At 71.2% G+C, this 56,165-nt stretch carries 56 protein-coding genes (1 of these 56 running past the window's edge); 34 read left to right on the forward strand and 22 right to left on the reverse strand.

Going from position 1 to position 56,165, the window contains the following annotated elements; translation table 11 throughout:
* Positions 1-87: 87 nt before the first annotated feature.
* The 5 genes from Q9S36_RS31770 (at position 88) to Q9S36_RS31790 (ending at position 4,684) form a co-directional block, all read left to right on the forward strand.
* A complete protein-coding gene (locus Q9S36_RS31770) occupies positions 88-840 on the forward strand; it encodes an IclR family transcriptional regulator (protein WP_311288834.1) in 753 nt (250 codons plus the stop codon).
* 82 nt (positions 841-922) lie between these two features.
* Positions 923-2,101, forward strand: a complete 1,179-nt coding sequence (locus Q9S36_RS31775) for a 4-hydroxybenzoate 3-monooxygenase (protein ID WP_311288835.1) — start codon at positions 923-925, stop codon at positions 2,099-2,101.
* Between the two features lie 214 nt (positions 2,102-2,315).
* Entirely contained in the window at positions 2,316-2,957 is a 642-nt protein-coding gene (locus Q9S36_RS31780) for a hypothetical protein (RefSeq protein ID WP_311288836.1), read from the forward strand.
* 221 nt (positions 2,958-3,178) lie between these two features.
* Positions 3,179-4,057 (forward strand): formyltetrahydrofolate deformylase, encoded by an 879-nt coding sequence (gene purU, locus Q9S36_RS31785; RefSeq protein WP_251452698.1) that lies wholly within the window; start codon positions 3,179-3,181, stop codon positions 4,055-4,057.
* 42 nt (positions 4,058-4,099) lie between these two features.
* On the forward strand, positions 4,100-4,684 hold the full coding sequence (locus Q9S36_RS31790) for a PadR family transcriptional regulator (RefSeq protein ID WP_311288837.1): 585 nt from the start codon (positions 4,100-4,102) through the stop codon (positions 4,682-4,684).
* 8 nt (positions 4,685-4,692) lie between these two features.
* On the opposite strand, the gene Q9S36_RS31795 is transcribed toward Q9S36_RS31790, so the two are convergent.
* The 4 genes from Q9S36_RS31795 to Q9S36_RS31810 form a co-directional block, all read right to left on the reverse strand.
* On the reverse strand, positions 4,693-5,679 hold the full coding sequence (locus tag Q9S36_RS31795; protein ID WP_311288838.1) for a PDR/VanB family oxidoreductase: 987 nt from the start codon (positions 5,677-5,679) through the stop codon (positions 4,693-4,695).
* Between the two features lies 1 nt (position 5,680).
* Positions 5,681-6,793 (reverse strand): aromatic ring-hydroxylating dioxygenase subunit alpha, encoded by a 1,113-nt coding sequence (locus tag Q9S36_RS31800; RefSeq protein ID WP_311288839.1) that lies wholly within the window; start codon positions 6,791-6,793, stop codon positions 5,681-5,683.
* A gap of 55 nt (positions 6,794-6,848) precedes the next feature.
* Positions 6,849-7,769 carry a serine hydrolase gene (locus tag Q9S36_RS31805; protein WP_311288840.1) on the reverse strand — a complete coding sequence of 307 codons (921 nt, stop codon included), beginning with the start codon at positions 7,767-7,769 and terminating at the stop codon, positions 6,849-6,851.
* A gap of 92 nt (positions 7,770-7,861) precedes the next feature.
* Positions 7,862-9,838 (reverse strand): M13-type metalloendopeptidase, encoded by a 1,977-nt coding sequence (locus tag Q9S36_RS31810; protein WP_311288841.1) that lies wholly within the window; start codon positions 9,836-9,838, stop codon positions 7,862-7,864.
* A gap of 70 nt (positions 9,839-9,908) precedes the next feature.
* Here Q9S36_RS31810 and Q9S36_RS31815 point away from each other — a divergent pair, with 70 nt between their 5' ends.
* The gene (locus Q9S36_RS31815) at positions 9,909-10,127 is read left to right on the forward strand and encodes a hypothetical protein (protein ID WP_311288842.1); all 219 of its coding nucleotides are present in this window, start codon (positions 9,909-9,911) and stop codon (positions 10,125-10,127) included.
* Entirely contained in the window at positions 10,103-11,455 is a 1,353-nt protein-coding gene (locus tag Q9S36_RS31820; protein WP_311288843.1) for an MATE family efflux transporter, read from the forward strand. The genes Q9S36_RS31815 and Q9S36_RS31820 overlap by 25 nt, the downstream gene beginning before the upstream one ends.
* An 87-nt stretch (positions 11,456-11,542) precedes the next feature.
* On the opposite strand, the gene Q9S36_RS31825 is transcribed toward Q9S36_RS31820, so the two are convergent.
* Entirely contained in the window at positions 11,543-12,193 is a 651-nt protein-coding gene (locus Q9S36_RS31825; RefSeq protein ID WP_311288844.1) for a TrmH family RNA methyltransferase, read from the reverse strand.
* An 87-nt stretch (positions 12,194-12,280) separates the two neighbouring features.
* Between Q9S36_RS31825 and Q9S36_RS31830 the strand changes: the two genes are divergently transcribed.
* The 3 genes from Q9S36_RS31830 to Q9S36_RS31840 are packed head-to-tail and all read left to right on the forward strand — an operon-like array spanning position 12,281 to position 15,470.
* Positions 12,281-13,426, forward strand: a complete 1,146-nt coding sequence (locus Q9S36_RS31830; RefSeq protein WP_311288845.1) for a SpoIIE family protein phosphatase — start codon at positions 12,281-12,283, stop codon at positions 13,424-13,426.
* Positions 13,427-13,482: 56 nt separating this feature from the next.
* Positions 13,483-14,802 (forward strand): Nramp family divalent metal transporter, encoded by a 1,320-nt coding sequence (locus Q9S36_RS31835; RefSeq protein WP_396653886.1) that lies wholly within the window; start codon positions 13,483-13,485, stop codon positions 14,800-14,802.
* 32 nt (positions 14,803-14,834) lie between these two features.
* A complete protein-coding gene (locus tag Q9S36_RS31840) occupies positions 14,835-15,470 on the forward strand; it encodes a metal-dependent transcriptional regulator (protein ID WP_311288846.1) in 636 nt (211 codons plus the stop codon).
* Positions 15,471-15,530: 60 nt separating this feature from the next.
* Here the strand turns inward: Q9S36_RS31840 and Q9S36_RS31845 are convergent, their stop codons facing one another.
* On the reverse strand, positions 15,531-16,490 hold the full coding sequence (locus Q9S36_RS31845; protein WP_311288847.1) for an SDR family NAD(P)-dependent oxidoreductase: 960 nt from the start codon (positions 16,488-16,490) through the stop codon (positions 15,531-15,533).
* 100 nt (positions 16,491-16,590) lie between these two features.
* On the opposite strand from Q9S36_RS31845, the gene Q9S36_RS31850 reads away from it, so the two are divergent.
* Positions 16,591-17,400, forward strand: a complete 810-nt coding sequence (locus tag Q9S36_RS31850) for an HAD-IIA family hydrolase (protein ID WP_251452733.1) — start codon at positions 16,591-16,593, stop codon at positions 17,398-17,400.
* A gap of 202 nt (positions 17,401-17,602) precedes the next feature.
* Here Q9S36_RS31850 and pyrE read toward each other — a convergent pair whose 3' ends face one another.
* Entirely contained in the window at positions 17,603-18,181 is a 579-nt protein-coding gene (pyrE, locus tag Q9S36_RS31855) for an orotate phosphoribosyltransferase (RefSeq protein ID WP_311288848.1), read from the reverse strand.
* Positions 18,182-18,325: 144 nt separating this feature from the next.
* Between pyrE and Q9S36_RS31860 the strand changes: the two genes are divergently transcribed.
* The 7 genes from Q9S36_RS31860 (at position 18,326) to Q9S36_RS31890 (ending at position 26,191) form a co-directional block, all read left to right on the forward strand.
* Positions 18,326-19,870, forward strand: coding sequence for a Re/Si-specific NAD(P)(+) transhydrogenase subunit alpha (locus tag Q9S36_RS31860; protein WP_311288849.1), 1,545 nt, complete (start codon positions 18,326-18,328; stop codon positions 19,868-19,870).
* On the forward strand, positions 19,867-21,267 hold the full coding sequence (gene pntB, locus Q9S36_RS31865; protein ID WP_311288850.1) for a Re/Si-specific NAD(P)(+) transhydrogenase subunit beta: 1,401 nt from the start codon (positions 19,867-19,869) through the stop codon (positions 21,265-21,267). Before Q9S36_RS31860 ends, pntB begins: the two co-directional genes overlap by 4 nt.
* A 30-nt stretch (positions 21,268-21,297) precedes the next feature.
* On the forward strand, positions 21,298-22,137 hold the full coding sequence (locus tag Q9S36_RS31870; protein ID WP_311288851.1) for an exodeoxyribonuclease III: 840 nt from the start codon (positions 21,298-21,300) through the stop codon (positions 22,135-22,137).
* Between the two features lie 78 nt (positions 22,138-22,215).
* Entirely contained in the window at positions 22,216-23,481 is a 1,266-nt protein-coding gene (locus Q9S36_RS31875) for a sensor histidine kinase (RefSeq protein WP_311288852.1), read from the forward strand.
* On the forward strand, positions 23,475-24,140 hold the full coding sequence (locus Q9S36_RS31880) for a response regulator (RefSeq protein ID WP_396653893.1): 666 nt from the start codon (positions 23,475-23,477) through the stop codon (positions 24,138-24,140). The genes Q9S36_RS31875 and Q9S36_RS31880 overlap by 7 nt, the downstream gene beginning before the upstream one ends.
* A gap of 66 nt (positions 24,141-24,206) precedes the next feature.
* A complete protein-coding gene (locus Q9S36_RS31885; RefSeq protein ID WP_311288853.1) occupies positions 24,207-25,091 on the forward strand; it encodes an ATP-binding cassette domain-containing protein in 885 nt (294 codons plus the stop codon).
* Positions 25,088-26,191: an ABC transporter permease gene (locus tag Q9S36_RS31890; RefSeq protein ID WP_311288854.1), complete on the forward strand. Its 1,104-nt coding sequence runs from the start codon at positions 25,088-25,090 to the stop codon at positions 26,189-26,191. The genes Q9S36_RS31885 and Q9S36_RS31890 overlap by 4 nt, the downstream gene beginning before the upstream one ends.
* A gap of 16 nt (positions 26,192-26,207) precedes the next feature.
* Here Q9S36_RS31890 and Q9S36_RS31895 read toward each other — a convergent pair whose 3' ends face one another.
* Both Q9S36_RS31895 and Q9S36_RS31900 read right to left on the reverse strand, forming a co-directional pair.
* The gene (locus Q9S36_RS31895) at positions 26,208-26,615 is read right to left on the reverse strand and encodes a VOC family protein (protein ID WP_251452786.1); all 408 of its coding nucleotides are present in this window, start codon (positions 26,613-26,615) and stop codon (positions 26,208-26,210) included.
* 32 nt (positions 26,616-26,647) lie between these two features.
* Positions 26,648-27,229 (reverse strand): winged helix-turn-helix domain-containing protein, encoded by a 582-nt coding sequence (locus Q9S36_RS31900; RefSeq protein WP_311288855.1) that lies wholly within the window; start codon positions 27,227-27,229, stop codon positions 26,648-26,650.
* A 59-nt stretch (positions 27,230-27,288) separates the two neighbouring features.
* Here Q9S36_RS31900 and Q9S36_RS31905 point away from each other — a divergent pair, with 59 nt between their 5' ends.
* The 5 genes from Q9S36_RS31905 to Q9S36_RS31925 all read left to right on the forward strand — a co-directional run bounded on the left by Q9S36_RS31905 (position 27,289) and on the right by Q9S36_RS31925 (position 32,796).
* Positions 27,289-28,587 carry an MFS transporter gene (locus Q9S36_RS31905; RefSeq protein ID WP_251452791.1) on the forward strand — a complete coding sequence of 433 codons (1,299 nt, stop codon included), beginning with the start codon at positions 27,289-27,291 and terminating at the stop codon, positions 28,585-28,587.
* 108 nt (positions 28,588-28,695) lie between these two features.
* Positions 28,696-29,277: a nitroreductase family protein gene (locus tag Q9S36_RS31910; RefSeq protein WP_251452793.1), complete on the forward strand. Its 582-nt coding sequence runs from the start codon at positions 28,696-28,698 to the stop codon at positions 29,275-29,277.
* A 225-nt stretch (positions 29,278-29,502) separates the two neighbouring features.
* A complete protein-coding gene (locus Q9S36_RS31915) occupies positions 29,503-30,624 on the forward strand; it encodes a type III polyketide synthase (protein ID WP_311288856.1) in 1,122 nt (373 codons plus the stop codon).
* Positions 30,625-30,839: 215 nt separating this feature from the next.
* A complete protein-coding gene (locus tag Q9S36_RS31920; RefSeq protein WP_311288953.1) occupies positions 30,840-31,493 on the forward strand; it encodes a methyltransferase domain-containing protein in 654 nt (217 codons plus the stop codon).
* On the forward strand, positions 31,486-32,796 hold the full coding sequence (locus tag Q9S36_RS31925) for an NAD(P)/FAD-dependent oxidoreductase (protein WP_311288857.1): 1,311 nt from the start codon (positions 31,486-31,488) through the stop codon (positions 32,794-32,796). The genes Q9S36_RS31920 and Q9S36_RS31925 overlap by 8 nt, the downstream gene beginning before the upstream one ends.
* 120 nt (positions 32,797-32,916) lie before the next feature.
* On the opposite strand, the gene Q9S36_RS31930 is transcribed toward Q9S36_RS31925, so the two are convergent.
* From Q9S36_RS31930 to Q9S36_RS31950, 5 genes are all read right to left on the reverse strand, one after another.
* Positions 32,917-33,762: a UbiA family prenyltransferase gene (locus Q9S36_RS31930; protein ID WP_311288858.1), complete on the reverse strand. Its 846-nt coding sequence runs from the start codon at positions 33,760-33,762 to the stop codon at positions 32,917-32,919.
* Between the two features lie 26 nt (positions 33,763-33,788).
* The gene (locus Q9S36_RS31935; protein WP_311288859.1) at positions 33,789-35,999 is read right to left on the reverse strand and encodes an AAA family ATPase; all 2,211 of its coding nucleotides are present in this window, start codon (positions 35,997-35,999) and stop codon (positions 33,789-33,791) included.
* Between the two features lie 122 nt (positions 36,000-36,121).
* Positions 36,122-37,141, reverse strand: a complete 1,020-nt coding sequence (locus Q9S36_RS31940; protein WP_311288860.1) for a helix-turn-helix domain-containing protein — start codon at positions 37,139-37,141, stop codon at positions 36,122-36,124.
* Between the two features lie 413 nt (positions 37,142-37,554).
* Complete coding sequence (locus tag Q9S36_RS31945; RefSeq protein WP_311288861.1) at positions 37,555-38,937, reverse strand: glycosyltransferase family 4 protein; 1,383 nt, start codon at positions 38,935-38,937, stop codon at positions 37,555-37,557.
* A gap of 5 nt (positions 38,938-38,942) precedes the next feature.
* On the reverse strand, positions 38,943-40,160 hold the full coding sequence (locus Q9S36_RS31950) for a glycosyltransferase (RefSeq protein WP_311288862.1): 1,218 nt from the start codon (positions 40,158-40,160) through the stop codon (positions 38,943-38,945).
* Between the two features lie 151 nt (positions 40,161-40,311).
* Here Q9S36_RS31950 and Q9S36_RS31955 point away from each other — a divergent pair, with 151 nt between their 5' ends.
* Genes Q9S36_RS31955 through Q9S36_RS31965 form a run of 3 tightly spaced genes read left to right on the forward strand, consistent with a single transcriptional unit; the run spans position 40,312 to position 42,121 of the window.
* Entirely contained in the window at positions 40,312-40,914 is a 603-nt protein-coding gene (locus Q9S36_RS31955) for a hypothetical protein (RefSeq protein ID WP_311288863.1), read from the forward strand.
* Positions 40,911-41,447, forward strand: a complete 537-nt coding sequence (locus Q9S36_RS31960; protein WP_311288864.1) for a hypothetical protein — start codon at positions 40,911-40,913, stop codon at positions 41,445-41,447. Before Q9S36_RS31955 ends, Q9S36_RS31960 begins: the two co-directional genes overlap by 4 nt.
* Positions 41,447-42,121 (forward strand): hypothetical protein, encoded by a 675-nt coding sequence (locus tag Q9S36_RS31965; protein ID WP_311288865.1) that lies wholly within the window; start codon positions 41,447-41,449, stop codon positions 42,119-42,121. Before Q9S36_RS31960 ends, Q9S36_RS31965 begins: the two co-directional genes overlap by 1 nt.
* 24 nt (positions 42,122-42,145) lie before the next feature.
* Here the strand turns inward: Q9S36_RS31965 and Q9S36_RS51685 are convergent, their stop codons facing one another.
* Positions 42,146-42,427, reverse strand: coding sequence for a potassium channel family protein (locus Q9S36_RS51685; protein WP_396653887.1), 282 nt, complete (start codon positions 42,425-42,427; stop codon positions 42,146-42,148).
* Here Q9S36_RS51685 and Q9S36_RS31975 point away from each other — a divergent pair.
* Positions 42,404-42,754: a DUF2252 family protein gene (locus tag Q9S36_RS31975; RefSeq protein WP_311288866.1), complete on the forward strand. Its 351-nt coding sequence runs from the start codon at positions 42,404-42,406 to the stop codon at positions 42,752-42,754. The two genes, Q9S36_RS51685 and Q9S36_RS31975, sit on opposite strands and share 24 nt — an antisense overlap.
* A gap of 25 nt (positions 42,755-42,779) precedes the next feature.
* On the opposite strand, the gene Q9S36_RS31980 is transcribed toward Q9S36_RS31975, so the two are convergent.
* The 6 genes from Q9S36_RS31980 to Q9S36_RS32005 form a co-directional block, all read right to left on the reverse strand.
* A complete protein-coding gene (locus Q9S36_RS31980; RefSeq protein WP_311288867.1) occupies positions 42,780-43,262 on the reverse strand; it encodes a heat shock protein transcriptional repressor HspR in 483 nt (160 codons plus the stop codon).
* Between the two features lie 23 nt (positions 43,263-43,285).
* Positions 43,286-44,275 carry a DnaJ C-terminal domain-containing protein gene (locus Q9S36_RS31985; RefSeq protein WP_311288868.1) on the reverse strand — a complete coding sequence of 330 codons (990 nt, stop codon included), beginning with the start codon at positions 44,273-44,275 and terminating at the stop codon, positions 43,286-43,288.
* Between the two features lie 6 nt (positions 44,276-44,281).
* Positions 44,282-44,950, reverse strand: coding sequence for a nucleotide exchange factor GrpE (locus Q9S36_RS31990; RefSeq protein WP_251452855.1), 669 nt, complete (start codon positions 44,948-44,950; stop codon positions 44,282-44,284).
* Positions 44,951-44,952: 2 nt separating this feature from the next.
* Positions 44,953-46,821 (reverse strand): molecular chaperone DnaK, encoded by a 1,869-nt coding sequence (dnaK, locus tag Q9S36_RS31995; RefSeq protein WP_251452870.1) that lies wholly within the window; start codon positions 46,819-46,821, stop codon positions 44,953-44,955.
* Positions 46,822-46,932: 111 nt separating this feature from the next.
* Complete coding sequence (locus Q9S36_RS32000) at positions 46,933-48,168, reverse strand: cation:proton antiporter (protein ID WP_311288869.1); 1,236 nt, start codon at positions 48,166-48,168, stop codon at positions 46,933-46,935.
* Positions 48,169-48,174: 6 nt separating this feature from the next.
* The gene (locus Q9S36_RS32005; protein WP_311288870.1) at positions 48,175-48,663 is read right to left on the reverse strand and encodes a TrkA C-terminal domain-containing protein; all 489 of its coding nucleotides are present in this window, start codon (positions 48,661-48,663) and stop codon (positions 48,175-48,177) included.
* A gap of 152 nt (positions 48,664-48,815) precedes the next feature.
* Between Q9S36_RS32005 and Q9S36_RS32010 the strand changes: the two genes are divergently transcribed.
* Positions 48,816-50,213: an MFS transporter gene (locus Q9S36_RS32010; protein ID WP_311288871.1), complete on the forward strand. Its 1,398-nt coding sequence runs from the start codon at positions 48,816-48,818 to the stop codon at positions 50,211-50,213.
* A gap of 154 nt (positions 50,214-50,367) precedes the next feature.
* On the opposite strand, the gene Q9S36_RS32015 is transcribed toward Q9S36_RS32010, so the two are convergent.
* Positions 50,368-50,910, reverse strand: a complete 543-nt coding sequence (locus Q9S36_RS32015; RefSeq protein ID WP_311288872.1) for a MarR family winged helix-turn-helix transcriptional regulator — start codon at positions 50,908-50,910, stop codon at positions 50,368-50,370.
* Between the two features lie 121 nt (positions 50,911-51,031).
* Here Q9S36_RS32015 and Q9S36_RS32020 point away from each other — a divergent pair, with 121 nt between their 5' ends.
* The 6 genes from Q9S36_RS32020 to Q9S36_RS32045 all read left to right on the forward strand — a co-directional run.
* Positions 51,032-51,328 carry a hypothetical protein gene (locus Q9S36_RS32020; protein ID WP_311288873.1) on the forward strand — a complete coding sequence of 99 codons (297 nt, stop codon included), beginning with the start codon at positions 51,032-51,034 and terminating at the stop codon, positions 51,326-51,328.
* Positions 51,329-51,382: 54 nt separating this feature from the next.
* The gene (locus Q9S36_RS32025) at positions 51,383-52,114 is read left to right on the forward strand and encodes a CbiX/SirB N-terminal domain-containing protein (RefSeq protein ID WP_311288874.1); all 732 of its coding nucleotides are present in this window, start codon (positions 51,383-51,385) and stop codon (positions 52,112-52,114) included.
* A 126-nt stretch (positions 52,115-52,240) separates the two neighbouring features.
* Positions 52,241-53,977 (forward strand): nitrite/sulfite reductase, encoded by a 1,737-nt coding sequence (locus Q9S36_RS32030; protein ID WP_396653888.1) that lies wholly within the window; start codon positions 52,241-52,243, stop codon positions 53,975-53,977.
* Entirely contained in the window at positions 53,974-54,717 is a 744-nt protein-coding gene (locus tag Q9S36_RS32035; protein ID WP_311288875.1) for a phosphoadenylyl-sulfate reductase, read from the forward strand. Before Q9S36_RS32030 ends, Q9S36_RS32035 begins: the two co-directional genes overlap by 4 nt.
* Positions 54,714-55,721 (forward strand): sulfate adenylyltransferase subunit CysD, encoded by a 1,008-nt coding sequence (cysD, locus tag Q9S36_RS32040; protein WP_311288876.1) that lies wholly within the window; start codon positions 54,714-54,716, stop codon positions 55,719-55,721. Before Q9S36_RS32035 ends, cysD begins: the two co-directional genes overlap by 4 nt.
* Positions 55,721-56,165: the 5' portion of a GTP-binding protein gene (locus tag Q9S36_RS32045; RefSeq protein ID WP_311288877.1), read on the forward strand. The gene runs 914 nt beyond the window's last position; the window shows 445 of its 1,359 coding nt (coding positions 1-445); it begins with the start codon at positions 55,721-55,723; its stop codon lies beyond the right edge, outside the window. The genes cysD and Q9S36_RS32045 overlap by 1 nt, the downstream gene beginning before the upstream one ends.

Genomic DNA, 56,165 nt, shown 5'->3' on the forward strand with positions numbered 1-56,165 from the left:
TGTGGGTATCGTCTCGCGTGAGGCGGCGGGCGGCGCGGGCCATCCCGCTCAATGGGAATCCGACTCGCGTCGTGCCAGGATGCTGTCGTGGCGAACTCCCCCTCCGGCGACTCGGTGACCGAGCGGTTCGTGCGCGTCCTCGAGACCTTCACCCCGACGCGCACGGCGCAGACCGCCGCCGAGATCGGCCGCCGGGCCGGGCTCCCGTCCTCCTCGGCCCACCGGATCGTGGGCGAGCTCATCGACTCCGGTCTCCTCGAGCGCGACGACGATCGCCGCATCCGCATCGGCATGCGCCTGTGGGAGCTGGCGACCCGCTCATCTCACGCCCTCCGTCTCCGCCAGGCCGCACTGCCGTTCATGGAGCGCGTGCAGGCCCGCGTGCGCGAGCACACGCAGCTGGCGATCCTCGAGCAGGATGAAGCGCTCTTCCTCGAGAGGCTCAGCGGACCGGCATCCGGATCGAACGTCACCCGCGTCGCCGGGCGGCTGCCGCTGCACGCGTCGTCGTCGGGGCTCGTGCTGCTCGCCTTCGCCGACCGCGCGCTGCAGGAGCGGGTCCTCGCCGCACCCCTGCGCGCCCTCACACGTTCGACACCCACCGATCCGGCCGGCCTCCGCCGCAAACTCGACGAGGTCCGCACCCTCGGACACGCCATCGCTCCCGGGTACATCGAGGAGGTGTCGACCGGGATCGCCGTGCCCGTGCACGACGAGACCGGCGCGACCGTGGCGGCCCTTTCAGTCGTCCTCCCGCGCGACGCGCAGACCGATTACGCCCTCGTCGAGCTGTACCGCGCGGCGCGGGACATCGAGCGCGCGATGGGCTACCGCCGCTGACGACAGCCCGTTGAATGAGAATCCTCCGATGGATGCCGCGCCCGCCGGTCCAGGATGAGACGCCCCCGTCGAAGGAGACGTCATGACCACCACCGTCCGCACCCGCGTCGCGATCGTCGGCGCCGGTCCCGCCGGCCTGCTGCTGTCGCACCTGCTCGCCGAAGCCGGCATCGAGTCGATCGTCGTCGATCAGCGCACGCGCGACGAGATCGAGAGCACCATCCGCGCCGGCATCCTGGAGCAGGGGACCGTGGATCTGCTCGCGCAGATCCCGGGCTCGCGCGTGCACACGGTGGGCACCCGGCACGACGGCATCGAGCTGCGCTTCGACGGGCACGGGCACCGCATCGACTTCCCCGGGCTGGTCGGCAGGAGCGTGTGGCTGTACCCGCAGCACGAGGCGCTGAAGGACCTCATCGCCGCCCGCCTCGCCGGAGGTCAGGATCTGCGCTTCGGGGTCACGGTCCACCGGGTCGAAGGGGCCGAGACCGACCGGCCGTCCGTGTTCGCCACGACGGCCGACGGCGAGGACCTGCAGCTCGAGGCCGACTTCGTCGTGGGTGCCGACGGATCCCGCTCGAACGTGCGCGTCGCCGTGGCAGGTTCGCACACCGGCGGGTACTTCCGCGAGTACCCGTTCGCGTGGTTCGGCATCCTGTGCGAGGCGCCCGCGAGCTCGGAGGAGCTCATCTATTCGAACTCCCCCGACGGGTTCGCCCTGATCAGCCAGCGCTCGGCGACCGTGCAGCGGATGTACTTCCAGTGCGACCCCGACGCCGACCCGCAGGCGCTCAGCGAGGCGGAGATCTGGGACACCCTGCAGAACCGCGTGCCCGGAACGACGCTGACCGAGGGGCCGATCTTCCAGCGCGACGTGCTGCGGTTCCGCAGTTTCGTCGCCCACGAGCTGCGCCGCGGACGCGTCGCGATCGTCGGGGATGCCGCGCACACCGTGCCGCCGACCGGCGCCAAGGGCATGAACCTCGCGGTCGCCGACGTGATCCTCCTGGCGCAGGCTCTCGAGAGCCTGCTCACGCGCGGCGACGGAGGGCTCATCGACGGGTGGGCCGAGAAGGCGCTGCGGCGCATCTGGAAGGCCCAGCACTTCTCGTGGTGGATGACCTCGATGCTGCACGTCGCGCCGGACGCGTCCGACTTCGACCGTCTTCGCCAACTCGGCGAGCTGCGCTCGGTGGTCGAGTCCGAGGCGGGCCGCACCTACCTCGCCGAGGCGTACACCGGCTGGCCGCTCGAGCCCTGACCCCTCCCGGGGCCGCGTGCGCACGCCGCCCCGGCGTGCGTGATGATCCCGCACGCGGGTGAAACGTGCGCACGCGGCCCCGTCTTACACGGTTCTTAGCCGTGAGGCGTAACGTCAGCCCCGAAGTGAACGGGGAATGCACGTGGGGTTGCGAACCGGCGATGTCGCCGAACGACTGGGGACCCGGCGGGGGCCGGCGGCGGGCTTGGTGATCATGCTGCTGTCCATCGACGCCGCACTGATCCTCTTCCATCTGTCGATGAAATACCTGGGGCATCCCGAGGAGTACGTCTTCGACCTCGGCGCCGATCGCAGCTACAGCGAGTTCTTCCAGTACGCCAAGAACACGTGGGCGATCATGCTCCTCGGCCTGCTCTTCTTCCGCCGACGAGCCGCCGTCTACGGCGCGTGGGCACTCGTGTGCGGGTACTTCCTGTTCGACGACGCCTTCCAGCTGCACGAAAGCGCCGGCATGGCGATGGTGGCCGCCGCGCCCGAATGGGGCGCCGCTGCGCAGCACATCGGCGAACTCGTCCTGATGGGATCGGTGGGCATCGCCCTGGTGGCGGCGGTCTTCCTCACCCACCGACGCGCGTCCGCTGAGGACCGCGCCGTGTCGCGGCTGCTCACGGTCCTGTTCGCGGTGCTCATCCTCGTCGGCGTCGGCCTCGACGCCGCGCACCACCTCCTGCTGCCGCAGCCCGTCTTCGACGCCCCGCTCACCACTGTCGAGGACGGCGGCGAGCTGATCGTGCTGAGCCTCGTTGTGGCGTTCGTCTTCGCCGTCGCCATCTGCGGGCACCGTGCGAGCGCCTCGACGGCGCGCATCGCCGACGTCGACTCCGCGCGGGTCTGAACCCCCGGGCCGCGCGCCCGGCGGGGCCGCGTGCCCGGCGGGGCTGCGCGACCAACGGGCCGCGTGCGCACGCAGCCCCGGCGTGCGTGAAAATCCCGCACGGGTGTGAAGCGTGCGCACGCGGCACGATCGGCGAGCCGCGGCACGAAGCGACGAGCGGATGCCGCCGCCGACGGATGCCGCGACCGGCGGCATCCGTCGGGACACGGCAGAATCGATGCATGCCCGCTACCCCGCACCTGCTCGCCGACCACGCCTGCCTCATCGTGCACGGCAAGGACCAGCCGGGGATCGTCGCCGCGGTGTCGGCGCTGATCACCCGTCACCGGGCGAACATCGTCGCGTTCGACCAGTACTCGGATGACCCGACGGGCGGCGCGTACTTCCAGCGCGTGGTCTTCCACCGCCCCGAGCTGGCGGCCGCCCTGCCGGAGATCGAAGCGGACCTGGCGACCACCCTCGGCGACGGGTTCGACCTGGAGTGGACCATCACCGACCAGTCGGTGCCCAAGCGCATGGCGATCCTCGCGTCGAAGCAGGACCACTGCCTGCTCGACCTGCTCTGGCGCCACCGTCGCGGCGACCTGCCGGTCAGCATCCCGATGGTCGTGTCGAACCACACCACCTCAGCCGAGGATGTGCGCTCGTTCGGCGTGCCCTTCTTCCACGTCCCCTCGGTAACCGGGCCCGACAAGTCCGCGTCCGAGGCGAAGATCCTCGATCTGCTGCGCGGCAACGTCGACTTCGTGGTGCTTGCCCGATACATGCAGATCCTGTCGCCGGACTTCCTCGCGCAGCTGGGCGTGCCGGTGATCAACATCCACCACTCGTTCCTGCCCGCCTTCATCGGCGCCGAGCCGTACAAGAAGGCCAAGGAGCGCGGCGTGAAGCTCATCGGCGCGACGTCGCACTACGTGACCGGCGACCTCGACGAGGGCCCGATCATCGAGCAGGACACGGTGCGGGTCACGCACGCCGACACGACCACCGAACTCGCCCGCCGCGGAGCCGACGTGGAACGTCAGGTGCTCTCGCGCGCCGTGCTGTGGCACGCACAGGATCGTGTGATCCGCCACGGCAACCACACGATCGTGTTCTGAGTCACATCTCGGCAACGGCCGCCGGCGGAGGGAGGTGATCGAGTGAGTCTGCGATACGCGCTGCTGGCGATCCTGCGGGTGGGGCCTCTCTCGGGCTATGACCTGCAGAAGCAGTTCCACCAGTCCGTCGGCCATGTCTGGCATGCGCCCGACTCTCAGATCTATCCCGAGCTGCGCAAGATGGAGCAGCTCGGGCTCGTCGAAGCCGAGGAGCAGCCCCGGGGCGAGCGCGGCACCCGCCGGATGTACCACGTCACCGAGGCCGGCGACCGGGCGTTCCTGGACTGGATGGCCGAGCCCCTGGACTATCAGCGGGTGCGTGAACCCGCCCATCTGCGCGCGGCCTACCTCGAGACGACGACCTCCGAGGCGGCACGTCAGTTCCTGCAGGCGCACATCGCCCAGTGGCAGAGCGAGCTGGCCCAGTGGCAGGGTGAGCTCGAACGCGTCGAGTCCGTCACGAACCCGATGCTGGTCCGCCGCCTCGCGGCGACTCCCGAGGCGGGGCGCGAACGGACGATCGCCTTCAAGCGCTTCGCCTACGAGGGCCTCGTCGCGCGTGCCGAGGGCGAGATCGCGTGGGCACGCCGCGGGCTCGCGCTCGTGGACAGCCTCGAAGGCACCTGACCCGGCCCTCAGGTCAGCTGAAGGTCGATCCGCGGCGGGGTGCCGCCGCCCTCGGCCGACACGCGCGACACGCACACGCACACCTTCGTCATCGCGTGGCGCTGACGCTCGCTGTAGAAGACGTCCCGGTGGTCGATGGTCCCCTGCAGTGAGAGCACCCGCGCCTCGCAAAGGCCGCACTCGCCCTTCCGGCAGTCCGAGAGGGCGTCGACGCCCGCGGCCTCCAGAGCCTCGAGGATCGACTGGCCGGGCCCGACCCGACACTCCACTCCGATGGCGGGGATGCCGACGACGAACGGCTCGGGAGCGAACCACCCGCTGTTGCCGAACGTCTCGAACCGCAGCGACGTGACCGGGCGCCCCGCCTCGGCCCACGCACGGCGCACGGCGTCCATGAGGCGGATCGGGCCGCACAGGTACAGCTCGGTGCCCGCCGGAAGATTCTCGACATAGGCCTTGACGTCGAGCGGCGTCGCCTCGTCGCGGACGTGCACGTCGAGGCGGTCGCCGTGCTCGGCGGCCAGGTCCTCGAGGTACGCCATCGCCCGGCGCCGGCGTCCGCAGTACGCGACCCGATAGTCAGCGCTCCGCAGACGGGCCGCGCGCGCCATCCCGAGGATCGCGGTGACTCCGACTCCGCCCGCGAGAAAGGCGTAGCGGGGCGCCCCCGGGCGGAAGGGGAAGTCCTGCCGCGGATCGGTGACATCGATGACGTCCCCGGCCCTGAGCGCATGCATGACGCGCGCGCCACCGCGAGAGGTCTCGCTGTCGAACACGCTCAGCGCGTAGTCGCCGTCGTCGCCCACCGGCTCGACCACGGAGTACGACCGCTCGAGAATCTCACCCCCGCTCGTCACACGGACGTCGACGTGCATACCCGGCTCGATCCGGCGCGGCGCCTCGGGCGAGAGCACGATGCGGCGGATCCGTTCCGCGACCGGCCGGGAGTCGACGACCTCGGCTCGCTGCCACGACACGGTGTGGGACGCGGCCACCTCAGCGCTCCACGGCGTGAGCGACCGCGGAGCGGCCTTCGGCGGCGAGCATGCGATCGAGGATGCGGCGCACCCACATTCCGCCGGCATCGATGTTCAGGCTGTAGAACTCGTAGTCGGGGTTGGCATCGATCGCGGCCTGCTGCGCCGCCAGCATCCGCTCATCCTCACCGAAGACACCGTGCACGCCGTTGCGCAGCTGCGTGGTGATCAGCTGGCTGTCGAGCCGGTAGTTCCGCTGGAACGACCAGAAGTACAGACTCGTGCGGTCGGTCTCGGGCGTGATCGTGTTCATGACGTAGCCGTTGACGCCCTGACTCCGGTCTCCCTCGGGCGCCCCGGTGCCTGCCTTGGCCACGCCGACGTCGATGCAGATGGTCGACGGGGCCTCGAAGTGGATGATCTGCCACCGGTCCACCCGGCCGTCGTAGTCGGGGAACTTGTCGCGCATGTTCTTGAGCCAGAACGGCGGAGGTTCGATATCGCGCATCCACCGCTCCACCGTCACGGTGGTCTCGGTGTGGCTGGTGATGAACTCGGCCTCGCTCAGTTCGCGCTGCCCGATGCTCGAGGAGTGCACGAACTCCTCATGCGTGAGATCCATCAGGTTGTCGAGCACGAGCTGATAGTTGCAGGGCGCGTGGATCAGCTCGCCGTCCCCCGTCCAGGCGGGGTCGGTCATCTGATGCATGTCGGGAATGGCGTCGGGGTCGGCGACCGAAGGGTCGCCCACCCACACCCACACGTACCGATATCTGTCGACCGTCGGGAACGAGGGGACCGTCGCACTCGGGTTGATGGTCTCCTGCGCCGGCATGTGGGTGCAGCGGCCCGCCGGGTCGTACCTCAGCCCGTGGTAGGGGCATTGGATCTCATCGCGGATGACCTTGCCCATCGACAGCGGGGCGAGGCGATGCCAGCACGCGTCGGCCAGCGCCACGGCCCGGCCGTCCTCGGTGCGGTACAGCGCGAGAGGTCGTCCGGCGACCGTCCGCGCCAGCGGTGTGCGGGTCACTTCGTGATCCCACGCCGCGACGTACCAGGCGTTCCGCGGGTGATCGAAGATCTTCGCGATCGTGGTGGCCGCCATCGTCACTCCCTCGTGCGAAGCCATTTACCTATGTTCATAGGTAAATATGCCGCATGGGCGCCACCCCGTCAACGACGAGTCAGAAGACGTACTCCATGAGCTCGGTCCCGAGCGTCCGGAACGCCTCGTGCGCGCGGACGCGGTGGAGGATCGAGAGGTCGTCGAAGCACACGATGAGCGCGTAGGCGACGCCCGCGCGGGGGCCCGCCAGCACTCCCGCCTCGACCCGGATGCCGGCGTCGCGACCGGTCTTGTTCACGAACAGCAGCCCGTGCTCGTCGTTCTCGTGGCGGAACGGGTCGAGGCCGGTCGCGGCAGCCGCGAGCGAGAGGTCGTGGTTGAGGCTCAGCCACTCGGCGACCTGGGCGCTGACGCCGGCAGAGACGGCCTGCGAGTTCACGAGCGCGGCGAACAGCTGCGACAGCTCTCGGGCCGAGCCGAGCGCGACGTGCGGGGCGTCGTCGGGCCCGCGGACATCGCGGAACCCGTCGAGCAGAGCCGTGCTGGTGCACCCGAGCGATTCCAGGCGCGCCCGCACCGCCGGAAGACCGACGCGCGAGAGCAGGGCGTTCGCCGCCAGCTCGTCCCCCGCCGCCGCCGTCAGCACGGCGAGGTCCGTCAGCGGCAGCGCCGGCGCTCGCAGGTGCTGCCACACGCCGCCGCCCGAGACCTGCCCGACGATCGTCCGGTCGACGATCTCGAGCGGGTCCAGCGTGCCCTCTTCGAACCCGGCCGCCACCTCGATCAGCAGCGGCACGACCCCCAGACCCGCCACCGGCAGGGTGACGTAGTCGTCGCCCGCGAGCACCGTGGTCCCCCGGTCGAGGTCGGTGACGCGGACCGAGACCTTCGCGCCCGACGCGGCGAGATCGTCGAGTGCTTTCAGAGTGGCGGTGAAGGTACGCCGCCCCGCCGCCGCGCGCCGTGGGGGGCGGCGGCCGCTGCGTCGCGACCCCCGGTGCGACGCGGCATCGTTCCGGGGCTCGGGTGGCAGGGCCACGGGCTTCCTTCCGCTGTTCGGGTCGTCGGATGGGAGCGCCTCACGGCGCGGGCGGCGCGGGCGGCGCGGACCACGCGGGCGGACCCGCGCGGTCACCAGATGGTGACGCGCTCATCCTCCTCCAGCCACAGCTCATCCTGGGGCTTCACGTCGAAAGCGTCGTAGAACGCGTCGACGTTGCGGACGATCTGGTTGCAGCGGAACTCGTTCGGCGAGTGCGGGTCGATCGTCAGCAGGCGGATGGTCTCGGCATCCCGGCCCTTCTGCTGCCAGATCTGCCCCCAGCTGATCAGCAAGCGCTGGATGCCGGTGAGGCCGTCGACTTCGGGGCCTTCCGCGGGCTGGCCGGCGGCCTCGAGGGCGAGGCGGTAGGCCTTGATGGCGATCCCCAGTCCGCCGAGGTCTCCGATGTTCTCGCCGATGGTCAGCGCGCCGTTGACGTGGTGCTCGTCGGCGAGTCCGCGCGGAACGAGCGCGTCGAACTGCGCGATGAGCGACGCGGTGCGCTCCTCGAACGCCGACCTGTCGGCATCCGTCCACCAGTCACGCAGCGAACCGTCCCCGTCGAAGCGGCTGCCCTGGTCGTCGAAGCCGTGACCGATCTCGTGCCCGATCACGGCACCGATGCCGCCGTAGTTGGCGGCGGCGTCGCGCGTCTCGTCGAAGAACGGGTACTGGAGGATGGCCGCCGGGAAGACGATCTCGTTCATGAGCGGGTTGTAGTAGGCGTTGACGGTCTGCGGCGTCATGTACCACTCATCGCGGTCGATGGACTGGCCGACCTTGCCCAGCTGCCGGTCGTGCTCCCAGACGTGGGCGCGCCGGACGTTGCCGACGAGATCCGTCGGATCCACCTCGAGGGTGGCGTAGTCCTTCCACTTCACGGGGTAGCCGATCTTCGGCGTGAAGGCGTCGAGCTTGGCCAGCGCACGCTGACGGGTCTCGGGGCTCATCCACTCCAGGTCGGTGATCGACCGGCGGTATGCCTCGATGAGGTTCGCCACGAGCTCGTCCATCGCCACCTTGGCCGAAGGCGGGAAGTGCCGGTCGACGTACACCTTTCCGATCGCCTCGCCCAGCGCCGCCTCGGCGAGGCTCACGCCGCGCTTCCACCGCTCGCGGTTGACCGGCACGCCGGTCAGCTGCGTGCCGTAGAACGAGAAGTTCTCATCGACGAAGGCCTCGGACAGGAACGCGGCGGACGCGTGCACGATCGCGAAGCGCAGCCACGCCTTCCAGTCCTCCAGGCGCTCTTCGCTCAGAAGCGCGCCGAGTCCTTCGAGGAAGCTCGGCTGGTATACGTTGACCTCGGCGAAGGCATCCGGATGCTGGGGTGCGACCGCCTGTGCCCACGGCGTGAGATCGATTCCGAGGAGCTTCTGCGCGTCGTCCCACGACATGAGGTTGTAGGTGGCGACGGCGTCACGGCTGCGCACGTTGTCCCAGTGGTGGGAGGCGATCTCGGTCTCGAGCGCGAACACGCGGTCGGCGGTCTCGCCGGCGTCGGGCACTCCGGCGAGCGCGAGGATCCGCTCGGCGTGGCCGCGGAACGCGGTGCGGGTGGCCTCGAAGTTGTCGAGCCGGTAGTAGCTCTCGTCCGGAAGGGACAGACCGCCCTGGATGAAGAAGGGCACGTAGCGCTGGGGGTTGCCCGGATCGGGCTCGATGTAGAGGTGGATGAGGCCCGCCACGCCGTCGCGCTCGAGGGCTCCGACGGTGCGCAGGAACGAGGGGATGTCGTCCACCGCGTCCACCAGCGCCAGCTGCGGCGCCAGGGGCTCGGCGCCGAGCGCCTCGATGCGCCCGGTGTCCATGAAGCTCGTGTACAGGTCGCCGATCTTGCGGGACTCGGTTCCGGGCTCGGCATCCCGGGTCTCTTCCACGATCGCGCGGACGTCCTTCTCGGCCTGCTCGGCGATGAGGTGGAACGAGCCCCAGCGGGCCTTGTCGTCGGGGATGTCGGTGCGTTCGATCCACGCGCCGTTGACGTGGCGGAACAGGTCGTCCTGGGGGCGGATGTCGGCGCTGAGCTCCTCGAGCGCGAGACCCGAACGGGGGGTGTCGGTCATGCGAACAAGGATATGCGCCTGCGATGTCGGCGGTCGGGAGTAGCGTCGTGACCCGACGGAAGGATCCTCCATGACGACGCTCACCGATCGCGACGGCACCGCACTGCTGGTGGTGGATGTCCAGAAGGATGTCGTCGACGGCGCGTGGGACCGCGACGGCGTGGTGCGCCGCATCGCCGACCTCGTGGATCGCGCACGACGAGCGCGCCCGGCAAGACGGCCGCGGTCGCGAATGCCGCCGACGTCGATCTCCACTGAACCGGCGTGGCCGCGCGCGACACCGAGGTGAGAGCGGGATCCTCCCGTGGCTCGCTGAACCGCGACATCCTGCGACTGGCGGTACCGGCACTCGGAGCGCTCGTGGCCGAGCCGCTGTTCCTCATCGTCGACTCGGCACTCGTCGGGCATCTCGGGGTGGCCCCGCTCGCCGGCCTCGGCATCGCCTCGGCCGTCCTTCAGACGATCGTCGGTCTCATGGTGTTCCTGGCGTACTCGACGACACCCGCCGTCGCCCGCCGGTTCGGCGCGGGCGACTCCTCGAAGGCCGTGTCGGTGGGCATCGACGGGATGTGGCTCGCGCTCGGAATCGGCGGCATCCTGGCCCTCGTCGGGTACCTGACCACGCCGTTCCTCGTCGGACTGTTCGGCGCCTCGCCCGAGGTCTCCACCCAGGCGGTGACGTATCTGGGCATCTCCATGTGGGGCCTGCCCGCCATGCTGATCGTCTTCGCCGCGACCGGACTCCTGCGCGGGCTGCAGGACACCGTGACGCCGCTGTGGATCGCCGGGCTCGGCTTCGGCTCGAACGCCCTGCTCAACTGGCTGTTCATCTACGGCTTCGGCTGGGGGATCGCGGGGTCGGCGGTCGGCACCGTGGTCGCGCAGTGGGGCATGGTCGCCGCCTTCGCGGTGGTCGTGGGTCGACTCGCGCGCACCCACGACGCCTCGGTGCGCCCGCAGCGCGACGGCGTGAGCGGGTCCGCGCGGTCGGGCGGCTGGCTGTTCCTGCGCACGGTGTCGCTGCGCGTCGCCCTCCTCGCCACCGTCGCCGTCGCCACGGGGCTCGGCACCGACGAGCTGGCGGGATGGCAGGTGGCGTTCACGATCTTCTCCACGGCCGCGTTCGCGCTGGATGCTCTGGCGATCGCAGCTCAGGCGCTCATCGGCAAGGGTCTCGGCGCGGGCGATGTGTCGCTGGTCGGACGAGTCCTCGCCCGCACCCTCGCGTGGGGGGCGTGGTTCGGGGTCATCGTCGGCGCGCTGGTCGCCGCCCTCTCGGGCGTCATCGGCCTGGCCTTCACCGGAGACCCCGCCGTGGCGGCCCTCGTGCAGCCCGCGCTCATCGTGCTGGCGATCGCCCAGCCGGTCTGCGGCGTGGTGTTCGTGCTGGACGGCGTGCTCATCGGTGCGGGCGACGCGAAGTATCTCGCCGTCGCGGGCGTGTTGAACCTGGTGCCGTTCGCTCCGGCTCTCGTGCTCGTGGGGGTGCTCGCGCCGGCCGGCGCCGCGGGCCTGGCATGGTTGGCGGCGGCCTTCTTCGGCGTCTACATGCTCGCGCGACTGGCCACGCTCGGATGGCGGGTGCGGGGGCCGGCGTGGATGACCGCCGGCGCCTGAGCGGGCGGCATCCGTCGTCGCGAAACTCGCCGGATCGCCGGTGTCACCCGCGCCCCGCATGCGAGCGGGCTCGGCGGTGCGGGGGCGTCACGCCCAGCGGCGGCACCACTCGTACATGACCACCGCGCCGGCCGCTCCGGCGTTGATCGAGCGGGTCGACCCGTACTGGGTGATCTCGACGACGGCGGATGCCGCGGCGAGCGCCTCCGGCGACAGCCCCGGCCCCTCCTGTCCGAACAGCAGCACGCACCGCTCGGGAAGATCCGCGTCGGGCAGCGCGACCGATCCGTCGACGTTGTCGATCGCGATCACCGGGAGTCCCTCGGCGTCCGCCCATGCGGCGAAGGCCGCCACATCCTCGTGGTGTCGCACGTGCTGGTAGCGGTCGGTGACCATCGCGCCGCGGCGGTTCCACCGGCGGCGTCCCACGATGTGGACCTCGGCGGCGAGGAAGGCGTTGGCGCTGCGCACGATCGAGCCGATGTTCATGTCGTGCTGCCAGTTCTCGATCGCGACGTGGAAGCCGTGACGGCGCGCGTCGAGGTCGGCGACGATCGCGGCCATCGTCCAGTACCGGTACCCGTCGGCGACGTTGCGGGTGTCGCCGTGGGCGAGCAGCTCGGGGTCGTAGCGGGGGTCGTCCGGCCAGTCCTCGGGCCCGTCCGGCCAGGGACCGACGCCGTGCGCGGGCGCGGAGTCGGCGGCCGGGTCCGTCGAGTCGCGGGCAGGGCTGGTCACCGCCTCAGGCTAGCCGCCGCGTCCTGGGTGCGCCCGCCGCACTCGTAGGATGAAGGCCGGGGAGTTCATCACCGGGGGGTCGTGTACGTGTCAGCCGAAGAACACCGTCAGCGCGCCATCGAAGCGCTCGGCATCCTCGACACTGCTCCCGACGAACGCGTCGACCGCATCACGCGGATCGCCCAGCAGGCCTTCGGCGTGCCGATGGTCAGCGTCACCCTGATCGATCGCGACCGGCAATGGCGAAAGTCGCAGATCGGCCTCGGCGGCAACGAGGCCCCGCGCGAGGGCGCGTTCTGCGATGTCACCGTGCGCCAGGGCGACACGCTCATCGTCGAGGATGCCGCGCTCGACAGCGTCTTCTCGACCAACCCGTTCGTCACCGGAGACCCCAACCTGCGCTTCTACGCCGGCCACCCGATCCAGGCGCCGTCCGGCGAGCACGTCGGCACGCTGTGCATCCTCGACACGACGCCCCGGCATCTCAACGACGCGCAGGTCGCGCTGCTGCGCGACCTCGCCGAGTGGGTGCAGGCCGAGATCGCGCAGGTCGACCAGATCGACCAGGCCTCGCTGGTGCAGCGTGCCCTCCTCCCCGCCGAGATGCCGGAGACTCCGGGGTACACGCTGGCCGCCGCCACGGTCGCCGCGGGCCAGATCGGCGGCGACATCTACGACTGGTACCGGCTGGGCGACCGGCTGCGCGTGACGCTCGCCGACGTCATGGGCAAGGGCATCGGGCCGGCGATCATCGCCTCGGCCGTGCGGGCGTCGCTGCGCACCGCACCGGATCGCCCGCTCGCGGCCGCCGTGAGCGAGGTCGACCGGCTTCTCGAGGACGACATCGGCGGCACCGGCGTGTTCGTCACCGCCTTCCACGCCGACGTCGAGCTCGCGTCGGGCGAGATCAGCTTCGTCGACGCCGGTCACAGCCTCGGGTTCATCCTGCGCGCCGACGACACGTGGGATTACCTGCGCTCCACGGGGCTTCCCCTGGGCATGGGGTTCGACGACGGCCGCGAGTCCGCACTCGCCGTGCTCCACCCCGGGGACGCCCTGCTGTGCTGCTCGGACGGCCTGCTCGACGTGCTCGACGGAGACCCGTTCGAGCACGTCCGCCGGGTGCTGCGGGCAGAGGGACCGCAGGGAGCGGTCGACGAGGCCGCGCGCCTGGCCCGCTCGCACCGCGGTGTCGACGACCTGACGGTGCTCGTGGTGCAGCGGGACCGCTGACCCCGCACCCGCGAGCGCATCTTTCGGCCGGCCGAAAAGTGCTCTAGCATTTCGGCGTGCCGAAAAATCGCCTCGCGTCTCCCCCCGCCCCGCTCGCGGGCCGCGCCCCGTCGGCCCCGAGGCTGGCCTGGCTGATCGGCCCGGCGCTGGTCGCGGGCGTGGCCTACCTCGACCCCGGCAACGTGGCCAGCAACATGACCGCCGGAGCCCGCTACGGCTACCTCCTGGTGTGGGTGGTCGTGATCGGCAACGTCATGGCCTGGCTGATCCAGTACCTGTCGGCCAAGCTCGGCATCGTCACCGGCCAGAGCCTGCCCGAGACGCTGGGGCACCGCATCCGCAACCCGTGGGCGCGACGCGCGTACTGGCTCCAGGCCGAGCTCGTGGCGATGGCCACCGATGTCGCCGAGGTCATCGGCGGCGCGGTCGCGCTGTGGCTGCTCTTCGACATCCCCCTGCTGTGGGGCGGAGTGATCACCGGCGCGGTGTCGATCGTGCTGCTGCTCGTGCAGTCCCGGCGAGGTCCGCGCACGTTCGAATTCGTCGTCATCGGCCTGGTCGCCATCATCGCGCTCGGGTTCACGTTCGGGGTCTTCCTCGCTTCGCCGGTTGCCGGGGGTGTCGCCGGCGGCCTGATCCCACGATTCGAGGGGACCGACTCGGTGCTGCTCGCCGCGTCGATCCTGGGCGCGACGATCATGCCCCACGCCATCTACGCCCACAGCGCGCTGAGCCGTGACCGCTTCGCTCCCCCGGCCCGAGCCGAGGACCCCGGACCAGGCCCGCGGATCCCGGTGTCGCTCGAGAAGCTCCGCGGCATCTCGACCGATCGCCTGCTCACCGCCACGCGCTGGGATGTCACGATCGCGATGGCGATCGCGGGCACGGTGAACCTGTGCATCCTGCTGCTGGCCGCCGCCAACCTCGCAGGCGTGCCGGGCACCGACTCGCTCGAAGGGGCCCATGCCGCCCTGGATGCCGGGCTGGGCCCGCTCGTGGCGACGCTGTTCGCGGTGGGACTGCTCGCCAGCGGTTTGGCGTCGACGTCGGTGGGGGCGTACGCCGGGGCCGAGATCATGCACGGCCTCCTGAAGGTGCGGGTGCCGCTGCTGGCTCGGCGGCTCGTGACCCTCGTCCCCGCGCTCGTGATCCTCGCCGCGGGGGTTGATCCGACCCTCGCGCTCGTGCTCAGCCAGGTCGTGCTGTCGTTCGGCATCCCCTTCGCGCTGGTGCCGCTGGTGGCCCTCACCGCCAAGGCGGACGTGCTCGGTCGGCACCGCAACAGGGTCATCACGACGGCGGCGGGGGTGGCGGCATCCGTCTTCCTCATCACCCTCAACGCGATCCTGCTGTGGCTCCTTCTCACCGGAGCGTGAGCGCGCCTCGGAGCGCCCGGTAGCCTGGGGCCGTGGCTTCTCCCGCCTACGACGACTACCTCAAGACGATCTACCACCACACCGAGTGGCAGGGCGATCCGATCACCCCGTCGCAGCTGGCCGCCACGCTCGGCCTTGCGCCGTCGAGCGTGACCGAGATGGTGCGCAAGCTCGCCGCGCAGGGGCTGGTGTCGCACCGCCCGTACGGACCGATCTCGCTCACGGCCGCCGGTGAGCGGCGCGCCGCCGCCACCATCCGGCGCCACCGCCTGATCGAGACGTGGCTGGTGCGCGAGTTCGGGTACGCGTGGGACGAGGTGCACGACGAGGCGGAAGTGCTTGAGCACGCCGTCAGCGACCGGCTGCTCGAGGGCATCGACGAACGGCTCGGCCGGCCCCGGTTCGACCCGCACGGCGACGCGATCCCCGACGCCGAGGGCCGCGTGCAGCGGGTGCCGTTCGTGCTTCTCGCCGACGCGCGGCCCGGCCACACCGGCACCGTGCTGCGGGTGAGCGACCGCGACTCCGAGTTGCTGCGCGCGGTCGAGTCCGCCGGCGTCGAGGTGGGCGCGGAGGTCACCGTGACGGATGCCGGCGCCCTGCGCCTGGGCGACGCCGACATCCCGCTCCCGCCCGGGGCACCCGACGCGGTGTGGCTCACCGTCTGACGCGGGCACCCACCCGGCGGGCCTCAGCGCCCGACACGTCTCGACGCCCTTCCGCCGGGCTCACCGCCTGACGCGCGCCGCCTTCGCAAGCGGCCAGCGGACGCCGGTGGCGTCTTCTGCGGCGTGCCACAGTCGTTCGGCGACCTCGTCGTCCCGGGTGATCGCGGCGGCGGACTGACGTCGCGGCTCGCCGTGGGTGACCCACCGGGGCCCCCAGTACTCGCCGCCCTCGATCGCGGGATCGACGAGCGCGCGCACCAGCGGCCACGCACCGTGCTCCTTCGACTGCGCGATCGGGCTCTGCAGGTTGTCGACGAATCGTTTGCCCCGGCTCGGCTCGTTCACCCCGAGGATGCCGGGGGTCCGCCCCCGGATCGCATAGCCGGGGTGTGCGACGACACTCGAGACGCCCACGCCCGCCTCGCGCAGATGCCGGTCGGCGGCGAAGCCTAGGGCGGTCGTGGCGACCTTCGACTGCACGTACGCGCGCCACGCGGTGTACCCCTCGGCGAGCTGCGGGTCGATCGGGTCGTAGCGCCACAGTGACGTGGACACGCTCCCGACCCACACCATGCGGCCCCCGCCCGCGGCCAGGGTGGTCAGCAGTGCCCCGGCGAGCGCGAAGTGCCCCAGGACGTTCGTGGCGAGGACGAGCTCATTGCCGTCGGCGGTGGTGCGGCGCTCACGCGGAGGGTGCACGATCCCGGCGTTGAGGAGAAGTCCGTCCAGACGCCGGCGCATCCCGGCCGTCGCCGCAGCCGCACGGACCGATCCGAGGTTGCTGGTGTCGAGCAGCAGGGTCTCGATCTGCCACGGTTCGGCGTCCGGAACGCGGCGGTGCAGGGCCGCGCGCGCCGTCGCGAGGCGGTTCGGGCTGCGCCCGGTCATGACGACCCCGGCTCCGGCGCGCACGAGCTGCTCGGTGGCGAAGTAGCCGAGGCCGGCGTTGGCCCCGGTGACGAGGTACGAGCGCCCGGACAGGTCGGGGAGCCGCTCGGGGTCCCATCGCTCGCGCGCCACGGTCCGACCCTACGCCCGCACCGGCGAACGACGGCGGCACCGCGCCCGGTCAGCGGTTCCGCAACGGCGGACCACCGGCATCCGGGCCTAGTCTGGTCGCATGCCGACGCGCGCCGAGATCGAATGCTGGCTCACCGACATGGACGGCGTCCTGGTGCACGAGAACACGCCGATCCCCGGAGCGAGCGAGCTGCTCGAGCACTGGCGCAGCACCGGCACACCGTTCCTGGTGCTCACGAACAACTCGATCTTCACCCCGCGTGACCTCAGCGCCCGTCTGCGCGCCTCGGGTCTGGTCGTGCCCGAGGAGTCCATCTGGACTTCGGCGCTGGCGACCGCCGACTTCCTGCGGACGCAGCTGCCGGGCGGCACCGCGTTCGTCATCGGCGAGGCGGGGCTGACCACCGCGCTGCACGAGGCCGGGTTCATCATGACCGAGACCGACCCCGACTACGTCGTCGTGGGCGAGACCCGCAACTACTCGTTCGAGGCGATCACCAAGGCGATCCGCTTCATCGGCCGCGGAGCCCGCTTCATCGCGACCAATCCCGACGCGACCGGCCCGTCGACCGAAGGCGTGCTGCCCGCTACGGGTGCCATCTCGGCCCTCATCACCAAGGCCACGGGCAAAGAGCCCTACGTCGTGGGCAAGCCCAATCCCATGATGTTCCGTTCGGCGCTCAACCGGATCGGCGCGCACTCCGAGAACACCGGCATGATCGGCGACCGCATGGACACCGACATCGTCGCCGGCATCGAAGCGGGCCTTCACACCGTGCTCGTCCTCACCGGCATCAGCGACCCGGCCGAGATCGAGCGCTATCCCTTCCGGCCCAGCGAGGTGCTGGACTCGGTCGCCGATCTGCTGCCCGACGAGCCGGTCGAATCGGAGATGCCCGAGGGCATCTGACTTCTACCGTCGAGGACATCGTCGCCGAGGCGGCGGAGGGGAGACGCCCATGATCAGCGAGGTCGAGCAGAATCTGCTCTTCGGGGTCGCCTTCATCACGATCCTCGGCACGCTCAGCGTGTTCGTGTGGCAGTGGTGGCGCAGCCGGGGACGCGACTGAATCGTCCCTCGCCCCCGAGATCGACCGGGTGCGACGAGGGGGCTACTGCGGCGCGAGCCCGAGGTCGTCGAGGTCGATGGCGGCGAGCCACTGCAGGCCCTCGGCCTCGACCGCGGCCTGCGCACCGGTCTTGCGATCGACGATGACGGCGACGGCGACCGGCTCCGCGCCTTCGCGCCGCAGTGCCTCGACCGCCTTGAGCGCCGACTGCCCCGTGGTCGAGGTGTCTTCGACGACAACCACGCGCTTGCCCGCGACATCGGCGCCCTCGACCTGGCGGCCGCGGCCGTGGTCCTTGGGCTCCTTGCGCACCACGAAGGCGTCGAGCGGCTTGTGGGTGCGCGCCGACTCGTGCATGACCGCGTTGGCGATGGGATCGGCGCCGAGCGTGAGACCGCCGACGGCGACGATGCCGTCCACGTCGCGGATGAGGTCGAGCATGATGCGGCCGATCGAGGGCGCCGCGCGATGGTCGAGGGTCAGCTTGCGCATGTCGACGTAGTACGTCGCCTGCGCACCGCTCGACAGGGTGAAGTCGCCGTGGAACACCGCCTCGTCCTGGATCAGGGCGATCAGATACTGGCGGTCGGCTTCGAGTTCGGGAGTGGACGCGACGGTCATGGTCCCGAGTCTATAAATCCCCTCTTCGTCCCGCGCCACCGGTCGATACCGTGGCGACGCGGCCGAGCCGGCCCGCGTCGCCCCTAGAGTCGTGTCGAGACCCGCGCGCGAGCGGTGCAGCACGCGCGCAGCATTGGAGCAGCCATGACGCGCATCGGCATCGTCGCCGAACCGCCCGGCGAGAACCGCGTCGCGGCCACCCCGCTCACCGTGCAGAAGATCGTCGCGCTCGGCTACGAGGTCGTGCTGGCCGCGGGGGCGGGTGCGGCATCCGCCTTCCCCGATCAGGCGTACGCGGATGCCGGCGCGACCGTCGTCGACGAGGCGACCGCGTGGGCGGCGGACGTGGTCCTCACCATCGCGCCGCCGCAGCCCGCCGACATCGCACGTCTGTCGGATGGCGCGACACTCATCGGGATGCTCTCGCCCGCGCTGCGACCGGATCTCGTCGAGGCACTGTCCACTCGCGGGATCACCGCACTGGCGATGGACGCGGTGCCGCGCATCTCCCGCGCGCAGTCGATGGACGTGCTGAGCTCGATGGCGAACATCTCCGGTTACCGCGCCGTGGTCGAGGCCGCCCACGAGTTCGGCCGCTTCTTCACCGGTCAGGTGACCGCGGCCGGCAAGGTGCCGCCGGCGAAAGTGCTCGTCGCGGGCGCGGGCGTCGCGGGGCTCGCCGCCATCGGCACCGCGTCGAGCCTGGGCGCCGTCGTCCGCGCCACCGACCCGCGACCCGAGGTCGCCGATCAGGTGCGCTCGATCGGCGGCGAGTACCTCGCGGTCGAGGTGGCGGAGCAGATGGACTCGAGCGACGGCTATGCCAAGACCACGAGCGAGGCGTACGACCGCCGCGCCGCCGAGATCTACAGCGAGCAGGCGGCCGACGTCGACATCATCATCACCACGGCGCTCATTCCCGGACGGCCCGCGCCGCGCCTCATCACCGCTGACGACGTCGCACGCATGAAGCCGGGCAGCGTGATCGTCGACATGGCGGCCGCGCAGGGCGGGAACGTCGCGGGCTCGGTGGCCGGCGAGCGGGTGGTCACCGACAACGGCGTCGTGATCCTCGGCTACACCGATCTCGCCGGGCGGCTCCCCGCTCAGGCGTCGCAGCTGTACGGCACCAACGTGCTCAACCTGCTGAAACTGCTCACCCCGGGCAAGGACGGCCGTGTGGTCCTCGACTTCGACGACGTCGTGCAACGCGGTGTGACGGTGGTGCGCGACGGCCGGTCGACGTGGCCTCCCCCGCCCGTGCAGGTCTCGGCCGCCCCGCCGGCCAGGACGACGGATGCCGCAGCCGCCGCCCGGCCGGCGAAGATCGGCCTCTCCCGGACGGCCAAGACCGCGCTCGCCGTCGCCGGCGCCGCGGTCCTCTTCGGCCTCAGCGCCATCGCGCCCGAGCCGCTGCCGCAGCACCTGACGGTCCTGACGCTGTCCGTGGTGGTGGGCTTCTACGTCATCAGCAAGGTCACGCACGCCCTGCACACGCCGCTCATGAGCGTGACGAACGCGATCTCGGGCATCATCATCGTCGGAGCGATCGTGCAGCTGGCCGCGCCCGGGCTCGTCGTGCAGATCCTCGCGGCGGTCGCCGTGCTGCTGGCCAGCATCAACATCTTCGGCGGGTTCGCCGTCACCCGGCGCATGCTCGGCATGTTCTCGAAGGGCGACGCCCGATGACCGCCGCGTCGGTCGCGACCGCGGCGTACCTCATCGCCGCGCTGCTGTTCATCCTCAGCCTGGCCGGGCTCAGCCGCCACGACACCGCGCGCCGCGGCGTGACGTTCGGCATCGTCGGCATGGCGATCGCCCTGATCGCCACGATCTGGCTCACGGCGTCGTCAGCGTGGGGGTCGCCGCAGGCGGCGCTCGGGCTGGGGCTGCTGATCGTGGCGATGCTCGTCGGCGGCGCCATCGGCCTGTGGCGGGCCCGCAAGGTCGAGATGACCGGCATGCCCGAGCTCATCGCCCTCCTGCACTCCTTCGTCGGCGCAGCCGCCGTGCTGGTCGGCTGGAACGGGGCGCTGTACGACACCGGCCTCGAGGGAGCGCTCGCCGACATCCATGACGCCGAGGTCTTCATCGGCGTCTTCATCGGCGCCGTGACCTTCACCGGGTCGATCGTGGCGTTCCTGAAGCTCTCAGGCCGCATGTCGTCGAAGCCCCTGGTCCTGCCTGGCAAGAACGCGCTCAACCTCGGCGCCCTCGTCGCATTCGTCGGGCTGACCGTCTGGTACGTCATCACGCCCGAGCTGTGGCTCCTCCTCGCCGTGACCCTGCTCGCCCTCGCCCTCGGGTGGCACCTGGTGGCCTCGATCGGCGGCGGCGACATGCCGGTCGTCGTCTCGATGCTCAACAGCTACTCGGGCTGGGCCGCCGCCGCGGCCGGCTTCCTGCTGAACAACGACCTGCTGATCGTCACCGGCGCCCTCGTGGGCTCGTCGGGTGCGTACCTCTCGTACATCATGTGCAAGGCGATGAATCGGTCGTTCCTGTCGGTGATCGCCGGCGGTTTCGGCATCGAGGCGCCGCGGGGCGACGACGCCGACCACGGCGAGCATCGCGAGATCGACGCCGAGACCGTGGCCGACATGCTCACGGGCGCCTCCCGCGTCGTCATCACCCCCGGCTACGGCATGGCGGTCGCGCAGGCGCAGTACCCGGTTGCGGAGTTGACCGAGAAGCTGCGCGAACGCGGCGTGGACGTGAGGTTCGGCATCCACCCCGTCGCCGGTCGCCTGCCCGGCCACATGAACGTGCTGCTGGCCGAGGCGAAGGTGCCGTACGACATCGTGCTCGAGATGGACGAGATCAACGACGACCTCGCCGCCACCACGGTGGTGCTCGTGATCGGCGCGAACGACACCGTCAATCCGGCCGCGGCCGAGGATCCCACGAGCCCCATCGCCGGGATGCCGGTGCTGCGGGTCTGGGAGGCCGAGAACGTGATCGTGTTCAAACGGTCCATGGCCTCGGGGTATGCCGGTGTGCAGAATCCGCTGTTCTTCCGCGAGAACACCGCGATGCTCTTCGGCGACGCCAAGGACCGCGTCGAGGACATCCTCCGCGCGCTGTGACCCCGGCATCCGGGAAATATGCTGGGGTCCATGCGTCTTGCGACCTGGAACGTCAACTCCATCCGTGCCCGCGTCGACCGGATCGTCGACTTCACGGTGCGCGAGAGCATCGACGTCCTCGCCATGCAGGAGATCAAGTGCAAGGCCGAGCAGTTCCCGTTCGAGAAGTTCGAGGAGGCCGGCTACCACGTCGAGGCCCACGGCTTCTCGCAGTGGAACGGCGTCGCGATCGCCAGCCGCGAGCCGATCGAGGACGTCGAGACCGCCTTTCCGGGGATGCCGGGCTTCGCCAAAGGCCATGAGGGGCCCGACGCGCCGCAGGAGGCCCGGGCGATCGGCGCCACCGTCGGCGGGGTGCGGGTGTGGAGCCTGTACGTGCCGAACGGCCGCGCGCTCGGCGACCCTCATTACGACTACAAGCTGCACTGGCTGAAGGCGCTCGAAGAGCACACCCGGGCGACCCTGCAGGCGGACCCCGATCTTCCGCTTGCGCTCGTCGGCGACTTCAACATCGCACCGACGGATGCCGACAACGGCGACCCCGCGGTCGTTCCGGGGTTCTCCACCCACGTCTCGCCGCTCGAGCGCGACGCCTTCGCGGCGCTGGAGTCCGCCGGTCTGCAGGACGTCGTCCGCCCGCTCGTGCCCGCAGGCTTCACCTACTGGGACTACAAGCAGCTCCGCTTCCCCCGCAACCAGGGCATGCGTATCGACTTCATCCTCGGATCGCGCGCCCTCGCCGACGCCGTCGCCGGCGCGGCCATCCACCGCGAGGAGCGCAAGGGCGACGGCCCGAGCGACCACGTGCCGGTGGTCGTGGACCTCGACCTCGACGGCGCGGACGACGACGATCGCCCGATGATCTTCTAGTCCCCCATGAGGGGGATGCCGGGCGCCATCCCCCGTGAGGGGGATGCCGGGCGCCGGCCTCCCCCGTAGCGTGGAGGGATGCCTCGCCCGCCCGAGCCCGCGCTGCGCCGCGCCCGTCCCACCCCCCGCGATCTGCGCGCCGACGTCTGGCTCGCCGGCGGCCTCCTCGTCGCGGCGGTGCTGAGCACCGCCCTCGGATCCGTGTCAGGCGTCTTCGGCGACGAGACGGCGGGCGTCGAGTGGGCGCTGCTGTATGCCGTCGCCCTCACGGCACCCCTGGCCGTGCGGCGCCGGTTCCCCGAGATCGTCGCCGTCATCGTCTCGGCGGCGTTCTTCGTGGCCGTCTCGGCCCGCATCCCCGAGATCTACGTGGGAAACGTGGCGATCTTCATCGCGATGTACACCGTGGGCGCGTGGGTCGAGGACCGCCGCCGGGCGGCGATCGTCCGCATCGCGATCATCGTCGGCATGTTCATCTGGCTGCTGGTGACGACCTTCCAGGCCGCGACCGCGCCCACCGAGGAGGGCCTGTCGCGGGTCGGCTTCTTCTCGCCCTTCGTGGCGTTCATGCTCATCCAGTTCCTTGTCAACGCCGCGTTCTTCGGCGGCGCCTACTACATGGGCGACCGGGCCTGGGCGGCGGCCCTCGAGCGCGCCGACCTCGAGCGGCGCACCGACGAGCTCGAGCGCGAACGCGAGGTGACCGCGGCGCAGGCCGTCGCCCTCGACCGCGTGCGCATCGCCCGCGAGCTGCACGACGTCGTCGCCCACCACGTCTCGGCGATGGGGGTGCAGGCGGGCGCCGCGCGGGCGGTGATGGACCGCGACCCCGACGCCGCGCGCGACGCGCTCCGCGGCGTCGAAGGCTCGGCCCGCTCGGCACTGGACGAACTGCGCCATCTGCTCGAGACGCTCCGGACCACCGACGCCGAGTCGGGTGATCCCTCGACCATCGGGCTCGAGAACATCGGCGACCTCGTCGTCCACGCCTCGGCGACCGGGCTTCCGACGACGTTCCAGGTCGTCGGCAACCCCGTCGACGTTCCCGCCGTGGTGCAGGTCAACGCGTTCCGCATCGCACAGGAGTCGCTCACCAATGCCCGCCGTCACGGCGGCCCCGGCACGACCGCCGACGTGCGCCTGCGATACACCCCCGACGCGCTCGAACTCGAGGTGACCGACACCGGTCGCGGTCGCGGGGAGTTCCGCCCGGGGCTCGGCATCGTCGGCATGCGCGAGCGCGCGGCGGCGTCGGGCGGCGAACTCGAGGTCGGCCCTCGCGAGCGCGGCGGCTTCCTCGTGCGCCTGCGCGCGCCCCTCCGCGCCGAGGCGGTCGCATCGTGACCATCCGGGTGCTCCTCGTGGACGACCACGCCGTCATGCGGGCCGGCTTCCGCATGATCCTCGAAAGCGAGCCCGACATCGCCGTCGTGGGCGAGGCGGCGACGGGCAGCGCGGCCGTGGCCGCGGCATCCGCTCTGCGTCCGGACGTCGTGTGCATGGACGTGCAGATGCCCGACATGGACGGGATCCAGGCCACGCGCCTGCTCGCCGCCGACGCCGCCGTCGACGCCGCGATCGTGATCGTCACCACCTTCGACCGCGACGACTACCTGTTCGAGGCGCTGTCGGCCGGGGCGAGCGGGTTCCTGCTGAAGAACGCCGGGCCCGAGGAGCTGGTCTCCGCCGTGCGCGTGGCGGCGGCGGGCGACGCGCTGCTGGCCCCCGAGGTGACCCGGCGGGTCATCGCGCGGCTCGCACCCGCGTCTCCCCCGAGTCCGGCGCCCGTCACCACGCCGCCTGCCGCGACCCCCGAGCTGACCGACCGCGAGACCGACGTGCTGCGCCTCGTCGCGCAGGCCATGAGCAACGCCGAGATCGCGCGTGCGCTCTACATCGGCGAGGCGACCGTCAAGACGCACGTGTCGAACGTGCTGCAGAAGCTCGGCGCTCGCGACCGCGTGGCCGCGGTCGTGTGGGCGCACCGGCACGGTCTGGCCTGACGTCGGCTGCGATATCCGCCTCACGGGGGATGCTGTGAGGGAACCCTCGTCCGTAGCGTGGGAACCATGCTCGAACTTCAGGGGATCACCAAGCACTACGGCGAGCGCCGGGCGCTCGACGGGGTGTCGTTCACCGTCCGCCCCGGCCGCCTCACCGGCTTCGTCGGCGGGAACGGCGCCGGCAAGACGACCGCGATGCGGATCGTCCTGGGCGTCCTCGGTCATGACGCCGGCACCGTCACCCTCGACGGCGTGGAGGTGACGGCATCCGATCGTCGTCGCTTCGGCTACATGCCCGAGGAGCGCGGGCTCTACCCGAAGATGAAGGTGCACGAGCACATCACCTACCTCGCCCGCCTGCACGGATTCGGCAAGACGGATGCCGCGACCCGCGCCCGCGAGCTGCTCGAGCAGCTCGGGCTCGGCGAACGCCTGAACGACAACGTCGAAGCGCTCTCGCTCGGCAACCAGCAGCGCGCGCAGATCGCCGCCGCCCTCGTCCACGACCCCGAGGTGCTGATCCTCGACGAGCCGTTCTCGGGCCTGGACCCGCTGGCCGTCGACGTGGTCGCCTCGGTGCTGCAGCGCCGCGCCGAGGCCGGCGCGGCCGTCCTGTTCTCGTCCCACCAGCTCGACGTCGTCGAGCGGCTCTGCGACGACCTCGTGATCATCTCCGGCGGCACCATCCGCGCCGCCGGCACCCGCGACGACCTTCGCCGGCAGCACTCCGCGCGCCGATTCGAGCTGGTGTCGGCGGGCGACGCCGGGTGGCTGCGATCCGAGCCGGGAGTCGAGGTCGTCGAATTCGACGGCGGCTACGCCGTGTTCGACGTCGACTCCGACCAGACCGCCCAGCGCGTGCTGCGTCGCGCCGTCGACCAGGGCGACGTCGCGAGCTTCGCACCCCGGCATCCGTCTCTCGCCCAGATCTTCAAGGAGGTCATCCGATGAGCACCGTCCGCACCCCCGCGCCCGCACCCAGCGCCGCCTCGAGCACGTGGCTCGTCGCCGAGCGCGAGATCGGCTCGAAGCTGCGCAGCAAGGCGTTCGTCATCTCCACCGCGATCCTTCTCCTGGGCGCCCTCGCGCTCGTCCTGTGGGGCGGGTTCGCGGCCGCCTCCGAGAGCGGCACCCCCGTCGCGGTGACGACCGACGCGCAGCGCTTCGTCGAGGACGTGCCGGGACTCGAGGTGACCGAGGTGGACGCTCGCAGCGACGCCGAGGCCCTCGTCACCGGCGGCGACGTGGACGCGGCGATCGTGGGCGATCCCGCATCGCCGACCGGGTTCGCCGTGCTCGTGGAATCCACCCCGCCGTCGCAGCTGCTGCTGTCTCTCGCGCAGGTGCCGCCGGTGGAGATCCTCGATCCGGAGGGCGCGACCGCCGTGCTCGGGTACGTCGCCGCGGTCGGGTTCGGTGTGGTGTTCCTCATGGCCGCCTCGCTGTTCGGCGGCACCATCGCGCAGAGCGTCGTCGAAGAGAAGCAGACGCGCGTGGTGGAGCTGCTCATCTCGGCGATCCCGGTGCGCACGCTGCTCGCCGGCAAGGTCATCGGCAACACCGTGCTGGCGATGGGTCAGATCCTCATTCTCGCCTCGATCGCCGTCGTCGGGCTCACCGTCACCGGACAGACCGAACTTCTGCAGGGACTCGGGGGGCCGATCGCGTGGTTCGCCGTGTTCTTCCTGTTCGGGTTCGTTCTGCTGGCCTCGCTGTTCGCCGCCGCGGCCTCGATGGTCTCGCGCCAGGAGGACATCGGGTCGACCACGACGCCGCTGACGATGCTCGTGATGGCGCCGTACTTCCTCGTCATCTTCTTCTTCGACAACCCGCTGGTGCTCGGCATCATGTCGTACGTGCCGTTCTCGGCGCCGGTGGGCATGCCGATGCGCCTCTTCCTCGGTGAGGCGCAGTGGTGGGAGCCGCTGCTGTCGCTGGTGATCCTCGTGGTCACGTGCGTGGCCGCGATCGGGATCGGCGCGAAGATCTACCGCAACTCGCTGCTGCGGATGGGCGGTCGCGTCAAGCTGCGCGAGGCGCTCACCGGCTGAGCGCCTCGCCCGCGGCTCACTCGGGAACCATCCCGGGGACCATCTGGCCGACGGCGACGACGTTCCCGGCGGGGTCGCGGAACCACGCGATGTCGGGACCGTCCTCGAAGCCGCGCGAGATGCCCTTCTCGTCGGTGCCGTAGTCGGGGTCGGTGTAGATCTTGGTCGTGATCCCCCGGCCGTTGAGATCGTCGACGGCCGCTTCGACGTCGTCGACGCCGAAGTTCAGCACCGTGAACGACGCCGGCTCGTGGTTCTCCTTCTCATAGACGAAGACGTGGCCCCCCGGCGCCAGCGAGATCGTCATGCCGCGCATCTCGGCGTTGACGTGGACCGGGAGGCCCAGCGTCTCGCCGTAGAAGCGCGCTGCTTCGTCGATGTCGTCCACCGAGAAGCTGCTGAAGGGATTGTCGGTTGTGAACATGTCCGCCTCCTCAGGCTCCATCCCCCTCGGCGTCAACGATCCTCCCGCGCCGTGGCGTTGTCCATAGGGTCGGCTCGGCCGCCGGCATCGGCCGCGTCGTCGGCGTCGGCGGACGGCGGGTTGAGGTCGGGATGGGTCATCACGACGAGCGAATACGGATCTCCGCCGGGGTCGGGGCCGCGCTCCTTGAACTCCGTCAGGAGGTCGTAGAGGCGCCGGTCGAGCTCCGCCTTGTGCTCGGCGTTCAGGCGCAGTCCGAGCCACGACACGTCGACCTCTTCGGGGTCGACGCCCTCCAGCTGCTGCCGCACCGTCTCGATGATGACGACCGACTGGTTCGGGATGCGCGAGCGCCACGACAGGCCGGTCGCCCGGTACGGCACTTCCCGCGCGCCGCGGGCGCCGGTGCGCTCGGGCTGCGGGGCGAGCATCCCCGCTTCGACGAGCGTGCGGACATGATGCAGGAGCGTGCCGGGGTTGACCGCGAGCAGCTCGGCGAGCTCCTTGTTCGTGCGGGAGTCGAAGGCGCACAGCCGCAGGATTCTCAGCCGCAGCGGCGAGCTGAGCGCGCGGGCGACGAACTCGGCGTGCTCGGGATCGTCGCGGTGGGTCATGCGCCCGATGCTACGGGAAGCGATTGACTTCTCTCAATGACTGATTCACACTGATCGACATGTCTCAATCGGTCGAGCCGCAGGTGGAGCGGCGTGCGGGATCGCGTGCGGGATCGCTGTGGCGGGACGGCAACTTCCTCACCATGTGGAGCGGGCAGGCGTTCAGCCAGTTCGGCGCGCAGATCACCGAGCTCGCCGTGCCGGTTCTCGCGGTGCTGCTGCTCGACGCCTCCGAGTTCGAGGTCGGCGTCCTCACCGCGGCGAACGTCGCGGCGTTCCTCCTCATCGGCCTGCCGGCCGGCGCCTGGATCGACCGCGTGCGCAAACGGCACGTGATGATCGCCGCCGACGCCGTGCGCGCGGTCGCCTTGGCGAGCCTGCCGCTGCTGTGGTGGGCCGGAGTGCTGCAGATCTGGCACATGATCGCCGTCGCGTTCGTGCTCGGCATCGCGACGGTGTTCTTCGACGTGTCGTACCAGTCGATCGTGCCGTCGCTGGTGCGGTCGTCGCAGATCGCCGAGGCCAACGGCAAGCTCGAGTCGACGTCGCAGCTCGCCGGCATCGCGGGCCCCGCGGCGGGCGGCTGGCTGGTCGCCGCATTGACCGCTCCCGTGGCGATCCTGGCCACGGTCGGCACCTACGTCGCGTCGATGATCGCGCTGCTGTTCACCCGCGACGACGAGACGGTCGCCCCCGCCGACGAGCACCCGCCGCTGTTCCGGTCGATCGGCGAGGGGCTGCGGTGGGTGTTCGGCAACCCGCTGCTGCGGCGCATCGTGGGCACGACGTCGGTGTCGAACTTCTTCAGCACGCTGACCTTCACCCTGCTGCCGATCTTCCTGCTGCGGGAGCTGGGATTGACGCCCGCCGCGATGGGCGTCATCTTCTCGCTCAGCGCGATCGGCGGCCTCTGCGGAGCCGTGGCCACCCCGCACATCGTGCGCTGGATCGGCGAGGCGCGCGCGATCCCGATCAGCTCGATCGGGTTCTCGGTGGTGGGGCTCGCCCTGCCCGCCGCCGCCTGGGTCCCCGACCTCGCCTTCCCCCTGCTCGTCGCGCAGGGATTCCTGGGGATGTTCACCGTCCTGCTCTACAACATCACCCAGGTGACCTTCCGCCAGCGCATCACGCCTCGCCGGCTGCTCGGCCGCATGAACGCCTCGATCCGCTTCGTCGTCTGGGGGGTCATGCCGATCTCGGCGCTCCTGGCCGGCGCCTTGGGGACGTGGCTCGGCACGGTGCCGACGATGTGGATCGGCGCGCTCGGCGGTGTGCTGTCGGCCCTCTTCGTGGTGATCGGCCCGTTCTGGGGGATGAGGGAGCTTCCGGATGCCGCACCCGCCGACGAGCGCGGGTGACGGCATCCGCGGTACCTGACATCGTCGGGAATGAACGGCACTCCATTCCGTTGCATAGATCGGGCCGACGGCGTCCCGACCGAACCGCAACATCTCAGGGAGTCAGTCATGACCACTGCCATCGATCGCACCGCCGACACCGACGCACCGATCCTCGACGTCCTCGCCGAGCGCTGGAGCACCCGGATCTTCGACGCGCACGCGCCCATCGACGAGAGCGCCCTCGCGAGCGCCCTCGAAGCCGCCCGCTGGACGCCCACCGCGGCGAACCTGCAGCCGTGGCGCCTCATCGTCGCCCGCCGCGGCACGGACCAGCACGCGCGCATCGTCGAGACCCTCGCCGGCTTCAACAGCGCCTGGGCCGGTGACGCCGCCGTGCTCGTGGTCTTCATCGCCGAGACCGAGCGTGACGGCCAGACGCTGGACTGGGCCGTGTACGACACCGGCCAGGTCGCCGCGCACTTCACCATCCAGGCGCACGCGAACGGACTGTCGACGCACCAGATGGGCGGCTTCGACCGTGCCGCTCTGTCCCAGGCGTTCGAACTGGCGCCCGAGCTCACGCCGGTGACGATCGCCGCGGTCGGCGAACTGGGCGACATCCGCGCGGCCTCGGACGAGCTCCAGGCGCGCGAGAACGCCCCCCGCACCCGCCGCTCCCTCGACGAGTCGGTGCTCGTCGACGCGTGACCTCGAGCCGGCGGCGGGGCCGAGCGCGCCGCCGCCGGCCGTCTGGCGGTGCGTCCCCCGACCTCAGGCCCCGGTGACGCGTGCGCACGCGTCACGCTTTGCCCCGCGACACGCCGTCTCCCGGGGGTGCGTGCGCACGCGTCACCGCTCGCCCGGGAGTAGCGTGCGCGGGCGGATCCCGCAACCGCGACCCGCACGGACCCGGCGGCGTGCTTAGGTGAGTGCATGACCGCGCGCATCCTGTCGATCGGCACCGCCGTTCCCGCCACGATCGTGTCGCAGGAGCGCGTGCGGGACTTCTTCGCCGGGCAGCCGGGCGTCGATCGGCTGACGCAGCGCCTGGTCCACGCGGCGTTCGACGCCGCGGCCATCGACCGCCGCCACACGGTGCTGACCCAGCTCGCCGACCCTGCGGCGACCCCCGCTCCCCTGGGCGGAGGGGCAACCGGCCCGTCCTTCGTCGACGGCACAGCCCTGCTCGAGCCCACCACCGGCGCACGCAACGACCTGTACACCGCGCTCGCCCCGGCTCTGACGGCCGAGGCCGCGCGCGCAGCGCTGCGAGACGCGGGCGTCGCGGCATCCGAAGTGACGCATGTCGTCACCGTCTCGTGCACCGGGTTCTTCGCCCCGGGCCCCGACTACCGACTCGTTCGCGACCTCGACCTGCCCACCACCGTGGAGCGCTACCACCTGGGATTCATCGGCTGCGCCGCGGCGATGCCGGGGCTGCGCCTGGCCGCCCGCCTCACAGACGCGCAGCCCGACGCCGTTGTGCTCGTCGCCTGCACCGAGCTGTGCACGCTGCACGTGTGCGGATCCAGCGACCCGCAGCAGATCGTCGCGTCGTCGGTCTTCGCCGACGGCGCCGCCGCCGCGGTGGTCACCGCGCGCTCCGATCGCCCCGGCCTCGATCTCGAACGGTTCGCCACGGCGGTGACCGGCGAGGGCGAGGAGGACATGGTGTGGACGATCGGGGACCACGGCTTCGAGATGACCCTCTCGGCCGAAGTGCCGCGCATCGTCGGGCGGGAGATCCGCGGCGCCGTCGACGCCTTCCTCGCCGCAGAGGACGCTCCCGACGCGTGGGCGGTGCATCCCGGCGGCCGCAGCGTCCTCGACCGCGTCGAGGCGGGACTCGGCCTCGACGCGGCGGCCCTGGCGGCCTCGCGCGCCGTGCTGCGCGACTACGGCAACATGTCGAGCGCCACGATCCTGTTCATCCTGCAGGCGATGCTCCACGACGACGCGATCGCGGACGGCAGCCGCATCGCGGGTCTCGCGTTCGGGCCGGGACTGACGGTGGAGTCGGCGCTGATGACCAAGCGCGCGGCGGTCGCGGGGTGAGCGGCACCGGCCCCGGCGGCGACCCCGGGCGCCCGGGCTCCGGCCCGCGCCCGGCTACCGGCCCGCGCCCCGGCGACCCCCGACGCCCGGGTACCGGCCCGCGCCCGAGCCCCGGCACCCGCCCCGGTACCGGCCCGCGCCCGGGTACGGAGGCTCGAACGGGCACCGTGCGGCGCGCCGGGCTCTCCGCCCGCGACGAGGACCTGCGCGAGCTGATGGACGACCCGGACTGCGATCCCGAACGGCTGCGCGCCACGCTGGAGCGCTTCGACCTCGTCAACCGCCTCGTCGCAGGGTGGGGCGCGGTCTACCGACGGCGGTTGCGGCCGTTCCTCACCGGCCTCGGACGCCCCGCCAGGGTGCTCGACATCGGCGCGGGAGGCGGCGACCTGGTCGCACGGCTGGCGGGATGGAGCGCCGTCGACGGGCTCTCGGTGCAGTGGACGGGAGCGGACCCCGATCCCCGCACGCTCCAGGTCGCCGCGGCCCGGGATGTCCCGCCGAACGTGGAGTTCGTCCGCGCCGACGCCCGCACGCTCGTCGACGCGGGGGAGCACTTCGACGTCGTCCTGTCGAACCACGTGCTGCACCACCTCACGGACGACGAACTGGCCGACTTCGCCGAGACCACCGCGCTGGCGGCGACCGGTCTCGTGCTGCACGGCGATATCGCCCGCGGCCGGCTCGCGTACGGTCTCTACGCCGTCGGGATCACCCCCTTCGCCCCCGGCACGTTCCTGCGCACGGACGGACTGCGCTCGATCCGGCGGAGCTACCGGCCCGACGAGCTGTCTCGCGCGCTCGGTGCCGGGTGGCGGGTCGAGACTCCGGCGCCGTTCCGTCTTCTGGCCACGAGTTCCCGTGCCTGACGTCATCGTCGTCGGGGCGGGTCCGGTGGGCCTGCTGCTGGCCGGAGAGCTGGCCCGTCGGGGCGTGGACGTCGAGGTGTTCGAGCGCCGGCCCGTCGCCGGTGCCGGGAGTCGGGCGATCGGCATCCATTCGGCCACCCTCGCCGCGCTGGAGGGCGCCGGCCTGACCGACGAACTGCTCGACGGCGCCGTGCGGGTGGATCGAGGTATCGCCCGCGCGCGCGGACGGACGTTGGGTGTGGTCCGCTTCGACCGGCTCGGCAGCCGCTTCCCGTTCGTCGCGACACGTCCGCAGGCCGACACCGAGCGCATCCTCGCCGCTCGCGCCCCCGTGCCGCTCCGCGGAGCGCAGGTCTCGGCCCTGCTGCCCCGGAGGGATCGCGTGCGCGTGCGCTACGCGGTCGGCGGGCGACCGGTCGAGACCGAGGCGGCGCTCGTCGTCGTGGCCACGGGCGGCGGCGGGCGCGACCTCGTCTACCGGCCCGGCGCGCTGCGGCGCACGATCTACCCCGATCGGTACGTGATGACGGATGCCGCGGCCACGCCCGATGCCGACCCGACCGTCGCGGTGGTCGACCTCGATCCGTCAGGGGTGCTCGAGTCGTTCCCCCTGCCCGGCGGTCTGCGACGCTTCGTCGCGTGGGACGGATTCGCCGGAGCGGACGCGGCCGGCGCGGAGACCGGGTGGAATCCGGGCGGCAGCGACGCGGCAGAGGCGGACCGGCGGATGACCGGCAGCGGCAGCGACGCGGCAGAGGCGGACCGCGGGATGACCGACGCCGGCAGCGGCATGTCCGGCGCGGGCGGATCGGCAGCCGGTGCTCCGACAGAGGGGGGCGGGCCGACGCCGGCCGAGCGGTTGCGGACGGCCGTCGCCGCGCGGGGGGATGCCGCGGCGGACGGCATCGTGGACGCGACCACGTTCGGGGTGCGCCGCATCGTGGCCCCGCGGATGCGGCGGGGCCGAGTGGCCGTCGTCGGCGACGCCGCGCACGAGGTGAGCCCGATCGGCGGTCAGGGGATGAACCTCGGCCTGCTCGACGCCGTCACGCTCGCCCCCTTGCTGTCGCAGTGGGTGCACAGCGGGATCGAGCCGACTGCGGCGCTCGATCACTGGGAGTATCGCCGCGTGACGTCGGCGCGCACCGCAGCCGGCATGGCCGCGTTCAACACCCGGCTCGGTCGCGCTTTTCCGGGGGCATCCGCCGGCGCGCGAGAGGCGCTGGTCCGCGCGATGCTCGGCCCCCTGACCGGACCGCTTTTCGCACGCGCCTACGCGATGGGTTTCGATCGGGACGCCTGATCAGCCATCGGCGCGCTGCCACGCCGGCATCCGCCCGCTCGCCCGCCGTCCAGATCACGTGACGTGGCCGGCACGCTGCTTCCCGGCATCCTGCCCGCTCGCCCCGCCCCCGCGTCCAGATCACGTGATCCGGGCGGAGGTGAGCACCAGCTGCGTCGCGAGCAGCAGCGCCGCGAGCATCGCCAGGCGGAAGAGCGCGCGCGAGGGGGGCCGCACGAGCGCGAGCACCAGCGCCGCGGCCGCCACGGCGGCGACGGCGACGAAGAAGACCCACGCGACAGCGGTGGGCGCGCTCGCTCCCGGGCCGACGAGCACCGCGACGGCGCCGGTCATGATCGCGGCGACGGCCACCACAGCCGACACGCGGGCTCCGAGCCGATGGGGCAGACCCCGGATGCCGGTGCGGGCGTCGTCGGCAAGATCCGGCAGCACGTTGGTGAGATGAACCGCGGCGCCCAGCGCCGCCCCCGCGGCGCTGGCCCACAGCGGAGCCATCGCGGGCGACGGTGCCGACAGCGTGGCGAGCGACGGCAGGAGCCCGAAGCTCACGAGGAACGGCACGACCGACCACACCGCGGCCTTGAGCCCCGCGTTGTACGCCCAGGCGGACGCCAGCGCGAGGGCGTGCGCGAGCAGCATCCCTACCCCGAGCAGCGCCGACAGCAGCAGCGCGACGACCACCGCCGCGCCCGCCGCCACCCAGGCGGAACGGACCGAGACGTCGCCTCGGGCGAGGGGCTTGTCGGTTCGACTGACAGCCCGGTCCCGGGCCACATCGATCGCGTCGTTCGAGATGCCGACCGACACCTGCCCGGCGAAGACGGCGAGCGCGAGCACGGCCAGACGCCACGGCTCGAGACCCACCGCGATACCGAGCGTGAACGAGAGTGCCGTCACCACGAGCGTGGGCCCGGGGTGCGTCGACGCCCAGAGGGCGCCCGCCACCCGGGCCCAGGTCGTGTTCATCACGCTCGATGGTCGCACACGGCGTTTCAGTCCTCTTCGAGGATCGCCTCGATCACCTCGTCGTCGTCCTCGGGCGCGGCCGGCCGGGGGCCGGCGCTGGTGAGCACCAGCTGCGACCCGTCGGCGGCGACGTCGACGGTGACGAGGTCGCCGTCGCGCACGCCGCCCGAGAGCAGCCCCATGGCCAGTCGGTCCTGGATCTCGGACTGGATGAGCCGGCGCAGCGGCCGGGCACCGAAGACCGGGTCGTACCCGCGCTCCGACAGCCACGTGCGCGCATCCGGGGTGACCGCCAGCTCGAGCCGACGGTCGTGCAGTCGGCGCTGCAGGGCGTCGACGGCGAGTTCGACGATCTGCGCGAGGTCATCCTCCGTGAGGGTCTGGAACACCACGATGTCGTCGAGTCGGTTCACGAACTCCGGCTTGAACGCCTGGCGGACGAGCGCCTGGACCTGCTCGCGCTTGACGTCGAACGACAGGGTCGGGTCGATCAGGATCGGCGAGCCGAGGTTCGAGGTGAGGATCAGGATCACGTTCTTGAAGTCGACCGTCCGGCCCTGCCCGTCGGTGAGGCGACCGTCGTCCATGACCTGCAACAGCACGTCGAAGACCTCGGGGTGGGCCTTCTCGACCTCGTCGAGCAGCACGACCGAGTACGGCCTGCGGCGCACCGCCTCGGTCAGCTGTCCGCCCTGCTCGTAGCCGATGTACCCGGGAGGGGCGCCGACGAGACGCGAGACGGTGTGCTTCTCGCCGTACTCCGACATGTCGATGCGCACCATGGCGTGCTCGTCGTCGAACAGGAACTCCGCGAGAGCCTTCGCCAGCTCGGTCTTTCCGACGCCGGTGGGGCCGAGGAACAGGAACGAGCCGGTCGGACGGTTCGGATCGCTGATGCCCGCGCGGCTGCGGCGGACGGCATCCGCCACCGCCTTCACGGCCTGCTTCTGACCGATCAGACGCTTGCCGAGCTCGGCCTCGAGGTGCACGAGCTTCTCGGTCTCGCCCTGCAGCAGACGCCCGACGGGGATGCCGGTCCACGCGGCGATGACCGCCGCGATGTCCTCATCCGTCACCTGCTCGTTGACCATGCGCTCCTCGGTGCTGTCCTGCTCAGCGCGCTCGGCCTCGTCGATCTCGTGCTGGAGGCGCTTGATCGTCTCGTACTCCAGACGGGATGCGCGCTGGTAGTCGCCTTCGCGCAGCGCCCGATCACGGTCGGTCACGGCCTGGTCGTACTGCTTCTTCAGGTCGCCGACGCGGTTGAGCCCCGCCCGTTCGCGCTCCCAGCGCGCCTCGAGTGCCTGCAGCTCGGCCTCGGCCGTCTGCATCTGCTCGCGCAGCTTGGTCCGCCGCTCCTTCGACGCGTCGTCCTTCTCCTTCTTCAGCGCGAGCTCTTCGAGCCGCATCCGGTCGACCTGGCGCCGCAGCTGGTCGATCTCGACCGGGCTGGAATCGATCTCCATCTTCAGACGGCTCATGGATTCGTCGATCAGGTCGATGGCCTTGTCGGGAAGCTGCCGACTGGGGATGTAGCGGTTGCTGAGCGCAGCCGCTGCCACGAGCGCGCCGTCGCTGATCGTCACACCGTGGTGGGCCTCGTACCGTCCCTTGAGCCCGCGGAGGATCGCGACGGTGTCTTCGACACTGGGTTCGCCGACATAGACCTGCTGGAAACGGCGTTCGAGAGCGGCATCCTTCTCGATGAATTCGCGATACTCATTGAGCGTCGTCGCACCGATGAGGCGCAGCTCGCCGCGCGCGAGCATGGGCTTGAGCATGTTGGATGCCGCGACCGACCCCTCGCCGCCCCCCGCGCCCATGAGGACGTGCAACTCGTCGATGAACGTGATGATGCGGCCGTCGGACTCGGTGATCTCCTTCAGGACGCTCTTGAGTCGCTCCTCGAACTGGCCGCGATACATCGCGCCGGCGACGAGAGCCGAGATGTCGAGGGTGACCAGCTCTTTGTCTTTCAGGGACTCGGCGACGTCGCCCGCCACGATCCGCTGCGCGAGCCCCTCGACGACGGCGGTCTTGCCGACGCCCGGCTCGCCGATCAGCACCGGGTTGTTCTTGGTCCGGCGTGTCAGCACCTGACTGACGCGCCGGATCTCGCCGTCTCGGCCGATGACCGGGTCGAGCTTGCCCTGCCGAGCGCGGTCGGTCAGGTTGATCCCGAACTGCTCGAGGGCGCTCTGCGAGTCCTCCTGCCCAGGCTGCTGCGTGGCGTTCATTCTTCTCCCCGTGGTCGTTCGCCCGATCAAACTTGAGTCGAGCAGGCTCAACTTTACCACCGCTGTGCAGGAACGACAACAGGGCCCACGGACCCGAGGCCGTGCGGAGCGAGCGCGGGCCGTCAGGCGACGGGTTCGAGCACCTGGGCCGCAGGGGTCGCCGGGGTGGACGCCGCGGCATCCGTCATCTCGACCGTGCAGCAGAACCGGGTGCGATACGCAGTGGGCGTGATGCCGAGGACACGGGCGAAGTTCTGGCGCAGGACGGCGGCCGACCCGAAGCCCGCCTCGTACGCGATGCGATCGAGTCCGAGGTCGGTGGATTCGAGCAATCGCTGGGCGTGGAGGATCCGCTGGCGCGCGAGCCACGCGGCAGGCGTGGTGCCGAAGTCGGCTTTGAACCGGCGGGCGAACGTGCGGGGCGACATGTGCGCCTTCGCCGCGAGCTGGTCGACCGTGAGGTCTTCGCGCAGATGGGCGACCATCCAGTCGGTCACCGGTGCGAGCGAGTGGGACGCCGACACCGGCAGGGGGCTGTCGATGAACTGGGCCTGCCCGCCGTCGCGTTGCGGGGCGACCACCATGCGGCGGGCGATGCGGTTGGCCGCCTCGGCGCCGAGCTCCTGACGGAGCAGGTGCAGGCATGCGTCGAGTCCGGCCGCCGTGCCGGCGCTGGTGATGATGCGGCCGTCCTGGACGTACAGCACATCGGGATCGACCTCGATCTGCGGATACATCTGCTGCATCGTCTCGGCGTACATCCAGTGCGTCGTCGCCCGACGCCCGTCCAGCACCCCGGACGCCGCCACGACGAATGCTCCGCTGCACACCGTCAGCACCCAGGCGCCCCGGTCGACCGCGCGACGCACGACGTCGGCGACCCGCCGGTCGACGCTGGTCCAGCTCGAACGCGGAACGGGAGTGACGACCACCAGGTCCGCCTCGTCGGCGAAGGCGAGGTCGTTGTCGACGTTGATCGAGAACGAGATGTTGCTCGCGACCGCGCCCGGCTCGGGTGTCACGATGCGGAAGTCGAAGTTCTGGATGCCGTCGCTGGAGCGATCGAGGCCGAACGCCTCGCACGCGAGGCCGAACTCGAACGGAGCGAAACCGGGCTGGACGATGACGGCGACGGTCTTCATGGGAGCCTCCTCGCGACTGGCAGGAATCTGCCGAACCGTGACCATCCTGCCACTCGTGGCAGTCGGAGCGCAAGCGTAGCGTTCCTGCCATGTTGACGCTCATCTTCTTCACCGCCCTCGGCGTCGCCGGCCTCATCGGCACGCTCGTCACCGTCGCCCGCGACGGCTACCGCCAGACCCCCACCCGCCACCCGTGACGACACCCGCCCGTCGGCGGATCACAACTCCTGCACCTGTGCCGTCGGCTGAGGCGGAACCGGATCACAACTCCTGCACCTCCGGTCGAGGAACCGAGCCGCAGCCCCGGAAAGACGCGGAATCGCGGCATCCCGGGACCTCGAACCCGGCCGGCTGCAGGAGTTGTGATCCTCGACCCCCGGCCGGCTGCAGGAGTTGTGATCCTCGACGCCGGGTCAGAGCACGCGGCGGTACACCTCGAGCATCGCCGCGGTCCGCGACGACTGCCGGAACCGTGTCCGCAGCGTCGGGTCGGGCGTCGGCGCGGTGCCCTCGGGTACACGGGACGCCACGCACCGCAGCGCCGCCGCCAGCGCATCGACCGAGGCGTCTTCGACGCGCCACACCCCCGCGCCGAGCTCGTCGGCGATGTCGGGATCCGAGACGACCGACGGGGTTCCCAGGGCGCCGGCCTCGAACACCGTCATCCCCTGCGTCTCGAAGCCGATCGAGGTCTGCACCAGCGCGTCGGCGGCGGCGATCCGCCGCAGCGTCTCGGGGTACGGCAGCCGCCCCGCGAACGTCACCGTGGCGGCCGCGCGGTGCCGTTCGAGCAGCCGCCGCGCCGCGCCGAGCTGCGCACCGCCGCCGATGACCTCGACGTCTGCCACCACGCCCGAGACAGCCAGCGCCTCGAGGAAGGGCAGCAGCCGCTTCTCGGGACTCATCCGTCCGCTCCAGACCAGACGGGGCGGGCCGGGCGGTCGCACTTCGGGAGCCGAGGCGAGCGCCGCGTCGAGCAGGTCGTCGTCGATGCCGTTCCACACCACGTCGATCCGGGGCTCGGCGTCAGCACCCCCCGACGCACCTGAGCGGATGCCGCGACCGCCGCGACCGGGCACCACGCCGTGGTCTTCCAGGCGACGCGCGAAGTGGCTCGAGGGCGCGGTGACCGCATCCGAGCGCGCGGCGAAGCCGCGGAGGAAGGCCCACCCGTCGCGCGTACTGCGGACGCCCCGGCCGCCGACCCCGGCGTCAGCCCCGACACTCGCGGCCGAATCCCCGCCGCGCCCGGCACCTGGCGCGCGGCCGCCGTCCCCGGTGTCCACCGGAGCCCCGGCCCCGGCGCCCACCCCGCCCGCCGACAGCGTTCGGCGCTGCCACAGGTTCAGCGCGCGCAGCACCAGCCCCGGCAGGGGCGTCGTCGCCTCGATGCCCACATCGACGCGGTTGTGCATCGTGTGCACCACCGGCAGGCCGTGACGGGCGGCGAAGCGATGCCCGATGAATCCGCCCCAGAAGTCCGCCTGCACGTGCACGAGGTCGACCGGCGGTCGCGAGGCGAGCGCCTCGTCGACCCGGCGGTCGGCGGCGGCACCCGGCCACGTGACGGAGTACTCCCGGTCGAAAGTGATGGGCACCGACGGCAGGTCCGCGTACGCGGGTCCCGCGGCGGCGCGAGCGGGAACTGCCGCCCGCGCCCGCGGCCCATGCAGCGCGGGCGCGACGATCGTGACGGTGTGCCCGGCGCGCTCGAGGTACCGGCGCTGCAGCCGCATCGACACCTGTGCCCCGCCCAGCGACTCCACGTGCTGGTCGGCGAACATCACGATGTGCACGCGGGCTACTCCGGAACCGGCTCGCCGCGGTAGAGCGCCTCGAAGGTCTCGAGGGTCCGGGTCATGTCGTGCACCTTCACGCCCTCCAGTGAGGCTTCCTGCATCCGACGCCGCTCGTCGGGCGTCTGGCGCAGCACGCGGTTGATCTTCGCGGCCAGGTCGTCCGGGTCACCGGGGCGGAACAGGTAGCCGTTCTCGCCATCGTGGACGAGGTGCGGCAGCGCGACGGCGTCCGCGGCGACGATCGGCAGGCCCGAGGCCATCGCCTCCATGGTCGCGATGGACTGCAGTTCGGCGATCGAGGCGATCACGAACACACTCGCGCGGGTGAGGAAGCCCCTCAGCTCCTCGTCGGTGGTGTGGCCGTGGAAGCGCACCCGGTCGGCGAGTCCGAGCTGACCGGCCAGCTCCTCGAGGTTGCGTCGCTGGTCGCCGTTGCCGACGACATCGAACTGCACGTCGAGCGCCGGGTCGAGCTTGGTGAGTGCCCGCAGGATGACATCGATCTGCTTCTCGGTGGTCAGCCGCCCCACGAACACGAGGCGATGGGCGTCGCGCGGGGTGAGATCGGGGGTGTAGTTCTTGGCCTCGAGTCCGCAGCTGACGGGCATCACACCGCGGATGTCGATCGTATTCTCGAGGAAGTCGGCGGCCTTGCGCGTCGGGGTCGTGACGGCGCGCGTGAGGTCGAAGGTGCGCTTGGCGTCGTCCCACGCCAGCTTGACGACGAACTTGTCGAGCACCGGCGGGAGCGTGGTGAAGTCGACGACGTTCTCGGCCATCACGTGGTTGGTGGCCACGATCGGGATTCCGCGCTTGTGCGCCTCGCGAGAGAGTCCCCGGCCGATCACGATGTGCGACTGGATGTGCACCACGTCGGGGCGTACGCGGTCGAGGACTCTGCGCGCATAGTGCTTCGACATCCACGGCAGCACGAAGGTGAGCCAGTCGTGCGGCAGCCAGCGCCACGACGGCAGCCGGTGCATCGTCATGGACTCGCCCTCGATCACCTCGGTGAACGTGCCGTGCTCGCGATGGGTGCGACTGGGCGCCATGACGTGCACCTCGTGCCCGCGCGCGACGAGGCCCGCGGCCAGCCGCTCCGCGAAGCGGGCGGCTCCGTTCACATGAGGCAGGAACGTGTCGGCGCCGATCAGGACCGTGAGGGGTCGCTGGCTCACGGCGTCGGCGGCGGATTCGTCGGGCGTCGCGGGTTCAGTCACGGGATGCGGTGGACCTGTCTGTGCGGCGAAGTGCGCGGTTCGATGGTCGTCGGGCACGCGGCATCCACTGTACCCGAGCGCCGCGGCGCGTCCGGGAGCCCTCGCCGCGCCCTCAGAGGCGCCGTGTCGCCTGCCCACGTACCCTGGAGTCATGCCGAGACTTCAGGCCGATGCCGCCCTCGATCGCTGGGTGCCGGTGACCGATTCGCTGGGCTGGCGCGGGCGTCGGCACCGCAAGGCCGCGATCCGGATGCTGCTCACGCAGGCCGGCCGCGCTGTCGGCCCGGCCGGTCAGACTCCCCGGCCCGGCAGCGGCGTCGCCGCGTGGGCGATGAGCCAGGCCGCACCCCTGCTCATGAAGCGGGCCGCTGGGCGTGTGCTCGCGTGGGTGTGGAAGGCGGACCCGGATCTGCTCGTGGTGATGGCGCAGGTGCAGCGCGCCACGAACGAGCTGCGCGCGGCGCGCGCGATGATGCCGATGGAGTACGACGACACCGAGTCGTTCCGCAACCCCCACCTGGGCGAGGGCGAGAAGCTCGCCATGCCGCTCCCCCGCGACGAGCGCACACCGCCGTTCGCCACGTACACGTGGGACACCGGAACGCACTTCGTCACCGTCACGGCGGTGTGCTCCGACCGTGAGCGCTTCGGCACCGTCATCGGCGCCGTGGACGACCTGGCCCGCAGCCTGCGGGTGGTCGACGACATTCCCGTGGGCGAGACGCCCGGGGTGCTGCGGATCGACCCGGTATGAGCGACACGTCTCCACGCCACGCCGACCGGCGCACGCACGGGCTGCATCGGGTGCTCGTGCGCACGGGATTCACCACCGAGCAGGCCGTCTACGGCGTGCTGCTCGTGGCCGGCCTCATCGTCGTCGCGAGCCTGCACTCCACGTCGTCGCTGCAGGTGCTCGTCACCGTGGTGTTCACCGTGGTCGTGTTCTGGCTCGCGCACGTCTACGCGGGGACCGTCGCCCATCACGGCCTCGACGAGGGCCGCGACACCGGGTTGCGGGCGTCCTTCCGCCAGGCGCTGCGCGCCTCGTGGGGCCTGCTGCTGTCGGCGCTCATCCCCTGCGCGATCCTGCTCCTGGGGACGACCCAGATCGTGCCCGATCCCGTGGCGGAGTGGGCGGCGCTGTGGTCGTGCGTGATCCTCCTCGGAATCCTCGGCTACGTCGCGTTCGCCCGGCGCGGCGCCGCGCTGCCGGTCCGCCTCCTGGGGGCGGTCAGCACGGCCGGCTTCGGCGCGTTGATGGCGCTGCTGAAAGCGATCGTGCACTGATGCCGTCACCCCGTTCCCCGCAGGCGCAGCGTCTGCGGCGCAAGCGACTGCTGTCGTGGGTGCCGACGACCATCGTCGCCCTGCTGTGCATCGGCGTCGTGATCGCGGCGATCGCCGTGGGCGACTCGTGGTGGAGCGAGCCCGAGCCCGAGGCAGCCGTGGATCAGCAGGCCGCCGACGGTGCGTCGCTGTTCACGCAGGCGGGTGTCGACTTCCTCACCCGTCAGGGCGAGCTGCGGGTCAAGCTGCGCGAGGACGCGCTGTCCGCCACCGACCTGGGGCTCGAGCCCGACGGCGAGCGCACGATCGAGCCGCTCGTGCCGGTGCGCGCGATCGTCCTCGGGGAAGAGGGCACCTTCAGCATCGAGCTCGTCGACGCGTTCACCCTCATCACCGAGGACGACGAGCTTGTGGCCCTCCGGACCGGGCCCGCCGGTCCCCGGACGTGGGGTACCGCGATGGGTTCGGTCCGCTCCGTCGCGCCGTCGTGGGGCTGGACCGCCGAACATCTCGAGCAGCTCGACGAAGACCTCACGGCGGCCTCGCGCGGCAGCGATGCCTACAGCGCCGAGCTGCCGCTGGTCACGACCAACGGCGCCCGGGTGGGCGCGCGCGTAGACGTCGACACGCGCGCCTCCTCGGTCACGGTGACCTACACGTTCCGCACTCTGTGAGCGCGGGCACGGCGCGGGTACGGCTCACGGAGCCGGATCGGCCGGGCCCTCGCCCAGACGCGCGGTGAGCTCGGCGACGCACCCGCACATGAGCAGCACCGCCACGATGCGCCCGCCCGCGGTGACCGGGTAGAAGTCGCCGTAGCCGACGGTCGTGATCGTGACGAACGCCCACCACACGGCATCCCCGAAATCGACGATGTTCGCCCCGTCCGCGCGCGGTACATCGAGCGCTACGGCGACGGCGGGCGCGTGGTGGCGATGCAGCGCATCCTGCAGGCCGTGTCGGATCCCTTCCTCGGCCACCTGACCGGCACGCCCGCCGAGGGCGGGCCGGACCGCTCCTTCTATGTGCGGCAGTTCCACGACAAGAAGGGCGGGTTCGAGGTCGACGCGCTCGAGGACGGGCCGTTCCACTGGTACGCCGACGCGTGCGCGGCCACGCTGGCCCGCGCGCACGGGCAGTCCCCGCACGCCGGGCGCGTGTCGGGCTACCTCGGCGGCGGCCGGGTCGCCGGCGAGGCGCTGGTCGAATGGGCGTTCGCGTACGCGGCACAGTCCCGCGAGGACTGGCTGCGTTTCCGCGCCCACCGCGGCGTGGACGGCGACCCCGGCGGCGGATCCCACGACTGACGGATGCCGGTGCTCGCCGCTCTCGTCAGGAGGGGCGAGCCTCGCCGGGCGCCGAGTCGTCGCCGCCGTCGGGGCTGAGCGCATGACGCGGTCGCCACACGACGACCTCGGTCGCGCGGCGCACGCGTGTTCCGTGGCGGAGCGTCACCACCGACCCGGTCGCCCCGGCGGCGAACACCCGGGCCCCCGGCCGGGACTGCCGCTCGATCGCCAGCTGCTGCTCGAGGTCGCGCACCCGACGCGACAGGTCGTGCACGCGCTGCTCGAGGGTGACCAGCCGCGCGATCGCGGGCAGGCTCATCCCGTCGGACGACAGGCGGGCCACCTCGCGGAGCTGCTCGACGTGGCGCAGCGAGTACCGGCGCGACCCGCCCTGCGTGCGTTCGGGGACCACGAGCCCGAGCCGGTCGTACTGGCGCAGGGTCTGCGGGTGCATCCCCGACAGCTCGGCGGCTGCGGCGATCGCGAAGATCGGCGCGTCCTCGTCGATGTCGCCTCGCTCGGTCACGTCTGCTCACCTGCCTCGTTCGTCTAGCCGCGCGCCTTCGCCATGAGGTCTGCGCGGGGGTTCTCCTTGGGCTCCAGCTCGTGGTACCGCTCGAGCGCCTCGCGTGCGGCATCGTCGAGGTGCGCCGGCACGGCGACCTGCACTTCGGCCAGCAGATCGCCGGTCGCCTTGCTGGTCTGGATGCCGCGGCCCTTGACGCGCAGGACCCGACCCGAGGGCGTGCCGGGCGCCACGCGCAGCTTCACGGGGTCGCCCCCGAGCGTCGGGACCTCGATGGTCGCGCCGAGCGCCGCCTCGGTGAACGTCACCGGCACGGTGACGCGCAGGTTCACCCCGTCGCGCGTGAAGACGGGATGAGGGCGCACCGCCACCTGCACGACGATGTCGCCGGCCTCACCGCCGTCCGGAGACGGACGGCCGCGGCCGCGCAGGCGGATCTTCTGCCCGTCGGCGACCCCGGCGGGGATCTTCACCTTGAAGGGCTTTCCCTCTTCGCCCTGCAGGGTGATGGTCTCGCCCTTCGCCGCCGTGGTGAAGTCCAGTGTCGTCCTCGCGGTGACGTCGGCTCCTCGGGAAGGGCCGCCGTATCCGCGGAAGCCGCCGGTGGGCTGCCCGAAGCGTCCCGAGCCGAAGCCGCCGCCGGGCTGCTGGTTGAACATCGAGAAGATGTCCTCGAAGTCCTGCGCCTGGTACCGGCCGCCGCGACCCTGCTGGAAGGCGCTGAAGACGTCCTCGAACCCGCCGGCGCTCTGACCGCCCGCCGTGAAGCGGGCGCCGGAGCCCATGGCACGGATCTGGTCGTACTCCTGCCGCTGCTCGGCGTCGCTGAGCACCGAGTACGCCTCGCTGACCTCCTTGAACTTCGCCTCGGCGGCCGTGTCGCCGGCGTTGGAGTCCGGGTGGTACTTGCGGGCGAGCTTGCGATAGGTCTTCTTCAGATCGGCGTCGGTGACGTCCTTCGACACCCCGAGGATCTTGTAGAAGTCCTTATCGAACCAGTCCTGACTGGCCATCTCTGCCTAACCGGCCCCTGAGCCGGACGAAGGGTCTGCGGGCACGGCCACGACGACCTTCGCGGGGCGCAGCTCCACCGAGCCCAGGCGGTAGCCGATCTCGACCACCTCGAGGATGGTGGGCTCGGTCGTCCCGGGAGTGGGCGCCTGGAAGATGGCCTCGTGCTGCTGGGGGTCGAACGCCTCGCCGGCCTCGCCGTACGTAGCCAGGCCCATCCGCTCGGCGACGCCGCGCAGCTTCTCGGCGATCGCGACGAAGGGGCTGCCCTCGACGAGGTCGCCGTGCTTCTCGGCGCGGTCGAGGTCGTCGAGCACGGGCAGCAGGCCCTTGGCCACCGAGCCCTTGGCGCGCTCGATCTCGACCTCCCGCTGCTCCTCGGTGCGTCGCCGGTAGTTGGCGTACTCGGCCTGGAGCCGCTTGAGGTCGGTGAGCAGTGCGCTCTCGAGATCGGCGATCACCGCGTCTTCGGCCGCGGCATCCGCGTTCTGCGAAGCACCGAGGATGTCGTCGACGGTCAGCTCCTCGTCCTCACCCGCGGCATCGCCCTCACCCGCCGTGCCGTCCTGCGGCGCGGGGCCGGAGGACTGCTCCTCCGGCCCCGGCTGGCTGGACTGGCCTTCTTCAGGCTCGGGCGCCGAGGCGTCCTGCGGCTCTTCGAAGTCCTTGTCGGCCATGGTTACTTCTTCTCGTCCTCGTCGTCGACGACCTCGGCGTCGATGACGTCCTCATCGGATGCCGGCTGCTCGCCGCCCTCGGCCGGCTGGTCGCCGGCGGGCTGGGCCTGCTGCTCGGCCTGACCGGCCGCGTAGATGGCCTCGCCGAGCTTCTGCTGGCTCTGGTTGAGCTTGTCGTACGCGGTCTTGACCGCGTCGTCGTCGTCACCGGCGAGCGCCGTCTTGAGCGCGTCGACGTCGGCCTGCACATCGGACTTGACGTCCTCGGGCAGCTTGTCGGCGTTCTCCTGGATGAGCTTGTCGATCGAGTACGACAGGGTCTCGGCCTGGTTGCGCACCTCGGCGGCCTCACGGCGCTTCTTGTCCTCGGCGGCGTGCTCCTCGGCCTCGCGCACCATGCGCTCGATGTCCTCCTTGGGAAGCGACGAGCCGCCCGTGATGGTCATCGACTGCTCCTTGCCGGTGCCCTTGTCCTTCGCCGAGACGTGCACGATGCCGTTCGCGTCGATGTCGAAGGTGACCTCGACCTGCGGGATGCCGCGGGGCGCGGGGGCGATGCCGGTCAGCTCGAAGGTTCCGAGCGGCTTGTTGTCGCGGGTGAACTCCCGCTCGCCCTGGAAGACCTGGATCGCTACGGACGGCTGGTTGTCGTCGGCCGTGGTGAAGGTCTCGCTGCGCTTGGTCGGGATGGCGGTGTTGCGCTCGATGAGCTTCGTCATGATGCCGCCCTTGGTCTCGATGCCGAGGCTCAGGGGGGTGACGTCGATCAGCAGCACGTCCTTGCGCTCACCGCGCAGCACGCCGGCCTGCAGAGCGGCGCCGACGGCGACGACCTCGTCCGGGTTGACGCCCTTGTTGGGCTCCTTGCCGCCGGTCTCCTTCTTGACGAGCTCGCTCACCGCGGGCATACGGGTCGATCCGCCGACGAGCACGACGTGGTCGATGTCGCCGACCTTGATGCCGGCCTCGCGGATGACGTCCTCGAAGGGCTTCTTGGTGCGGTCGAGAAGGTCCTTGGTGAGGTCCTCGAACTTGGCGCGGGAAAGGGTCTCGCTCAGCGACACCGGGCCCGAGTCGGTCAGCGACAGGTACGGGAGGTTGATCGAGGCGGACGTCGAGCTCGAGAGCTCCTTCTTCGCCTGCTCCGCAGCCTCCTTCAGACGCTGCAGCGCGATCTTGTCGCCCGAGACGTCGACACCGGTGGTGTCCTTGAACTGCTTGATGAGGTAGTCGACGACCCGCTGGTCCCAGTCGTCGCCGCCGAGGCGGTTGTCGCCGGCGGTGGAGCGCACCTGGATGGTCGAGAAGTCGTCGTCCTTGCCCACCTCGAGCAGCGACACGTCGAAGGTTCCGCCGCCGAGGTCGAAGACGAGGATGAGCTCGTCCTCCTTGCCCTTGTCGAGGCCGTACGCGAGCGCCGCGGCCGTCGGCTCGTTGATGATGCGCAGGACGTTGAGGCCCGAGATCTCGCCGGCCTCCTTCGTGGCCTGACGCTCGGCGTCGTTGAAGTAGGCGGGGACCGTGATGACGGCATCCGTCACCGTGTCGCCGAGGTACTGCTCGGCGTCGCGCTTGAGCTTCTGCAGGATGCGGGCCGAGATCTCCTGCGGCGTCCACTTCTTGCCGTCGACGTCGAAGCCCCAGTCGGTGCCCATGTGGCGCTTGACGCTCGAGACGGTGCGGTCGACGTTGGTGACGGCCTGGCGCTTGGCGGTCTCGCCGACGAGCACCTCGCCGTCCTTCGTGTAGGCCACCACCGAGGGGGTGGTGCGGAAGCCCTCGGCGTTCGCGATGACCTTGGGCTCGCCGCCCTCGAGCACTGCGACGACGGAGTTCGTCGTACCGAGGTCGATTCCAACAGCACGTGCCATGTGTTCTCTCCTTCGTGTGGGCGCGGACGGATGCCGCGGCCCGGTTGATCAGAAGTCTTCTCGCGATCTTGAGTCGCAATGGCTCAACCGTACTCCGGGCTCCGGCACGTGTCAAATGAACTTGATATGAGAAGACTCAACTTCTCCCGCCGTCGCGGCCTTCTGGCGCCGCCGCCGTTCCGCTTGCCGCCGCCTCGTCCACGCGGCGAACGCGCGCGTATCGGGCAGGCGCGACAGGAGCGGCCCGGCGATGATCGTGATGAGGACGTAGGCGGTGGCGAGGGCAGCCAGCGAGCGGTCCACGCCGGCGGCGACGGCGAGTCCGGCGATGACGATGGAGAACTCCCCCCGGGGCGTGAGCGCGAAGCCCGCCCGCCAGCGACCGGCCTCGCCGATACCGGCGCGCCGGGCGGCGAGGTACCCGGTGAGCACCTTGGTGGCGATGGTCACGACGGCCAGCAGAATGGCCGGGACGAGCATCGGAACGAGATCCCGTGGGTCGGTGGACAGGCCGAAGAACAGGAAGAAGACCGACGCGAACAGGTCGCGCAGCGGTGTGAGCAGACGCGCGGCGTGCGCGGCGACGGGACCGGAGATGGCGATGCCCACCAGGAAAGCCCCCACCGCGGACGACACGCTCGCCCCCGCGGCGAGACCCGCGACCAGCAGCGTCAGCCCGAGCACCGACAGCAGCAGCACTTCGGCGTTCTTCGACCACACCAGCCGCGACACGAGGTGGCCGTGACGCAGCGCGACGTACAGGATGAGCACCACCGCGGCGAGCGCGATCACCACCGTGACCAGACCGGCGGCGAACCCGGCGCCGACGAGGACCGCGGTGAGGATGGGCAGGTAGAACGCCATCGCGAGGTCCTCGATGACGAGGATCGACAGGATGACCGGTGTCTCGCGGTTGGTGAGGCGCCCGAGGTCCTGCACCATCTTGGCGATGACGCCCGAAGACGAGATCCACGTGATGCCCGCCAGCGCGACCGCCGCGACCGGTCCCCAACCCAGGGCGAGCGCCAGCAGCGCACCGGGCACGGCGTTGAGCAGCATGTCGAGGACGCCGTCCCTGCGCGCCGCATGGAGGTTCGTCACGAGCTCGCGTGCGGTGTATTCGAGACCCAGCATCACCAGCAGCAGGATGATGCCGATCTCGGCGCCGATCTCGATGAACTCGGCCCCGGCCGCCACCGGCAGCAGGCCGCCCTCGCCGAAGGCCAGCCCGCCGAGGAGGATCAGCGGGATCGGCGAGATGCCCAGTCGCGCCGCGAGGCGCCCGAGCAGGGCGATGCCGAGCAGGAGCGCGCCGATCTCGATGAGCACGAGCGCCCCGTGGTCCATCGCCGGTCAGCTCCCGCCGATGATGCGCACCAGCGCGTCCAGTCCTTCGCGGGTGCCGACGGCGACCAAGGTGTCGCCGGCCCGCAGCAGATCGTCCGGACCCGGCGCGGGCAGCACGCCGGCGTCGCGCACGATCGCCACGATCGAAGATCGCGTCCGGGTGCGTGCCTTCGTGTCGCCGAGCGCCCGACCCGCGAACGGCGAGTCGGCGGGCACCGGGATCTGCTCGGTCGAGAGCCCGTCGACCTGTTCGCGCAGCTGCGCGATCTGGGTGAGGATGAGCGATCCGCCGAGCACCTCCGACAGCGCGGTGGCCTCGTCGTCGGCGAGCGAGACGGTCATCGCCGCGCGGTCCGGATCCTCATCGTCCGAGACGGCGAGTTCGCGCCCGCCCTCGCGGAAGGTCACCACCGAGATGCGGCGCCCGGCATCCGTCTCGATGTCATGGCGGATGCCGATACCGGCCAGCTCGACGCGTTCCACATGCACGGACATGTGCTCATCATGGCACCGCGGTCGCGCCGCCGCGGGTCGCCCGCGACGGTTCGCGGAACAGGGCCGCGCTCGCGATAGCCTGACCGCACGCCGCGATGCCGCGGCCCCGTGGCGGAACCCGCCGTTCACCGAGAGGTCCTACCGTGACCGACATGCCGCTGCCGCATCAGCCCGCACCCGAGTCGGAGATCACTCCCCCCACGAACGCGCGCGCCGGTCGCCGGGGCGTGCTCGCCTGGGCGCTGTGGGACTGGGGATCGGCGGCGTTCAACGCCGTCGTGACGACGTTCGTGTTCTCGACCTATCTCGCCTCGACGCTCTTCGTCGACCCCGCGATCGTCCAGGCGGCCGCCGGGAGCGAGCGCGACCCGGCACTGGAGCGCGCGCTGGCCGACAACGCCAGCGTCGTCGGCTGGGCGCTCATGATCGCCGGCATCCTCATCGCCGCCCTCGCACCCGTGCTCGGGCAGCGTTCCGACGGCACCGGCCGGCGCAAGTTCTGGCTGGGGGTCAACACCGCCGTCGTCGTGCTGGCGATGGCCGCGATGTTCTTCGTCGAGGGCACGCCGGCGTACCTCATCCTCGGCGCGACCCTGCTGGCGGTCGGCAACGTCTTCTTCGAGTTCGCGGGCGTGAACTACAACGCCATGCTCGTGCAGGTCTCGGACCGCGAGAACATGGGCCGCGTGTCGGGCTTCGGCTGGGGCATGGGCTACGTGGGCGGCATCGTCCTGCTGCTGATCCTGCTGGTGCTCTTCATTCAGAGCTTCGGGGCCGAGGGGCGCGCGGGGGTGCTCGGCATCCCGACCGACGGCGGGCTGCATATCCGCCTCGCGGTGCTCACCTCCGCGGTGTGGTTCGGGATCTTCGCGATCCCGGTCCTGCTCCGCGTGCCCGAGGTGCCGGCACGCGAGCGCCGGGTGCGCGTGGGCTTCTTCCGCTCGTACGCCGTGCTGTGGGCCACGATCACGAAGCTGTGGCGCGGAAACCGCCAGGTGCTGATGTTCCTGTTCGCCAGCGCCGTGTTCCGCGACGGGCTCGCCGGGGTGTTCACCTTCGGCGCGATCATCGCCGCGCAGGTGTTCGGGTTCTCCTCGTCCGAGGTGCTGTACTTCGCGGTCGCGGCGAACGTCGTCGCGGGCATCTCGACGATCCTCGCCGGCCGCCTCGACGACCGGTTCGGCCCCAAGAACGTGATCATCGTGTCGCTGCTCGGCCTGATCGTCGCCGGCACCGCGGTGCTCTTCATCGGCACGGCCCAGATCGGGTTCTGGATCGCGGGGCTCTTCCTCACCGCCTTCGTCGGACCGATCCAGTCCGCCAGCCGCTCCTTCCTCGCCCGCATCACCCCCGAGGGGCGGGAGGGCGAGATCTTCGGTCTCTACGCCACGACCGGGCGCGCAGTGTCGTTCCTCGCGCCGGGCCTGTTCGCACTGTTCGTCGCGATCTCCGGGAACACGCGCCTCGGCATCCTCGGGATCGTGCTCGTGCTGCTGGCGGGCCTGCTCCTCATGCTGCCCGTCAAGGCGAAGCAGGCCGTCATCGACTGACCGTCCCGGGCGGTGGCGCCGGGACGCGCCGCTCACCGGTGGAGCGGTCGGTCTCTTCTGCGGAACCGGCGGACATGGCGACACCCTTCGCTGATCGGACGCCTTTCACGGTATCGGTGGGTCCCAGCGCCGCGCACGCGCTGCAGCGCAGGGGTCAGACCGGCCACCCGTCTGCGAGCTTGGCGAGAAGTCGGGCGAGCTCCGCCCGCTCCGCGTCGGTGAAGGACTCCAGCGCGGCGGCGACCGACGAGCGCCGCTCGCCGCGGAAGCCGCGGACCGCACTCCGGCCCTGATCGGTCAGGGCCACGAGCGTGCGCCGCGCGTCGTCCGGATCGGCCTCGCGCACCACGAGCCCCAGCTCGACCGACTGCTGCACCAGCCGCGAGGCCCGGGGCTGATCGACCCCGACCGCGTCGGCGATCGCGCTGATCGACAGCCCACCGGATGCCGCGGCGAGCGCCTCGAGCATGCGCAGACGTGCGGGTCCGCCGAGCCGAGCGCCTCCGGCCCACGGTCCGCCGCCGCGCCCATGGTGGTGCTCGTGGTGGCCACGGCCGCGGTGCTCGTCGGCGGAATGCGGGTGCGGACCGTGGAGCGGCTGAGGCCCGACTCCCGGCGGGCGCGGACCACGCTTGGAGCGGAGCCGCGCGAGCGCATCGGCGATCGCGTCCGCGGGGTCGTTCGGGGCGTCGGCCATGTGTCGAATTTACATGTGTGTTGACAAGTTTTGCGAGTGCATGTCACACTACATATGCATGCAATACAGCATGTATCTCTGACGGCACACCGCCGCCGCCCCGACGAAAGACATCCATCACATGACAGACAACGACACCTTCCCGGGCGAGCCCTCCGAAGATCTCCGCCCCACCGCCACCCTGGACGACATCGCCGAGCGCCTCACCGCGCTCGAGGGCGCCGTCTCGGAGCTCCTCGAACGCCGCCGCCGCAAGGACCGGCGCCACCACCACGAACGTCCCGCTCGCGGCGAGCGCGAACACAGCGGAGGGCACCGCGGCCACGGCGGGCACATGCACCGCGCATCCCACGACGGTCCGCGTTTCGACCACCACCCGCACCACCGCGAGCGAGGCTGCCGTCACGCGCACGTGTGACAGCACGTGACACACGGGTCGCACGGCCGAAACCGTGCGGCAGAATGGGCCGGGATGAGCAGCATCCCGGCCCTTCTCGCGATCTCGCACGGCACGTCTTCGCCGGCGGGTCAGGCGGCCGTCGCCGCACTGGTGGATGCCGTCGCGGCACGTCTTCCCGATGTCACCGTCCGGCTCGGACACGTCGACGTCCAGCAGCCCGACGTTCCGGCATCCCTCGACGCCCTGCCGCCGGACCAGCGGGTGGTCATCGTTCCGCTCCTGCTGTCTGCGGGTTACCACGTGCGCATCGACCTCATCGAGCAGACCGCCGGGCGCTCGGGCGTGACGATCGCGAAGGCCCTCGGCCCCGACGCGCGTCTCGTCGAGGCCCTCGCCGCGCGACTCGCCCCGCTCGCACCGCAGCCGGAGGACGCCGTGGTGCTGGCCGTGGCCGGCTCCAGCGACGAGCGCGCCAACGACGACTGCCGCACGACGGCCGACATGCTGGCGGCCCGTCTCGGGCGCCCGGTCACGACGGGCTTCCTCGCGGCGACGGATCCCCGCGTGGGCGCCGCGGTCTCCGCCGCGCGCACCACCGCGTCGCGCGTCGTGGTCGCGAACTACCTCCTCGCCCCCGGCTACTTCGACGATCTCGCCGTGCGGCTCTCGCAGCCCGATCCCGTCGCCCGTCCCCTCCTCGACGACGACGAGCCCCCGGCATCCCTCGTCGATCTCGTCGTCGCGCGCTACCGCGAGGCCCTCGACGCGCCCGCCCAGGTCGAGGCCGACGACGCAACTGTGTGACGCCCTGTTTCGGCCGTTAACGCCTCTTGACGCCTGACGGCCCCCGCTCAGAAACGGTTGCCTACTCTCGTGGAGTGGACTCGACGGAGTCCGCGCCGGGCATGCGCGGAGACGACGGAGGCCACCGTGACCATCAGCGACACATCGACCGGCTCCCCCGCGCCCCGCGCGGAGGGTGCGCGCGCTCGTCCGCCTCGCCCCTCGTCCAAGCCGAACGGCCAGTGGAAGATCGACGGCACGACGCCGCTGAACGGCAACGAGGAGTGGAAGCAGGTCGACAACGGCCTGAGCGTGCGCGAGCGCATCGAGAACATCTACTCCAAGGGCGGGTTCGCCTCCATCGATCCCACCGACCTGCACGGACGCTTCCGCGTCTGGGGTCTCTACACGCAGCGCAAGCCCGGGATCGACGGCGGCCGGACCGCAACACTCGAACCGCACGAGCTCGAAGACGAGTACTTCATGATGCGGGTGCGCATCGACGGAGGACAGCTGACCACAGAGCAGCTGCGCGTCATCGCCGGCATCTCGTCGGAGTTCGGCCGCGACGCCGCCGACATCACCGACCGCCAGAACATCCAGCTGCACTGGATCCGCGTCGAGGACGTCCCCGAGATCTGGCGACGACTCGAGGCTGTGGGCCTCGGCACCACCGAGGCGTGCGGCGATGTCCCCCGCGTGATCCTCGGCTCCCCCGTCGCCGGCATCTCGGCCGACGAGCTGATCGATCCGACCCCGCAGATCAACGAGATCACCTCGCGGTTCCTGGGCGACGCGTCGCTGGCGAACCTCCCCCGCAAGTTCAAGTCGGCCATCACAGGGCACCCGAGCCAGGACGTCGTCCACGAGATCAACGACGTGGCCTTCGTCGCCGTCGAGCACCCCGAGCTCGGCATCGGCTACGACCTGTGGGTCGGCGGCGGCCTCTCGGCCTCGCCGCGGCTCGGCGAGCGCCTGGGGGCCTTCGTCGCCCCCGAGCAGGTGGCCGAGGCGTGGCACGGGGTGGCGCAGATCTTCCGCGACTACGGCTACCGGCGGCTGCGCAACAAGGCGCGTCTGAAGTTCCTGCTCGCCGAGTGGGGGCCCGAGAAGTTCCGGCAGGTGCTGGAGGACGAGTACCTCGGCTACGCGCTCCCCGACGGTCCGCCCGCCCCGAAGCCCCCGACCCCGGGCGACCACGTCGGCGTGCACCGCCAGAAGGACGGCCGCTTCTACGTCGGTGCCACGCCGATCGTCGGCCGCGTCTCGGGTCCGATCCTCGCCGACCTCGCAGACCTCATCGAGGCGCACGGTTCGACCCGCCTCCGCACGACGCCCCACCAGAAGATCGTCATCCTCGACATCCCCGAGGACCGCGTCGAATCCCTCATCGCCGGACTCGACGGGCTCGGGCTGTCGGCGCGGCCGAGCCTCATCCGCCGCGGCACCATCGCGTGCACGGGCATCGAGTTCTGCAAGCTCGCGATCGTCGAGACCAAGGCCTACGCCACCGCCGCCGTCCTCGACCTCGAGAAGCGCCTCGAGCAGTTCGAGCTGCCGCATCCGATCTCGCTGCATGTGAACGGCTGCCCGAACTCGTGCGCCCGCATCCAGACCGCCGACATCGGCCTCAAGGGACAGCTCGTCACGATCGACGGCGAGCAGGTTCCCGGCTACCAGGTGCACCTCGGCGGAGGGCTGGCATCGCAGGACCGCGACGAGGCAGGCCTCGGCCGTACCGTCCGCGGCCTCAAGGTCGCCGCCGACGGCATCGCCGACTACGTCGACCGCGTCGTGCGCCGCTTCCTCGACGAGCGCGACTCCGGCATCGACGAGACGTTCGCGCAGTGGGCGCACCGTGCCGACGAGGAGGCCCTGGTATGACCGTTTCCCTGGCCCCGCGCACCGCTGTCAAGCGCACGCGAGACGAGCTGAAGGCGCTCGCCGAGCAGGGCGAGCGCGAGCTGCACAGCCTCGCCGCCGACGAGGCGTCCCCCGCCGAAGTCGTCGCGTGGGTCGCCCGCAACTTCGGAGTGGATGCCGTCGCCGTCGCCTGCTCGATGGCCGACGCCGCGCTTCCCCACCTCGTCGCCGAGCAGCTGCCCGGTGTTGACGTGCTGTTCCTCGACACCGGGTACCACTTCGCAGAGACGCGTTTCACGCGGGACGAGGTCGGCCGGGCGCTGGACGTGCGCATCGTGGATGTGCTGCCCGAGCAGACCGTCGCAGAGCAGGACGCCGAGTTCGGCGCGAAGCTGTACGAGCGCGACCCGGCCCTGTGCTGCGCGCGCCGCAAAGTCGCTCCGCTGCAGGACGCGCTCGGCGGCTACGAGGTGTGGTTCACCGGCGTCCGGCGCGAAGAGGCGCCGACGCGGGCGAACACCCCTCTGGTGACGTGGGACGAGCGCAACGGCCTCGTCAAGGTCAACCCCGTCGCCGCATGGACGTTCGACGACCTGCTGGACTACGCCGGCGCCCATCAGGTACCGGTCAACCTCCTGGTCTCCAACGGCTACCCCTCGATCGGCTGCGAGCCGTGCACGAAGCCGGTCGCACCCGGAGAAGACCCCCGAGCCGGCCGCTGGGCCGGTCTCTCGAAGACGGAATGCGGGCTCCACGTATGACTGAGAACCTTTCGCCGGTCGTCGAGCGAGTGCAGCGAGACGAGACGACGCAGGATGTGACGGACGTTTCGCCTCATCGCTCCGCTCCGCGCTCGACGACCGACCAGCGCGAGCGCCTCTCGACCCTCGACATCCTCGAGGCCGAGGCCATCCACGTCATCCGCGAAGTCGTCGCCGAGTTCGAACGTCCCGTGCTGCTGTTCTCCGGCGGCAAGGACTCCGTCGTGGTGCTGCACCTGGCCACGAAGGCCTTCGCGCCCGGGCGGGTGCCGTTCCCCGTGCTGCACGTGGACACCGGGCACAACTTCCCCGAGGTGATCCGCTTCCGCGACGAGACGGTCGCCCGTCTCGGCATCCGTCTCGAAGTGGCGCGGGTGCAGGACTACATCGACGACGGCCGCCTGCAGGAGCGCGCCGACGGCACCCGCAACCCGCTGCAGACGCTGCCCCTGCTCGACGCGATCGCCGCGGGACGCCACGACGCCGTCTTCGGCGGAGCCCGCCGTGACGAGGACAAGGCCCGCGCCAAGGAGCGCATCATCTCTCTGCGCGACGAGTTCGGCCAGTGGGACCCGCGCAACCAGCGCCCCGAACTGTGGAGCCTGTACAACGGCCGCCACACTCCCGGGCAGCACGTGCGGGCGTTCCCGATCTCGAACTGGACCGAGCTGGACGTCTGGCGCTACATCGAGCGCGAGAGCATCGCCCTGCCCCCGCTGTACTTCGCGCACGAGCGCGAGGTGTACGCGCGCGACGGCATGTGGCGCCCCGTCGGGGAGTTCTCGCCGCCGCGCGAAGACGAGTCCGTCGAGGTCCGCACCGTGCGCTACCGCACCGTCGGCGACATGAGCTGCACCGGCGCCGTCGACTCGGACGCCGCCGACATCGGCGCCATCGTCGCCGAGGTCGCGCGCTCCACCCTCACCGAGCGCGGTGCCACGCGAGCCGACGACCGCCTGTCGGAAGCCGCCATGGAAGACCGCAAGAAGGACGGATACTTCTGATGCCCGCGACCCTCTCCACCGGGACGCTGTTCCGGTTCGCCACGGCCGGCTCGGTCGACGACGGCAAGTCCACGCTGGTCGGGCGGCTGCTGCACGACTCCAAGGCGATCCTCGCCGACCAGCTCGAGCAGGTCGCACGCACCTCCGCCGAGCGCGGGTTCGCGCACGGCGAGTTCGACTTCGCCCTGCTGACCGACGGTCTGCGCGCCGAGCGCGAGCAGGGCATCACGATCGACGTCGCCTACCGCTACTTCGCCACCGCGTCGCGATCGTTCATCCTCGCCGACTGCCCCGGCCACGTGCAGTACACCCGGAACATGGTCACCGGCGCGACGACCGCCGACGCGGTCGTCGTCCTCGTCGATGCGCGGAAGGGCGTCGTCGAGCAGACGGTGCGACACCTCGCGGTGGTCGCGCTCCTGCGGGTGCCCCACGTGATCGTCG

It is taken from the genome of Microbacterium sp. ARD31 (genome assembly GCF_031844425.1).

Bases quoted from the DNA above. Each gene is read 5' to 3' on its own strand.
- purU (WP_251452698.1), top strand. From the start codon at position 3,179: ATGCCCGCTACCCCGCACCTGCTCGCCGACCACGCCTGCCTCATCGTG.
- Q9S36_RS31965 (WP_311288865.1), top strand. From the start codon at position 41,447: ATGCCGTCACCCCGTTCCCCGCAGGCGCAGCGTCTGCGGCGCAAGCGA.
- Q9S36_RS31900 (WP_311288855.1), bottom strand. From the start codon at position 27,229: ATGACCCACCGCGACGATCCCGAGCACGCCGAGTTCGTCGCCCGCGCG.
- Q9S36_RS32000 (WP_311288869.1), bottom strand. From the start codon at position 48,168: ATGGACCACGGGGCGCTCGTGCTCATCGAGATCGGCGCGCTCCTGCTC.
- Q9S36_RS31810 (WP_311288841.1), bottom strand. From the start codon at position 9,838: ATGACCGACACCCCCCGTTCGGGTCTCGCGCTCGAGGAGCTCAGCGCC.
- Q9S36_RS31800 (WP_311288839.1), bottom strand. From the start codon at position 6,793: ATGGCTTCGCACGAGGGAGTGACGATGGCGGCCACCACGATCGCGAAG.
- Q9S36_RS31875 (WP_311288852.1), top strand. From the start codon at position 22,216: ATGCCTCGCCCGCCCGAGCCCGCGCTGCGCCGCGCCCGTCCCACCCCC.
- Q9S36_RS31920 (WP_311288953.1), top strand. From the start codon at position 30,840: ATGGACGACCCGGACTGCGATCCCGAACGGCTGCGCGCCACGCTGGAG.
- Q9S36_RS31870 (WP_311288851.1), top strand. From the start codon at position 21,298: ATGCGTCTTGCGACCTGGAACGTCAACTCCATCCGTGCCCGCGTCGAC.
- dnaK (WP_251452870.1), bottom strand. From the start codon at position 46,821: ATGGCACGTGCTGTTGGAATCGACCTCGGTACGACGAACTCCGTCGTC.
- Q9S36_RS31935 (WP_311288859.1), bottom strand. From the start codon at position 35,999: ATGAACGCCACGCAGCAGCCTGGGCAGGAGGACTCGCAGAGCGCCCTC.
- Q9S36_RS31915 (WP_311288856.1), top strand. From the start codon at position 29,503: ATGACCGCGCGCATCCTGTCGATCGGCACCGCCGTTCCCGCCACGATC.
- Q9S36_RS31955 (WP_311288863.1), top strand. From the start codon at position 40,312: ATGCCGAGACTTCAGGCCGATGCCGCCCTCGATCGCTGGGTGCCGGTG.
- Q9S36_RS31990 (WP_251452855.1), bottom strand. From the start codon at position 44,950: ATGGCCGACAAGGACTTCGAAGAGCCGCAGGACGCCTCGGCGCCCGAG.
- pntB (WP_311288850.1), top strand. From the start codon at position 19,867: ATGACCGCCGCGTCGGTCGCGACCGCGGCGTACCTCATCGCCGCGCTG.
- Q9S36_RS32035 (WP_311288875.1), top strand. From the start codon at position 53,974: ATGACCGTTTCCCTGGCCCCGCGCACCGCTGTCAAGCGCACGCGAGAC.
- Q9S36_RS32015 (WP_311288872.1), bottom strand. From the start codon at position 50,910: ATGGCCGACGCCCCGAACGACCCCGCGGACGCGATCGCCGATGCGCTC.
- Q9S36_RS31940 (WP_311288860.1), bottom strand. From the start codon at position 37,141: ATGAAGACCGTCGCCGTCATCGTCCAGCCCGGTTTCGCTCCGTTCGAG.
- Q9S36_RS32005 (WP_311288870.1), bottom strand. From the start codon at position 48,663: ATGTCCGTGCATGTGGAACGCGTCGAGCTGGCCGGTATCGGCATCCGC.
- Q9S36_RS31930 (WP_311288858.1), bottom strand. From the start codon at position 33,762: ATGAACACGACCTGGGCCCGGGTGGCGGGCGCCCTCTGGGCGTCGACG.
- Q9S36_RS31960 (WP_311288864.1), top strand. From the start codon at position 40,911: ATGAGCGACACGTCTCCACGCCACGCCGACCGGCGCACGCACGGGCTG.
- Q9S36_RS31910 (WP_251452793.1), top strand. From the start codon at position 28,696: ATGACCACTGCCATCGATCGCACCGCCGACACCGACGCACCGATCCTC.
- Q9S36_RS31850 (WP_251452733.1), top strand. From the start codon at position 16,591: ATGCCGACGCGCGCCGAGATCGAATGCTGGCTCACCGACATGGACGGC.
- Q9S36_RS31895 (WP_251452786.1), bottom strand. From the start codon at position 26,615: ATGTTCACAACCGACAATCCCTTCAGCAGCTTCTCGGTGGACGACATC.
- Q9S36_RS31885 (WP_311288853.1), top strand. From the start codon at position 24,207: ATGCTCGAACTTCAGGGGATCACCAAGCACTACGGCGAGCGCCGGGCG.
- Q9S36_RS31905 (WP_251452791.1), top strand. From the start codon at position 27,289: ATGTCTCAATCGGTCGAGCCGCAGGTGGAGCGGCGTGCGGGATCGCGT.
- Q9S36_RS32020 (WP_311288873.1), top strand. From the start codon at position 51,032: ATGACAGACAACGACACCTTCCCGGGCGAGCCCTCCGAAGATCTCCGC.
- Q9S36_RS31815 (WP_311288842.1), top strand. From the start codon at position 9,909: ATGACGACGCTCACCGATCGCGACGGCACCGCACTGCTGGTGGTGGAT.
- Q9S36_RS31860 (WP_311288849.1), top strand. From the start codon at position 18,326: ATGACGCGCATCGGCATCGTCGCCGAACCGCCCGGCGAGAACCGCGTC.
- Q9S36_RS32010 (WP_311288871.1), top strand. From the start codon at position 48,816: ATGCCGCTGCCGCATCAGCCCGCACCCGAGTCGGAGATCACTCCCCCC.
- Q9S36_RS31985 (WP_311288868.1), bottom strand. From the start codon at position 44,275: ATGGCCAGTCAGGACTGGTTCGATAAGGACTTCTACAAGATCCTCGGG.
- Q9S36_RS31890 (WP_311288854.1), top strand. From the start codon at position 25,088: ATGAGCACCGTCCGCACCCCCGCGCCCGCACCCAGCGCCGCCTCGAGC.
- pyrE (WP_311288848.1), bottom strand. From the start codon at position 18,181: ATGACCGTCGCGTCCACTCCCGAACTCGAAGCCGACCGCCAGTATCTG.
- Q9S36_RS31780 (WP_311288836.1), top strand. From the start codon at position 2,316: ATGCTGCTGTCCATCGACGCCGCACTGATCCTCTTCCATCTGTCGATG.
- cysD (WP_311288876.1), top strand. From the start codon at position 54,714: ATGACTGAGAACCTTTCGCCGGTCGTCGAGCGAGTGCAGCGAGACGAG.
- Q9S36_RS32025 (WP_311288874.1), top strand. From the start codon at position 51,383: ATGAGCAGCATCCCGGCCCTTCTCGCGATCTCGCACGGCACGTCTTCG.
- Q9S36_RS31775 (WP_311288835.1), top strand. From the start codon at position 923: ATGACCACCACCGTCCGCACCCGCGTCGCGATCGTCGGCGCCGGTCCC.